General features: G+C 34.8%; 49 protein-coding genes and 4 pseudogenes. 46 read left to right on the top strand and 7 right to left on the bottom strand.

Annotation, left to right across the window (positions count from 1 at the left end):
- From EZV73_RS25815 to EZV73_RS25800, 4 genes and pseudogenes are all read left to right on the top strand, one after another.
- Positions 1 to 258: pseudogene (locus tag EZV73_RS25815) on the top strand (hypothetical protein); the annotation flags it as partial.
- A gap of 114 nt (positions 259 to 372) precedes the next feature.
- Positions 373 to 2,106 carry a bifunctional 3'-5' exonuclease/DNA polymerase gene (locus tag EZV73_RS25810; RefSeq protein WP_240843350.1) on the top strand — a complete coding sequence of 578 codons (1,734 nt, stop codon included), beginning with the start codon at positions 373 to 375 and terminating at the stop codon, positions 2,104 to 2,106.
- Between the two features lie 75 nt (positions 2,107 to 2,181).
- Positions 2,182 to 2,826, top strand: coding sequence for a cytochrome b5 domain-containing protein (locus EZV73_RS25805; protein WP_240843349.1), 645 nt, complete (start codon positions 2,182 to 2,184; stop codon positions 2,824 to 2,826).
- On the top strand, positions 2,823 to 3,269 hold the full coding sequence (locus tag EZV73_RS25800; RefSeq protein WP_240843348.1) for a hypothetical protein: 447 nt from the start codon (positions 2,823 to 2,825) through the stop codon (positions 3,267 to 3,269). The genes EZV73_RS25805 and EZV73_RS25800 overlap by 4 nt, the downstream gene beginning before the upstream one ends.
- A gap of 31 nt (positions 3,270 to 3,300) precedes the next feature.
- Here EZV73_RS25800 and EZV73_RS25795 read toward each other — a convergent pair whose 3' ends face one another.
- Positions 3,301 to 5,169: a copper amine oxidase N-terminal domain-containing protein gene (locus tag EZV73_RS25795; protein ID WP_240843346.1), complete on the bottom strand. Its 1,869-nt coding sequence runs from the start codon at positions 5,167 to 5,169 to the stop codon at positions 3,301 to 3,303.
- Entirely contained in the window at positions 5,150 to 5,596 is a 447-nt protein-coding gene (locus EZV73_RS25790; RefSeq protein WP_240843345.1) for a DUF1801 domain-containing protein, read from the bottom strand. The genes EZV73_RS25795 and EZV73_RS25790 overlap by 20 nt, the downstream gene beginning before the upstream one ends.
- Positions 5,597 to 5,694: 98 nt before the next feature.
- Here EZV73_RS25790 and EZV73_RS25785 point away from each other — a divergent pair, with 98 nt between their 5' ends.
- The 10 genes from EZV73_RS25785 to EZV73_RS25740 all read left to right on the top strand — a co-directional run bounded on the left by EZV73_RS25785 (position 5,695) and on the right by EZV73_RS25740 (position 10,838).
- Positions 5,695 to 6,108 carry a GNAT family N-acetyltransferase gene (locus EZV73_RS25785; protein WP_240843344.1) on the top strand — a complete coding sequence of 138 codons (414 nt, stop codon included), beginning with the start codon at positions 5,695 to 5,697 and terminating at the stop codon, positions 6,106 to 6,108.
- Positions 6,109 to 6,134: 26 nt separating this feature from the next.
- The gene (locus EZV73_RS25780; RefSeq protein WP_240843343.1) at positions 6,135 to 6,623 is read left to right on the top strand and encodes a hypothetical protein; all 489 of its coding nucleotides are present in this window, start codon (positions 6,135 to 6,137) and stop codon (positions 6,621 to 6,623) included.
- 208 nt (positions 6,624 to 6,831) lie between these two features.
- A complete protein-coding gene (locus tag EZV73_RS25775; protein WP_240843342.1) occupies positions 6,832 to 8,010 on the top strand; it encodes an MFS transporter in 1,179 nt (392 codons plus the stop codon).
- Positions 8,011 to 8,118: 108 nt separating this feature from the next.
- Positions 8,119 to 8,496, top strand: a complete 378-nt coding sequence (locus tag EZV73_RS25770; protein ID WP_240843341.1) for a hypothetical protein — start codon at positions 8,119 to 8,121, stop codon at positions 8,494 to 8,496.
- Positions 8,493 to 8,738 (top strand): hypothetical protein, encoded by a 246-nt coding sequence (locus tag EZV73_RS25765; RefSeq protein WP_240843340.1) that lies wholly within the window; start codon positions 8,493 to 8,495, stop codon positions 8,736 to 8,738. Before EZV73_RS25770 ends, EZV73_RS25765 begins: the two co-directional genes overlap by 4 nt.
- Positions 8,728 to 9,162 carry a GNAT family N-acetyltransferase gene (locus EZV73_RS25760; protein WP_240843339.1) on the top strand — a complete coding sequence of 145 codons (435 nt, stop codon included), beginning with the start codon at positions 8,728 to 8,730 and terminating at the stop codon, positions 9,160 to 9,162. The genes EZV73_RS25765 and EZV73_RS25760 overlap by 11 nt, the downstream gene beginning before the upstream one ends.
- Positions 9,159 to 9,704 carry a hypothetical protein gene (locus EZV73_RS25755; protein WP_240843338.1) on the top strand — a complete coding sequence of 182 codons (546 nt, stop codon included), beginning with the start codon at positions 9,159 to 9,161 and terminating at the stop codon, positions 9,702 to 9,704. Before EZV73_RS25760 ends, EZV73_RS25755 begins: the two co-directional genes overlap by 4 nt.
- 25 nt (positions 9,705 to 9,729) lie before the next feature.
- Complete coding sequence (locus EZV73_RS25750; protein WP_240843337.1) at positions 9,730 to 9,879, top strand: hypothetical protein; 150 nt, start codon at positions 9,730 to 9,732, stop codon at positions 9,877 to 9,879.
- Positions 9,879 to 10,148, top strand: coding sequence for a hypothetical protein (locus EZV73_RS25745; protein ID WP_240843336.1), 270 nt, complete (start codon positions 9,879 to 9,881; stop codon positions 10,146 to 10,148). Before EZV73_RS25750 ends, EZV73_RS25745 begins: the two co-directional genes overlap by 1 nt.
- Positions 10,149 to 10,172: 24 nt before the next feature.
- Positions 10,173 to 10,838 carry a hypothetical protein gene (locus EZV73_RS25740; RefSeq protein WP_240843335.1) on the top strand — a complete coding sequence of 222 codons (666 nt, stop codon included), beginning with the start codon at positions 10,173 to 10,175 and terminating at the stop codon, positions 10,836 to 10,838.
- Between the two features lie 191 nt (positions 10,839 to 11,029).
- Here EZV73_RS25740 and EZV73_RS25735 read toward each other — a convergent pair whose 3' ends face one another.
- Entirely contained in the window at positions 11,030 to 12,805 is a 1,776-nt protein-coding gene (locus tag EZV73_RS25735; RefSeq protein WP_240843334.1) for a methyl-accepting chemotaxis protein, read from the bottom strand.
- A gap of 419 nt (positions 12,806 to 13,224) precedes the next feature.
- On the bottom strand, positions 13,225 to 15,186 hold the full coding sequence (locus tag EZV73_RS25730) for a fructose-1,6-bisphosphatase (RefSeq protein ID WP_240843333.1): 1,962 nt from the start codon (positions 15,184 to 15,186) through the stop codon (positions 13,225 to 13,227).
- Between the two features lie 193 nt (positions 15,187 to 15,379).
- Here EZV73_RS25730 and EZV73_RS25725 point away from each other — a divergent pair, with 193 nt between their 5' ends.
- Positions 15,380 to 16,705 (top strand): FAD-dependent oxidoreductase, encoded by a 1,326-nt coding sequence (locus EZV73_RS25725; protein ID WP_240843332.1) that lies wholly within the window; start codon positions 15,380 to 15,382, stop codon positions 16,703 to 16,705.
- 107 nt (positions 16,706 to 16,812) lie between these two features.
- On the top strand, positions 16,813 to 18,714 hold the full coding sequence (locus EZV73_RS25720) for a BMP family ABC transporter substrate-binding protein (RefSeq protein ID WP_240843331.1): 1,902 nt from the start codon (positions 16,813 to 16,815) through the stop codon (positions 18,712 to 18,714).
- Here EZV73_RS25720 and EZV73_RS25715 read toward each other — a convergent pair.
- The gene (locus tag EZV73_RS25715; protein ID WP_240843330.1) at positions 18,703 to 19,284 is read right to left on the bottom strand and encodes a metallophosphoesterase; all 582 of its coding nucleotides are present in this window, start codon (positions 19,282 to 19,284) and stop codon (positions 18,703 to 18,705) included. The genes EZV73_RS25720 and EZV73_RS25715 overlap by 12 nt on opposite strands.
- A 177-nt stretch (positions 19,285 to 19,461) precedes the next feature.
- On the opposite strand from EZV73_RS25715, the gene EZV73_RS25710 reads away from it, so the two are divergent.
- From EZV73_RS25710 to EZV73_RS25605, 24 genes and pseudogenes are all read left to right on the top strand, one after another.
- A complete protein-coding gene (locus EZV73_RS25710; RefSeq protein WP_240843329.1) occupies positions 19,462 to 20,643 on the top strand; it encodes a sugar MFS transporter in 1,182 nt (393 codons plus the stop codon).
- The gene (locus tag EZV73_RS25705) at positions 20,640 to 21,332 is read left to right on the top strand and encodes a 5'-methylthioadenosine/adenosylhomocysteine nucleosidase (RefSeq protein ID WP_240843328.1); all 693 of its coding nucleotides are present in this window, start codon (positions 20,640 to 20,642) and stop codon (positions 21,330 to 21,332) included. The genes EZV73_RS25710 and EZV73_RS25705 overlap by 4 nt, the downstream gene beginning before the upstream one ends.
- A gap of 9 nt (positions 21,333 to 21,341) precedes the next feature.
- Positions 21,342 to 21,521 (top strand): hypothetical protein, encoded by a 180-nt coding sequence (locus EZV73_RS25700; RefSeq protein ID WP_240843327.1) that lies wholly within the window; start codon positions 21,342 to 21,344, stop codon positions 21,519 to 21,521.
- Between the two features lie 63 nt (positions 21,522 to 21,584).
- Positions 21,585 to 22,394 (top strand): GTP-binding protein, encoded by an 810-nt coding sequence (locus EZV73_RS28945; protein ID WP_330637243.1) that lies wholly within the window; start codon positions 21,585 to 21,587, stop codon positions 22,392 to 22,394.
- A gap of 120 nt (positions 22,395 to 22,514) precedes the next feature.
- A complete protein-coding gene (locus EZV73_RS28940; RefSeq protein ID WP_330637241.1) occupies positions 22,515 to 23,465 on the top strand; it encodes a hypothetical protein in 951 nt (316 codons plus the stop codon).
- A 46-nt stretch (positions 23,466 to 23,511) separates the two neighbouring features.
- Positions 23,512 to 24,315, top strand: coding sequence for an XdhC family protein (locus EZV73_RS25690; RefSeq protein WP_240843326.1), 804 nt, complete (start codon positions 23,512 to 23,514; stop codon positions 24,313 to 24,315).
- A gap of 459 nt (positions 24,316 to 24,774) precedes the next feature.
- Positions 24,775 to 26,619: an ABC transporter substrate-binding protein gene (locus EZV73_RS25685; RefSeq protein ID WP_240843325.1), complete on the top strand. Its 1,845-nt coding sequence runs from the start codon at positions 24,775 to 24,777 to the stop codon at positions 26,617 to 26,619.
- 314 nt (positions 26,620 to 26,933) lie between these two features.
- Positions 26,934 to 28,223, top strand: a complete 1,290-nt coding sequence (locus tag EZV73_RS25680; protein WP_240843324.1) for a helix-turn-helix domain-containing protein — start codon at positions 26,934 to 26,936, stop codon at positions 28,221 to 28,223.
- Positions 28,224 to 28,299: 76 nt separating this feature from the next.
- Positions 28,300 to 28,809, top strand: coding sequence for a GNAT family N-acetyltransferase (locus EZV73_RS25675; protein ID WP_240843323.1), 510 nt, complete (start codon positions 28,300 to 28,302; stop codon positions 28,807 to 28,809).
- On the top strand, positions 28,810 to 29,970 hold the full coding sequence (locus tag EZV73_RS25670) for a non-canonical purine NTP pyrophosphatase (RefSeq protein WP_240843322.1): 1,161 nt from the start codon (positions 28,810 to 28,812) through the stop codon (positions 29,968 to 29,970).
- A gap of 49 nt (positions 29,971 to 30,019) precedes the next feature.
- Positions 30,020 to 30,457: a 23S rRNA (pseudouridine(1915)-N(3))-methyltransferase RlmH gene (gene rlmH, locus EZV73_RS25665; RefSeq protein WP_240843321.1), complete on the top strand. Its 438-nt coding sequence runs from the start codon at positions 30,020 to 30,022 to the stop codon at positions 30,455 to 30,457.
- Positions 30,454 to 30,849, top strand: a complete 396-nt coding sequence (locus EZV73_RS25660; protein WP_240843320.1) for a 23S rRNA (pseudouridine(1915)-N(3))-methyltransferase RlmH — start codon at positions 30,454 to 30,456, stop codon at positions 30,847 to 30,849. The genes rlmH and EZV73_RS25660 overlap by 4 nt, the downstream gene beginning before the upstream one ends.
- A gap of 40 nt (positions 30,850 to 30,889) precedes the next feature.
- Positions 30,890 to 31,234 carry a hypothetical protein gene (locus EZV73_RS25655; RefSeq protein ID WP_240843319.1) on the top strand — a complete coding sequence of 115 codons (345 nt, stop codon included), beginning with the start codon at positions 30,890 to 30,892 and terminating at the stop codon, positions 31,232 to 31,234.
- Positions 31,235 to 31,463: 229 nt separating this feature from the next.
- Entirely contained in the window at positions 31,464 to 31,895 is a 432-nt protein-coding gene (locus EZV73_RS25650) for a MerR family transcriptional regulator (protein ID WP_240843318.1), read from the top strand.
- A gap of 15 nt (positions 31,896 to 31,910) precedes the next feature.
- Positions 31,911 to 32,450: pseudogene (locus EZV73_RS25645) on the top strand (class I SAM-dependent methyltransferase); the annotation flags it as partial.
- A 49-nt stretch (positions 32,451 to 32,499) separates the two neighbouring features.
- Positions 32,500 to 33,294, top strand: a complete 795-nt coding sequence (locus EZV73_RS25640; RefSeq protein ID WP_240843316.1) for a GNAT family N-acetyltransferase — start codon at positions 32,500 to 32,502, stop codon at positions 33,292 to 33,294.
- A 117-nt stretch (positions 33,295 to 33,411) separates the two neighbouring features.
- A complete protein-coding gene (locus EZV73_RS25635; RefSeq protein ID WP_240843315.1) occupies positions 33,412 to 34,629 on the top strand; it encodes a hypothetical protein in 1,218 nt (405 codons plus the stop codon).
- 131 nt (positions 34,630 to 34,760) lie between these two features.
- Complete coding sequence (locus tag EZV73_RS25630; RefSeq protein WP_240843314.1) at positions 34,761 to 34,964, top strand: hypothetical protein; 204 nt, start codon at positions 34,761 to 34,763, stop codon at positions 34,962 to 34,964.
- 238 nt (positions 34,965 to 35,202) lie between these two features.
- Positions 35,203 to 35,574, top strand: a complete 372-nt coding sequence (locus EZV73_RS25625) for a glyoxalase/bleomycin resistance/extradiol dioxygenase family protein (RefSeq protein ID WP_240843313.1) — start codon at positions 35,203 to 35,205, stop codon at positions 35,572 to 35,574.
- A 119-nt stretch (positions 35,575 to 35,693) separates the two neighbouring features.
- Positions 35,694 to 36,560: an alpha/beta fold hydrolase gene (locus EZV73_RS25620; RefSeq protein WP_240843312.1), complete on the top strand. Its 867-nt coding sequence runs from the start codon at positions 35,694 to 35,696 to the stop codon at positions 36,558 to 36,560.
- Positions 36,561 to 36,641: 81 nt separating this feature from the next.
- Complete coding sequence (locus EZV73_RS25615; protein WP_240843311.1) at positions 36,642 to 38,273, top strand: hypothetical protein; 1,632 nt, start codon at positions 36,642 to 36,644, stop codon at positions 38,271 to 38,273.
- A gap of 64 nt (positions 38,274 to 38,337) precedes the next feature.
- A pseudogene (locus EZV73_RS29020) lies at positions 38,338 to 38,646 on the top strand (DUF2834 domain-containing protein); the annotation flags it as partial.
- 84 nt (positions 38,647 to 38,730) lie between these two features.
- Positions 38,731 to 39,165 carry a VOC family protein gene (locus EZV73_RS25610; RefSeq protein WP_240843310.1) on the top strand — a complete coding sequence of 145 codons (435 nt, stop codon included), beginning with the start codon at positions 38,731 to 38,733 and terminating at the stop codon, positions 39,163 to 39,165.
- A 9-nt stretch (positions 39,166 to 39,174) separates the two neighbouring features.
- Positions 39,175 to 39,525, top strand: coding sequence for a thioesterase family protein (locus EZV73_RS25605; RefSeq protein ID WP_240843309.1), 351 nt, complete (start codon positions 39,175 to 39,177; stop codon positions 39,523 to 39,525).
- 26 nt (positions 39,526 to 39,551) lie between these two features.
- Here the strand turns inward: EZV73_RS25605 and EZV73_RS25600 are convergent, their stop codons facing one another.
- Both EZV73_RS25600 and tnpA read right to left on the bottom strand, forming a co-directional pair.
- The gene (locus EZV73_RS25600; protein ID WP_240843308.1) at positions 39,552 to 40,796 is read right to left on the bottom strand and encodes a transposase; all 1,245 of its coding nucleotides are present in this window, start codon (positions 40,794 to 40,796) and stop codon (positions 39,552 to 39,554) included.
- 7 nt (positions 40,797 to 40,803) lie between these two features.
- A pseudogene (gene tnpA / locus EZV73_RS25595) lies at positions 40,804 to 41,205 on the bottom strand (IS200/IS605 family transposase).
- A gap of 409 nt (positions 41,206 to 41,614) precedes the next feature.
- On the opposite strand from tnpA, the gene EZV73_RS25590 reads away from it, so the two are divergent.
- From EZV73_RS25590 to EZV73_RS25565, 6 genes are all read left to right on the top strand, one after another.
- Positions 41,615 to 42,262, top strand: a complete 648-nt coding sequence (locus EZV73_RS25590) for a GNAT family N-acetyltransferase (RefSeq protein WP_240843306.1) — start codon at positions 41,615 to 41,617, stop codon at positions 42,260 to 42,262.
- An 11-nt stretch (positions 42,263 to 42,273) separates the two neighbouring features.
- On the top strand, positions 42,274 to 43,158 hold the full coding sequence (locus tag EZV73_RS25585; protein WP_240843305.1) for an aminoglycoside 6-adenylyltransferase: 885 nt from the start codon (positions 42,274 to 42,276) through the stop codon (positions 43,156 to 43,158).
- Positions 43,159 to 43,251: 93 nt separating this feature from the next.
- Positions 43,252 to 43,917 carry a DUF4332 domain-containing protein gene (locus EZV73_RS25580; RefSeq protein WP_240843304.1) on the top strand — a complete coding sequence of 222 codons (666 nt, stop codon included), beginning with the start codon at positions 43,252 to 43,254 and terminating at the stop codon, positions 43,915 to 43,917.
- Between the two features lie 14 nt (positions 43,918 to 43,931).
- Complete coding sequence (locus EZV73_RS25575; protein ID WP_240843303.1) at positions 43,932 to 44,762, top strand: hypothetical protein; 831 nt, start codon at positions 43,932 to 43,934, stop codon at positions 44,760 to 44,762.
- 218 nt (positions 44,763 to 44,980) lie between these two features.
- Positions 44,981 to 45,718: a DNA alkylation repair protein gene (locus tag EZV73_RS25570; RefSeq protein WP_240843302.1), complete on the top strand. Its 738-nt coding sequence runs from the start codon at positions 44,981 to 44,983 to the stop codon at positions 45,716 to 45,718.
- 11 nt (positions 45,719 to 45,729) lie between these two features.
- Positions 45,730 to 46,335: a hypothetical protein gene (locus EZV73_RS25565; RefSeq protein ID WP_240843301.1), complete on the top strand. Its 606-nt coding sequence runs from the start codon at positions 45,730 to 45,732 to the stop codon at positions 46,333 to 46,335.
- The last annotated feature ends 186 nt before the right edge of the window (positions 46,336 to 46,521 follow it).

Genomic DNA, 46,521 nt, shown 5'->3' with positions numbered 1-46,521 from the left:
GTAGTAATGATGAATGAAGCTTACACTTCATCAGTGTCAGCAGTAGACTTAGAAAWGGTTGAGAAAGAAGCAGCTGATAAATCAAGACGTGTCTTTAGAGGAATCTTTATAACAACAAAAGGGATAATAAACTCMGATATCAATGGTAGTTTGAATATCCTAAGAAAATATTTAGGTGAAAAAAATATTCCCAGGTTGATTATATCGATGAGGGATAAGGGGTTTCGAGAAAATCCTTTTAGACTACGTGTAGTTTAATATGCTATTGTATCTTCGGATAGAATAGAAGCGTCAAAGACGCCTTTCTTGGTATAAGTGTTTAGAAAGTGCACTGGCTTTAGTATACTTATAGATGTATAGAAAGTTGGTTTTATGGATTATAAAGTAATCACTTCAATGGAGGCTTTTAAGCCTTATTACGATAAATTGAATAAGGCAAGTGTAATAGGTGTTGATACAGAGACCACAGGACTGAATCCTTATATGTCTAAACTAAGGCTTATTCAACTTGCTTATGATGATGAAGTTTTGGTGATTGACTATTTCGGGGTAGGTTCTGATATTAATTCTTACTTAAGTAAGATTTTATCTGGTCAAGCAGTGAAGGTTTTTCAGAATGCCAAGTTTGACATTAAGTTCTTAAAGGCAAATGGTATTCAGGTAAAGGGTCGCTTGTTTGATACCATGATTGCAGGGCAAATTTTAAGGTCTTCAGGTGGCACACCTAGAGTCAATCTTGAAGGTCTTGTAAGACATTATCTAGAGGAGTTTGTATCAAAGGAAGAGCAAAAAAGTGATTTTTCAGGTTGTCTTACAGAAAGTCAGTTATCTTATGCAGCTAAAGACGCTGAAGTACTACTGAGGCTCAGAGAAAAAATGGTACATGAACTCAAACGTCATAAGCTGGTTGAAGTAGCCAGGCTAGAGTTTCAATGTGTTTATGCTATAGCCCACATGGAGTACAGGGGTATTCATCTAGACATAAGTATGTGGAACAAGTTGACAAAAAAAGTAGAAGAAGAGCAGAGTGAGATTCTTGAAAAACTCTATCCTTATATCGGTTATCCAACTGTACAACTAGGTTTCTTTGAATCTGTAGAAAAGAGCGAAATCAACTTAAACTCCAATAAACAAGTAATAGACTTGTTAAAAAAATATGGACTAGAACTTGAAAACACGTCGAAACATACATTGTCTAGACACTTAGATCATCCAATTGTTAAGTTATTACTTATGTATAGGCATACCTCTAAAGCTTTGACTTCTTTTCTATACGGTATAAATGGCCAGATCAATCCTGTGACAGGTAGGCTTCATCCGCATTATGGACAAATTGGAGCTTACTCAGGAAGAATGTCTTGTGGTGGTCCTAATATTCAGCAAATCCCTAGAGAAGATAGGTTTAGGTCTTGTTTTCATGCACCAAAGGGAAGAAAACTGGTTATTGCAGATTATTCCCAGATAGAACTTAGAGTCATGGCTCAGATCACTGGTGATAAAAGAATGATTGAAGCTTACAGGAGTGGTGAAGACTTACATAGACTTACAGCGTCTCTTGTACTTGAAAAAAGCATTGATGATGTGACTAAGACGGAAAGACAGTCTGCAAAAGCCGTAAATTTTGGTTTGATATTTGGCATGGGCGCAGCAGGTTTGAAGGCCTATGCCGCTGAATCTTATCAGTCAGATATGACCATTGAAGAGGCAGAACTTTTTAGAAAAAGATACTTTAGAGCTTATAAAGGTGTCGCCTCTTGGCAAAGAAAAATCAAGAAGTCTTTACCGGATGAAGAAAGAACACTCGCAGGAAGAAAGTTTGTCTTTAGAAAAGACTCTGGCTTATCTGGTAGATACAATGCACCTGTTCAGGGGACTGCTGCTGATATTCTAAAAAACGCCCTAGGCTCTCTAGTGGCAAAATTACCTGAAGATACTTATATTGTGGCTGTTGTTCATGACGAAATCGTTCTGGAATGTGATGAAAAGAAAACTCTAGAAACAGCCAGTCTACTGAGACGAGTAATGGAAGAGGCGGGAGAAAGATACTTAAAAGATGTACCTGTACTTGCAGAAGCATCCATTGCAGATAGTTGGGCTGGAAAATAAGCTTTAGAGAAAATAAAGATTAATGTGATAAATCAGTGGTATAATATAATTGATAGTGATTATCAAGGAGGTCTTATGAAGAGATACGCTTTAATCGGTTTTGTCTTATTGTTTTCAATCATCCTTTTTGCATGCGGTGAAAATGATAATTCAAATAATACAATGAATGAAGTTGCTAACGCTGAGAATACAGAAAACAAAGAGAATATGTCAGAAGACAAGGAAGAAAAATCAGATGAAATGATGGTGTTTACCCTTGAAGAGCTTGCTAAGTATAATGGTGAAAATGGACAGCCAGCTTATGTTGCTGTAGATGGTGTTGTTTATGATGTGACTGATGTACCAGCTTGGGCTGGTGGTAAACACAATGGCAACATGGCAGGTATTGATGCTAGTGAAGTCATTAAGGAAAAATCACCACATGGTTTAAAGGTCTTAGAAAACTTGCCTGTAGTAGGAGAGCTTACTTCAGCAGCAATGGAAGAAAAGAACACATTTACTTTAGAAGAACTCAGCATGTATGATGGTAAAAATGGCAATCCAGCATATGTTGCTGTGGATGGTATAGTTTATGATGTTTCTGATGTGCCAGCATGGGCTGGTGGTAAACACAATGGCAATATGGCCGGTCAAGATGTAACAGAAGTAATTAAAAGTAAATCACCACATGGTTTAAATGTATTAGAAATATTACCTGTAGTAGGAGAATTAGTAGAGTGATTAAATATTTTAGAAATGATTTTATTAAGTGGCATCTTGCCTTTGTCCTGCCTTATACGCTGACTTTTATAGCTGGACTTTTTAGGAGTCAGTCAACTTTGGCTTACAATATACATCCTATCCTTGGGATTTCAACATTTGTCCTACCGATGCTTGTTTATTTGTTTTCAAAAGATAAGAAGTTGATCAGGGGGATGATATTAAACAATTTTAACTATAAAGGCAAATGGCCTATAAAAATTGCAAAGTTATCGACTCAGATGATAATAGTGTATTTTCTTTTTAGCCTTGTTACAGGTTTTGTTCTTAACAATGCCTTATATGGAACAACAGAAATATACACACTTTTATCGAATATCCATGGACTTGCTAGATTTATAGTGCCTGGAGCTATGGTTACTCATATTGGATCTAGATTGTTTATTAAGTACAAACGAAAATAAAGTCATATACCGGTCGTATATGACTTTATTTTTATTTTGTAAGTTCTTTTAAGACTTGCCATTTGGGGTGATCTAGGTCATCAAAGTGATGAATCATACCAAAATCGCCATAGATGTTTGGCTCCTCGCAAAAAACAAATAGAGTGGTGATATCCTTTGCATAGGTATGCCAGATGTCGTAATAGAGCTTGTACATATCCTTGATTCTTTCGTCAGAGTTGATTCTTTTCATCTGTTCAACAAGGATTTGGTCCTCTGGATAAAAGAGTGAGACAAAATGAGAACCGGCCTCGTAAGTTAACAGTCTCATTCCACGTTGATCCGCTTGATTCTTGTAGAGGATGATTTGATCTTTAATGGTTGTTTCAAGTTCCTCTTTCATCAGGTCAAAGACTTGGTCATCTGTATATACGATGCCGTCACCAACATCGTTTGCTAGTTCGCCGCCGAAGTAAGGCGCGACTGTAAAGGCATCTGGATAACCTGACTTGTCCATTTCATCGAGTATATAATCACCGATTTCTTTTCTGGCACCCCAGGTAGAAATTGACCATGTCACTCTTTCTTTATAGTCAGAACCGTATACATCTTTAAAAATGGCCATCATCTCAAGTGATCTTCTGACGTTGTATTTAGAAAGAGCTTCTTCGCCACTTCCTAGTCCTAAGGCCTCTCCTTTTTTCATATTGTCATTATAAACGATAAACATAGGATTCCATGGTTCGTTGGAATACTCAATATATAGTCGTAAGTTTTGATCTAGATTTTCTTTGTAAAACTCAGCAAGCTTTCTAACATAATCGTCACTTGCATCATGAGGGACATTGATCCATGGATCTGCTTTTATCATATTAGACAGGTCGGTTATGTATTCAAAGCTCATACCGCCTGTTGCCATATTGCTCTGTGTTTGAGACCTTGGAAGTGTCCGATTATGCCAGTCAAAGGAAGGTGTTTCTTCAACATAGCTTGTTTTCATAAAGCGAAGTAGTTTGAAATCCTTGACGAGGTCTATAAAGCTAGGATGAAATGGCTGTGTATCATCTGTCTTGAAGCCAGGCATCATGACTTGAATATTTCTTATTGGATCATTTTTATCAGACTCTAATATGGTTAAATGGATGCCGTTATAAGAAGGTGTGACAGGGATGAGGTGATCTGTATCAGCTTGACTAAAGACCAAGTCGGTTTCATCCATAGAAATAAAAATTCTTCCTTTGCCCTCAAACCTTAGGGTATAATCACCTTTAGGATACATTGGTCCATTTGCATCCATATGCATAAGCATAACAGTATGAACCACATGACCGTCATATGGAATTTCTAGGGGATAGCCATCTGGTCTTAGAGGTATCTCTTTGTTGACTGACCATTTAGATAGATCTTCAGGTTGGACCCACCAAACCGCCGACTGTTTCATAACATCTTTAAAAGTCCATTGGGATGACCAGTAGTGGATATGAGATAAGTTCATACCGATTACAGTTTGTGTGAGTTCGGCTGTTTTACTCTCATTGTCCCAGTGGACACCTATTTCTAAATGGCCTGCTAAATCACTCAGCGGCAAGTAGGTTCGATTGTCTTTAATAACTGGTGGCGAGTCTAATGAATATGCGACATCATCAACAGTCACCTGATTGGAATCTAAGGTATACCAAATGACTTTATCTTTTCCTTTGATTTCTACTTGTCTTGTAGATTCGTGCCAAACAACATCAAGACCCAAGGCTTCTGAAATAGCCCTAACGGGTACCATGGTCCTATTGGTATCTGATATATACGGTTTATCTTCTGAGATCAGGGTGTCGCCGTTTATGGTAACATCAACGGCAAATACACTTGAGCCAAATAAAAGAATAATCAAAACGATTATTCCTATGCTAATTCTTGCTGTTTTCATAAAGTTCAACCCATCTTCCTACAGTCATTTTGCTTAACAATTCACCTAGTAAATCATAAGGTATATCGTCCATTCTCTTAAAACGTATACATGATTTGCCCATGTCTAGTTTATACTTGGCATGAGTCTTATAGGCTTCTGTAAACCAGTTTAATAGTTTTTCATCTGCATAGATACCCATATGATAAAAAGATACATAGTTCTTTTGTGACGCTAAAGAAATAAAGGGCAGTGGTAGTTTTGGATCGCAGTGGTAGCCGGAAGGATAAAGTTTATGAGGTACAACGTAAGAAATCATGTTGTATTGGATCACTTCTTCAAAGCCTTCTGGCAAGTTGTTTAAAATAGTTTCTCTTATCTTATGTATGATCAGTTGTCTATCCTCTGGTAAGGACAAGATATATTCTTCTACATTGTTATATGTCATATGAACCTCCTACTTAATAGATGCCCAATTTATTTAAAAATAATCAAGGAATAGATAGTCGCTTAAAAGTCTGATATAATCTTTGAAGGGGGATAATTATGATAGAGAATATGACTAGTAAATATGCAAAAGAGATTGTTAAATGGGTTTACGAAAAACCCTATGATATTTATGGTATGCCTGATGGCTACGATGAAATTATGTCATCCTTTTATGCTGTGACAGAGGGTGATTTAATTGGTTTCTTTTGTCTTGATAAACATGCCCAGGTACCACCTTATGAATATGATGCGTCATTTGTTGATTTTGGTATAGGTTTAAGGCCTGATTTATGTGGTAAAGGTCATGGTGAAAGCTTTATGAGAGAAGTGATGGCCTATATAGATAAACCTCTCAGACTGACAGTTTTGGCTTGGAACACAAGAGCCATTAGCTTATACAAGAAGTTAGGTTTTAAAGAAGTAGACAGATTTTTTAGAGGTGACAGACAATTTATAGTAATGACCCAGTAGAGGTATTTAAAAAAGCATATGACTTAATGAATGAACCAATCATTGATGGCAACTGTGGCATTATGTGCGGTTATCATTGTTGTAGAAGTCATGAAGACGAGGCATCTCTAGGCATGTATCTATTGCCTTTAGAATATGAAGCCATTCAAAAGGATAGGGGCGTAGACTTTGAAGTACATTCTTCTTATGACTACGAAATACATGGTGCTAAAAAGTTGTTTTATATCTTTTGTAACAACAACTCTGGCTGCCTAAGAAACTATAGGCCGGTCCAGTGTAGGACCTATCCTTTAGAGCCACATTTTGAAGATGGTCAACTAAAGATGATCATAGAAAAGAATCAACTTCATACCTGTCCTCTTATAGAGAATAAGGATATATGGAGAAAAGAATTTATAAAGGGCATCTATGCAGGTTGGGAACTTTTATTAACTTTAGAACCTGTTTCAAGGTATATAGAGGCTCTTTCAGAGAAAAGAAAAGACTATCTTTCATATGTAAAGCCGGTTGATTAATATTTAAATACTTGGTATGATGGTCCTAGGTGATTAAGATGAATAAGACAAATGTAAATAACATCTTGAATAGAATGCCGCTTGCAATGGCGGGAATCGTACATGATTTTTCTGACGACGGGAGAGGTCTATCCTAGCGTTGGTAATTTTAGGAAATCAGACCTCTGTAGATTCTACAGGGGTTTTTTAGTGCAAAAAAGGAGAAATCATGAATACAAATTTAAAGAACAACATTTATAAAGACTACTTATTTACATTTTTAAGCAGGTTTGATTTAACCCATGGTATATGGATGTTATATCTTGCCTACAAGGGACTTAACTTATTTGAAATCGGTTTAATGGAGACCGTTTATCATTTGTCATCTTTTACAATGGAGATACCCACAGGTGCTGTGGCGGATATCTTGGGTAGAAAAACTTCTAGGGTACTTGGACGCATCATGTCATGTGTTGCCATTCTCATAATGATATTTGGTAACAATGTCTACGCCTTTGCTTTAAGCTTTTTCTTTACAGCTCTAAGTAACAACTTGGAGTCAGGTGCTGGAGAAGCACTGGTTTATGACTCTTTAAAAGAGATCAAAGAAGAACATTTATATATAAAAATAAGGGGGAGAAATGAGTTTTTCTATCAGCTTACTAAAACACTTTCTCTCCTTTTAGGTGGTTATATTGCAACCTTGTCTTATAACAAGGTCTACATCTTTTCATTGGTTGTAGCCTTTGTTTCGGTTATGCAGGCGCTTACATTTGTGGAACCGACCATTGGTAAGGTAGAGAAAAAAGAATCTGCATTTAAGACCTTTATTCATCAAATAAAATCAAGTTCTGAAGTCCTAAAGAATGAAGAACTGCTTGAAATGATTTTAGCTTTAGAAATATTTTCAACTTTTTATACAACTGAGTTCTTCTACATGCAGAACCATTTGAAAGCGCTAGGGCATTCTGAATTCCATATAGGTATCATTTTATCTATTGGGGCCTTATTTGCTGCTATTACAGCAACACAAGCCTATAAGCTAGAGAAGCGCTTTAAGCTAAAACATTTGATTTCATTTGCTATTATTACAGCCATCATTGCCTTTTGGGGCATGCCTGTCAAAGGCATTGAAAAGTATGCCTTTATTGCTTTATCAGCCGTAGAGGGTTTGATGTTTGTAGTTTTAAGCGATTATATCAACAAGCTGATACCAAGTGATAAAAGGGCAACAGTCCTGTCATTTCAATCAATGATTTTCAGTGTCTTTATGATAGCTCTCTTTCCACTTGTAGGCAAGATAGGTGATATCTATTCACTGCAAACATCATTTGTTGTCATAGCAGGCATATCAAGTCTGATACTCTTGGCTGTATTAAGAATCATATCTAAACGGAAGGCGCTTTAAGCGTCTTTTATAATATTAAAAAAGTCCTAACTATTTTACGTTTTCGTTACTGATAAAAACAATGACTTATTTTGTAAATTCTCTGTGTTATTGTAAAAAGGGGGCATTATGAAAAAGTTTGTATTAGTCTTATTGATAATGACAGTTTTGGTTTCTTGTAATCCTACAAGACCTAAGCTTGGTATCAAAGCATTTTATTCTAGTAGTGATCGGGAAATAGTCATTGAAATTCAAAACAAGGGTGAAGAAAGTGTAAAATATCATCCTGATGAGATTTATACATGTTCTGTAAGCGGCAAGGATTCAAGCTTTGAATATACCTGGCAGAGTGGTGAAGAGGAGGACTTTGAACTTTTAGTTGGTGATGTCTATAAAGTTAAACTTCAGGAGTCTTTGCCTTCGGGTTTGTATGAGATGTCTGTCATCACGGAAACCAAGAATAACTTTAAAGTGAAACATTTATCAACCATTGAGGTTAAACAGTGATTATATCGAAAGAGAGATTTTTAATGATTGTGATGATGCTGTCTCTAACACTGGGGATGTTAGGGGCTTATATAGGCATGTTGTTGGGTGGACCGTGTTTTTCATTTTTGTTTTCAATTGGAGGTGCAGTCCTTCCAATTCTACTATATATAAGGAAGTTGATGGACAATATTCATAAGCTAGAAAGTGAAAACAAGGACCTGAAAAGCCAATTAGAAGAAGGGGGTTTAGATGATCATTAAGTATATTAGAGCTGATGAGACTTATGATTTAAGACATAAGATATTAAGACCTCACAGACCCTATGAGGAAATCGTTTATGAAACAGATGCTTGTGATGACAGCTTTCATGTTGGGGCTTATATCAAAGGCAAGTTGGTTGGAATTGTTTCCTTTAACAGAGATCAACTTGAAGGCTTTGATGGTGATCATTATAGATTGAGAGCGATGGCAACCCTGCCAGATTACCGCATGCATGGCATAGGAAGAAAAATTGTACAGTACGGCATCTTTCGTCTAAATGATATGAAGATAGATCTTGTTTGGTGCAAGGGTAGAGAAAATGTAAAAGGTTATTATGAGAATATCGGTTTTAGATCTCATGGTGATGTTTTTGATTATCCTGAACTAGGACCGCATGTTATTTTGTATAAGGAGCTTATATGAAAAAACTATTGATAATCATAGTCGGTTTTATGCTGATAGGCTGTCACTCTGGTGATATGATAAAACCAAAGAACCTATCTGATGAAGATCAAGCGATTGTAGAAAAGTATAATATAGGACAAGATTCTTATTCTTATGAATATAAACTTACGAAAGAAAGAAAGGCTGAAGTTACCTTCAAAATATATAACAATGGTGAACTTGATTCAAACAATTATATACAGCTCTTCTTAGAAGAAGAAGGAGAATTGATTATATCATTCTTTGAAGAACGCATGTATGTGAATCAAATAACAGATAGTGTAAGTATGATGTCTGTGCCGATTAAAGATATTTCTACCTATAAAGAAGATGGCTATCAAACTGAGTATTCACTCATGAATTCACCATTTACAAGTGAAGAAAAAATACTTGGTGTTTACATTTTTAACAATGAACCTGGACAGGAAATGTCACCAGAGTATTTTCAGACTAATGAAGATGCTGTAAAGGAATATGAAGCATGTGGCATACTTACAATAAGATTGTTTGATGAAAACTAATATAAAATGACTTGAGGGAGGAAATATGATGGCTTTTGGATTGTTATATATTTTGCTATTGCTAGTTGGGATAGGGATTGGTATCTATTGCATGGTACTATTTATTCAACTTGCTCAAAGAGGTATAAAAGCTTTAGATATTTATATTGAAAGGAATTCTAGAGGAGATATTTAATGTACAGACTTTTAATTGCACTCATATGTGGCTATCTAGGCATGTGGGTGGATGCCTTATTTACAACTCCAGGACCTTTTACAGTGATAGGTTTTATGATGCCTTTTTTAATCATGATGATACAGATGGATAAGGAAGTAAAATCATTGAAGTTGCAGCAAGAGGAAACTAATTTAAGACTGGTGAAGAATACGGATAAATTAGACGCATTAAGAAAGCAAAATATTGAGCTTATGGAGCTTGTCAAGCTAGACATAAAGAAAAGATAATTATACATAAAGTTGAGGTGTAAGATGAAAAAAGTAATTATTGCTCTCATGAGTATCTTATTAGTTTTGATTTGTTTTGGATGTAATGATGTGGATGTATCGGTAGATAAAGGTGTGTTTTCTACTCCAAATCAGATGGATACATATGCTTTATATGGTGAAAATGAAATAGACTTTGCATTTAATAAACCGATAGTAGGGAAAGATCATTTTACGTATTCAGAAAAAGATAAGAAGCTCATCAATGGACAAGTGTTTGAAGCTAATGAATTTAATGAGTTTGATGAAACTTTATATTTTAGGGGAACTTATAAGGACAAAGAAACAAACAAAGAATATGATCACTTGCAAATTCAACATTTAAATAAAGAAGGGGATTTTCTTGTTTTTTCAGCATATGAAGTTAAGAGTATGGATGAGCTTCCTGAAATAAATGATCCTTTTGATAATGAAGTTAATGTTTATGATCTACCAGATATAAGAATCACTGAGATATTATCAACCACACCTGTCAACTTGACACAGTTTATTTACAACTACAACTCTGAAACCAATGAAATTGGCATAACAGGCACTGTCGGTCATGAGTTGATTGCATTTAAAAATGGTATTCTATACGATGCCGTATACTACTGTGACATTGAAGAAGATGTTGTTAGAGACTTATTCGTGAAGTTTATAAAAAGGTGATAGGTTGTAAAATGAATTGATTGTTAAAAGTGTTTTATGTTTGAAGCAATTATGACAGTATCCTTTTCAGAAGGATTAAATCAAGTATTGGATTATTACTGGTTGAACTTTATAATGAACGTAAAAAAATGTTGGATAATCCAACATTTTTTTTAGTTTGCTCTCAGTCATGATTCCGTCTTCTTGTTTGCTTAGATTGAAAACTTATTGATGACACTATTGAGTCTTTGTGTGATCTCGTTGACATCTTCCACATTACTGAGAATATCAGCCATCAAATCTACCTGAGAATCCATAGTAGCTGAGATCTCCTCAGCAGCGGCAGCATTTTCTTCTGTAATAGCAGAAATACCTTGAATAGACTGAGTAACTGAATCTTTTGAATCGCTTACATTGTCTATGCTAGAAGTGATTTGGCTTAACTGATCCATGGTTGTAACCATTGACTCTTCAATGGCTTCAAAGGCATCTTTTACTTGAATCATTACTTCACTAGATAACTCTATGGTTTGATTTGATTCGTTCATATTTCCTTGAGTTAAGTTGATTTCATCTAGAATTTCAGTGATGATTGTATTGATTTGAGTCGTTGATTGAGAAGTTTGTTCTGCCAGTTTTCTAATTTCATCAGCAACAACAGCAAATCCTTTACCAGCTTCACCAGCTCTAGCAGCTTCGATTGCTGCATTTAGAGCAAGTAAGTTTGTTTGCTCCGCAATATTTTGAATGGTTGTTGTTATCTCACCAATTGAAGATGATTTAACAGAAAGCGTTTGGACATTCTGATCAAGGTTTTTAATGGTTTCAATGGTTTTACTAAACTGTTCATCTAAGTCTCTAATGAGTACACCGCCACGCTTACCATTTTCATCTACATGAACAGTTGCCTCTTTAAGTCTAACTGAGCTGCTGACACTTTCGTCAATTTCACTAGAAAGAGAAATCATACTTTCGGAAGCATCTTGGGCATCTTGAGCTTGTTCAGTTGCACCTCTTGCAAATTCATTTGCTGTGGCATTGACCGCTTCAATACCTTCTTTACCTATAACTGCAATTTCATTTAATGATTTTGATGAACTGCTAAGCATACCAGAATCATCTTGCAATCCGCTTATTACACCCCTAAGAATTTTTCTTAGTTCAGCAAGTGCTTTGGCAATTGCGCCTGTTTCATCTTTATATTTTAATACGAAATCATAATTAGCATTGTCTTTGATATCAAGTTCTGCTGTCAAGTTAATTAATTCAGTTACAGCTACAATCGGTTTAGAAATTTTCTTACCAACTATGATTGCAACTATATAACCAAGTACAATTGAAACCCCTATAATTATGGCTAAAAGAATGACAACAGATCTCATATTTTCTGCTGCATCATCCTTTTCTATTTGGATGAAGTTTGCGATATCATCTGTGTAGTTTCCTGTACCGATTGTCCATTCGTAGGGCTCAAAAGCAGCAATATAAGCACGTTTTGGAAGTGATTCCTGTTCGCCTGGTTTAGGGAAGTAATAATCATAGAATCCGCCGCCAGTTTTAGCAATTTTAATCATATCTTGAATGATCAATTGGCCTTCGGTATCTTTAAGACTTAGTCTATTGCTTCCTTCTACATCATCACGACCAAGTAGGACAATATTATTGCCGTCAAAATCATCTATCCAGAAATAACCACCATCGCCATACTTGGCTTCACGTACCATATTGGCAGCAATTACTTTTGCTTCTTGCTCAGATATCAAGCCTTCTTGTACTGAAGCGACCACTCCATTAAGTTGAGAGGTGATGGCTTCTACTTCTGATTTGATTAGAGTGTCATAGTCCTCATACATTTTTTCTTCCAGTTGTGAAATTCGATCATCATTGATTTGACTCATTATAAGAAGACTGGTTATGCCTAATACCAATGCTACACCTAATACACCACCAACAACTGAGAGAATGATTTTAGTTCCAATTTTTTTCATGGTATCATTTCCTCCTACATAGATTTGTCTTACTTTCTATTAAATCTATACCCACCTTGTAGGATTTATCACAAATAAACTCATTCTCCTTAAATATAGATAAATGAAGTGTAATAGAGCCTTAGATTTAAAATTTGTAGATAGATTTCTAAGGTAAACTATGGTTATATTATACCTTTTATATGTAAGAAAAGCTGGTGAGAGTATTTGTAAAACCCATGGAACATGTTTGTAGACTATAACATGTCCTATAATTGTCGTTTGGTTTATGTGGTAAGAGGGAGCTGTAGCTATAGTATGGACTGTTTTATTTAGAGTATTATATGAGCAAAATCTACAAAAACACTGTTATCAGTAGCTAACAGTGTTTTTGTTGGATGATAGTACAAATACTTGTTTAAATGATAGCAAGTATGTAATTATCTTTTTTCTTTGATATATCCTTTTCTATAGGCATCCAGTAGTAGGTGTAGGCTTTCTATAGAAGACCTTAGCTCAGAACCGACATCCGTGTCATTTACAAAGATCCTCTTCTTGTTTTCCTTTATATAGACTGTATTTGGAATAGAGTCTTTCTCTTCATAGATGGCCTTTTGAAGTGATTCAAAGGGCTCGTGTGATACAAGGATCATACCTCTAGAGTTATAAGTGAGTGTATAACCGGCTATACCTGTTGTTTCGTGATAAGCTTTTGAAAAACCACCATCGATGACAAACATTTTATCTCCTGCTTTCACTGGATGTTCACCCTTAAGAGTTTTTACGGGTACGTGTCCTGAAATAATATTGGATGACTTAGGGTCCATTTCAAAGTCTTCTAGGATTCTGTTGATTAAGTTTTCATCGTCTCTATTAGAGAAGTAAGCATTGGCCATTTCACTATGAGATGATTTATCATCAATAAAGTAACGTTCGAATGTGGTCATTTTCTTTTTAGCAAATAATGGAGAGCATTCGCCGTTCCATAAGTACCACATGAGGTCTAAGCCGAATCTTTTTTTGACAGGATCTTTTTTATGGTAGTATGCCTGTCTTGCATGAGCCTCGACGATATCAAACAGATTCTTTCCTGAATAGGTTTGATTGTTTAAAGTGAATTCTTTAAAGCTTTTGTCATCATTGATAGGCATACCTGCATGATAGAGAAGGTTGTCATTAAATCTAAGATAAATAGAACCCTTTCTAAATAGGAAGTCCGTATGCTTTTGTAGCTTGTCTGAGTTTTCAAATGATTTAACAAGTTTGTCTAAAACAATCTGTTCATCTTCTGTTAAAGCATAAGGATTTTCTGGATCTAGGGTAGGGAAGTCTGTTTCATTTAGTTCATAAACTTTACCTTCAATGGTTACAGTTTTACCTTCTAGATCAATTGTATCCAAAAAGAGTCTGTGCTCCATTTTAAAATCAGGGTTTCTCATGATGAGTTGACCTTCTACTTTAAACTGAATCATAGCAATGGCCTTATGCATCTTCTTGATAAGGTCTGTTTCTTTCTCTGTCCATTCTCTATCAGCTGATTTTCTTGGTTGAAACTTATCAGAGACTTCTGGATAGTTTTCCATAGCAAAGGTTGCAAGCGGCAGCAGATTGATACCGTATCCTTCTTCTATGGTTTCCATATTGCCGTATCTAAGTGATATTCTTAAAGCATTTGCCAGACAAGCTTCAGAACCTAGGGCTGCACCCATCCAAATGATATCATGATTGCCCCACTGAATGTCTACACTGTGGTGGTTCATAAGTTCATCTAAAATGATATGGGCACCAGGGCCTCTGTCAAAAATATCACCAACAATATGAAGTCTGTCCACAACCAGTTTTCTTATTACACCACATAGTGCATAAATAAACTCTTCTGCTTTACCGACCTTTATGATACTCTCAATGATTTGATTGTAGTATTCTTGTTTAGAAGACAGTGTTTCCTTTTCGTGTAAGAGTTCTTCTATTATATAAGCGAAGTTCTTAGGTAATGTTTTTCTAACTTTAGATCTGGTGTATTTGTAAGATGCAACTCTTGTTAAAATGATCAAACGATAGATGGATGTTTTAAACCATGAGTTCATGTCTTCACCTGTAGAAGAGATGATGTCTATCTTTTGTTCTGGATAGTAAACAAGTGTCGCAAAAGTTTTCTTTTCAGTCTCTGTCATGGTGTTGCCGAAAGCTTCATCAATTTTTCTTTTTATGACACCAGATGCGTTTCTCAGTACATGGGTAAAGGCCTCATACTCACCGTGCAAATCTGTTAGAAAATGCTCTGTACCTTTGGGTAAAGAGAGAATAGCCCTTAAGTTGATGATCTCAGTACATACAGCATCGATATTGGGATACTGCTTTGAAAGTAGCTTTAAATAGTTAATATATTTTTCAGAATTCATAACTGCTCCTTAGTTTCTTATTAAGATATGAATATCTTATAAGCAATATGGGTATCGGTCAAGTAGTAGGGTAGAATATTTGTGTAAAATGATTGTGAACTATTTTAGGAGGAATTGTTGACAATTGTTAAAAAATAAACTATCATTGTTATAGAGATAACAAATTTATAATCATTACAATTTAGGAGGAATTATGAAAGTAGTAGTTATTGGTTGTACACATGCAGGTACAGCTGCTATCGTAAATGCAGCTAATCTTTATGAAGATATAGAAATTTCAGTATATGAAAGAAATGACAACATCTCCTTCTTATCATGTGGTATTGCACTACATGTTGCAGATGTTGTAAAAGATCCTCAAGGTTTATTCTATTCATCACCAGAGGCTTTAGCTGATTTAGGTGTGAATGTAAAAATGAAGCATGACGTTTTAGACGTTAATGTAGATAATAAAACTGTTCAAGTAAAGAACTTAGAAACTGGTGAAATATTTGAAGATACATTCGATAAATTAATTGTAACAACAGGCTCATGGCCAATTCAACCACCAATTGATGGTATTGATAAAGAAAATATCGTTCTTTGTAAAAACTACGACCATGCAAAAGTAATCATTGAAAAGGCTAAAGAAGTTGAAAATGTAACAGTAGTAGGCGCTGGATACATTGGTGTGGAACTAGTTGAAGCATTTGAAATGCTTGGTAAGAATGTAACACTTATCGATGCAATGGACAGAATTTTACCAAAGTACTTAGATCCAGAGTTTACAGCACCAGCTGAAAAGTCGTTTGCTGATAAGGGGGTAACATTAGCCCTAGGTCAAACCGTTCAAAGATTTGAAGGTCAAGGTAAAGTTGAGAAAGTTGTTACTGACAAGGGAGAATACCAAGCCGATTTAGTTGTTTTATGTATTGGTTTCAGACCAAACACAGGCCTGTTAAAGGGTCAAATCGATATGCTTCCAAGTGGTGCGATCATTATTGATGAGCATATGCATACAAGTCATCCTGATGTATTTGCTGCTGGTGATTCATGTGCAGTTATTTACAACCCAACTGGTGAATCTGCTTATATTCCACTTGCAACAAATGCAGTTAGAATGGGTACTATCGTTGCTAAGAACTTAGTAAAAGATACAGCTAGATACATGGGTACACAAGGTACATCTGGTATTAAGATTTACAACCACAATATTGCTTCAACTGGTTTAACTGAGTTAACTGCAAAAGAAAAGGGTGTAGATGTAGAAACAGTACTTATCAAAGATAACTGGCGTCCAGAGTTTATGCCGACTTATTGTGAAGTGACATTAAAGGTTGTTTATGATAAATCATCAAGAGTGGTATTGGGTGCACAATTGATTTCAGATGAAGACTTAACTCAATCAATTAACACCATGTCAGTAGTTATTCAAAACAAGATGACCATTGATGAACTTGCTTATGTAGATTTCTTCTTCCAACCTCATTACAACAAGCCGTGGAACTTCTTAAACACTGCTGGTTTAAATGCAAAATAATATTAGAGATACCTTTCATACTAAATGAAAGGTATTTTTGTGTTAAAATAACTTAGATTTAATTGAAATCTTTTTTCAAGGTCATATAATTAAATAGAGGTGGTTTTATGTTTGATAATTTAATTGAAACTTATAATGATGCGCGTGGTAAAGCTAGGCGTGAATACAATAGAAGAAAAGCAAGAGGTATGTCAGGTCACTTAACGTCACTAGAAGGGATTATTAAGGACATAGACATTATCTCAACCATAGATATAGGTGAGATGGAAATTCCTCTTAAAAAGATAAAGGGTACCAACTCTTCTTTTAGAAGAATGTCCTTTTCAAAGAACTTCTTACCACTAGAGGAGTCAAGGTCAGAGTTTGCTTCTAAATGGATGGCTCTTTGTGAATCACATTTAGAAGAAGGAATTAGAGACCCTATCAAGGTTTATGAATACATGAATTACTTCTATGTCATAGAAGGTAATAAGCGTGTCAGCGTCTTGTCTTACTTTGAAGCAGACGCCATTCAGGCTAGGATTCTAAGACTGATTCCTAGATATGATGAAAACAACGAGGATGTGAAACTTTATTACAGGTTCTTGGACTTTAACAAGCTAACAGGTTTAAATCAAATTTGGCTAACAGATAGAAATGATTATGCAGAGTTAGAAGAGGCTCTAGAAAAATACACACCTGATTCAGATTTCTATGAGACCAAGTACAAGGCTTTTTACCATGAAGTCTATCTACCTTTTAGGAAGGTCTTTAAAGAAGCAGGTGGTGACAAGTTGGCTTATACAACTGGTGACGCCTTAATCTTGTACAACAGAATCTATGATTTGCCTAAATCTTTGTCAGTGGCTGAAACCAAACTAATGATGCCATCTTTAATCAGTGAGTTGATGAACTTTAACTTGGATGAATCCAGAGAGATTAAAACATCTTCAAGTGAGTTAAATGCCAATCTACTTGAGTCCATATCAACCATTATTGGACCTAAAAAGAGGAAAATTGCATTTATATATGCCAAAAACATAGAAGAGTCAGGTTGGTCTTACTCGCATGAACATGGTAGAATTGCCATTCAAGAAAAGTTTGGAAGTGCCATTGAGACCAAGTCCTTTGAAAATGTCAGAGATGATGAAGCCTTAAAGGAACTTATTGATCATTTGGTATTAGAAGGCTACCATGCCGTCTTTACAACAGCTATGATTCATAGAAAGGCAACCTTAAGTGCTGCCCTTAAGTACAACAAGGTTCACTTCTTTAACTGTTCTGGATCAAGGCCTTATGTTCACATGTCGAGTTATTATGGTAGATCTTATGAAACGAGGTTTTTAACAGGTATGATAGCTGGCGCTATGACCAAGACCAATATCTTGGGTTATACGGCTTCTGTTAAAACACCTGACACCATTTCTTGTATCAATGCCTTTGCACTAGGTGCTAAGATGGTGAATCCAAATGCCATTGTTAAGGTTTCTTTTACAGGTGTATGGAACAGTCCAGAAGACAATGAAAAGAAGATTAAACTTCTAGCAACAGAGGGTGCTGATTTAATTACAAGTAAGAATAACATTCTTTCAAGAGAAGCGACCAAATCTTATGGTATTACTTCCATGCTTTGTTCTGTTGATTCAGAAAGCAAGGCCTTGTCAGCTTATCTAGCTGCACCTATTTGGAAGTGGGAAGTCTTTTATACAAAGATTATACAAGCCCTAATGAATGGTTCATACGATAGGATTATCAAGGGCAGATCTAAGCAAGTCATCAACTTCTGGTGGGGGATTGAATCTGGTGGTATAGATATATACATGAATGACTTGGTGCCTTCTGAAACCAGAAAGCTTGTTAATATCATGAGACATATGATCATATCAGACCAGTTTAATCCATTTAGTGGACCTATTAAAGATCAGATGGGTGAAGTTCGTGTAGAAGATAGAGAAGTATTGTCAGCAGAAGCCATTATTGAAATGGATTGGTATGTCAGCAATGTAAAAATCCTAGATCTAGAGATCTAGGATATAATAGCCATAACCATTGATGATGGTAGTATCATTATAATTTAAAATACGTTCTTGTTGTTTGTAGTTCAGATGCTGGTGTCCATGTATCATATACTTTGGTTGATAGTTATCTAGTAACTTTATAAAACCTTTAAAACCTATATGTGCCTGGTCTTCACCGTCTCCAAGACCAAAAGCAGGTGAGTGCGTTAAGAGTATATCAAAGCCTTTTTTAAAGGCTTTTTTATTTTTTCTTATTTTCTTATCCATGGCTCTTTCGGTATATTGGTGTTTGCCACCTCGATATTCTCTGCAACCACCCAATCCAGCAATTCTTAAACCTTCAAAATCATAAACCATATCTTCTATGCAAATACAGCCTAGAGGTGGTAATTCGTCATAATGGGTATCGTGATTGCCGTGTATATAAAGTAAAGGTTTTTTCAAAACTGTTGTTAAGAATGTTAAATATCTAGATTTTAAATCACCTGCAGACAGGATTAAATCAATGTCTGCAAACCTCTCCACATTCATGTATTCATAGAGTGTTGGAGAAATTATATCGGATACAATTAGAATTTTCATAGTGCCTTCTTTCTGGATTTATTATACAACGGTAAGAGATATCATTCAAATCTAAGGCCTATGTTTGTTAAGGATGCTAAAAAAGCCCTATTTTTTTTAGTTAATTTAATAAGGAAACTTGCATGTTTCTTCATGAAGAAGTATGATAGATGAGAAAAATAATTTTAGGAGACAGGTATGAAAAAAAGTCATAAGATATATGCCATTGTAGCATCCTTTGTAGTGATGTTTATATTAGCGGTAACAGAAAGCATCAGGGGGATTTTAATCCCAACATTTAAGCTTGACTTTAATGTAACAGACAACCAAATAGGCACACTTTTACTGCTTGCTACACTTGCTTATGTCATTGGTACTTTCCTTGCTGGTCAGCAATCAAAAAAGATGAATCAAAAGCAGATTGTCATTATCGGTATGGCTATATGCGCTGTTGGCTTTTTCGGTACATCCTTTGCAGCTGAGTTCTACCAGTTAATTATGGGTTACATAGTTTTGACGATAGGTATAGGTTATGTGGTGCTTGGTCTAAATACCATTGTGCCTGCTATTAAGGTTGCCTATATAGCCATTATCATGAATATGCTTCATTTTAACTACGGTGTTGGTTCAGCCATTACTCAAAGAGTAGCAGGCTTTTTAATCACATATGGCGTTAACTGGCGTCATATATTCTTAGTCTTTGTAGGTATGTATATTCTTGGTATCGTTTTATATGTTTTCGTTGAACAGCCAAAGAAGGTTGTTGTTGAAAAGCACTTAGAGAAGATTCATGACTATGAGATGCCTTTGATTGTACTTTTCTGTGTTGGTCTAGGATTTTATATATCAGCAGAAGTACAAACGCTAAACTGGTTTTTAAATTATATGAAAGAATTTTACGGTTATACAGCAAATGATGCTTCTACCTATGTTTCATTATTCTTCGCTATGATTGCCATAGGCAGACTTTTAGGTGGCTATATCTTAGAGAAAATTGGTTACTTAAAGGGTGTAACCATTGCAATAGCACTGGCATTAGTTGTTTATTTAACTGGACTTATGAATGAAGGTCTTTTGATTCTGATTTCATTATCAGGTCTGTTTTGCTCAATCGTTTATCCGACGACCATGCTTATCATGCAAAGAGTCTTTGAACATAATGCCATGAGAGTTGTCTCTATTGTCAGTATGGCTGGCTCTATCATCAACATGTTTTCTGGTAAGTTAATTGGGTATTTAAATGATACGATAGGTGTTAGATTATCTTACTTTACAATTCCAGTATCTCTGGGCCTTTGTTTGGTATGTTATTTAATCATACATTTTGAAATAAATAAAGTAGAGAATAAAAGAAAAGAATTAGAGGGAGTGACTGTATGAGAATCGGTATAATCGGTGCAATGAACGAAGAAGTAGAAACACTGAAAAATGAGATGTTTTTAGAGGAAAAAGTAGAAAAAGCAAATATGACATTTTATAGAGGTGTACTTTTAGATAAGGAAACAGTAGTAGTAACTTGTGGTATTGGTAAGGTAAATGCTGCTGTATGTACTCAGATTTTAATTGATAACTTCAAGGTTGATAAAATCATCAATGTAGGTATTGCAGGTGGTCTAAACAAGGACATCTATCCAGGTGACATTGTTGTTGCAACAAATCTTGTTCAACATGATATGGATGTAAGATTCTTTGGCGACCCACTGGGGCAGATTCCAAGACTGGATACATTTGATTTTAAATGTGATGAAGACCTAGTAAAGATAGCAAAAAGAGCCATTGAAAACTTAGAGGACTCTAAGGCTTATACTGGAAGAATCGTGTCTGGTGACCAATTTGTATCTGTAGCTGAACATCAAAAGTTTTTAGGTGAACACTTTGATGCATTTGCCTGTGAAATGGAAGGCGCAAGCATTGGTCAAGTATGTTACTTAAACTCTATGCCTTTTGTGGTTATTAGATCAATTTCAGATAATGCCATCAATGGCTCACATATGGATTATGAAACTTTTGCGCCACTTGCTATTAAAAACTCGGTTGCAATTTTAAAAGATATGATCAGATCGCTTTAAGGAGGTCTTTTGGGTTTATTAGAAGAATTAGCTGCATTTAAAGAAATCATTGCTGATAGAGGCTTAAAAGGCTCAGTCAGTAAAACGACTTTTGGTTATGTTTACAACCAGCCATTCTTCACAGAGAATATGGGTGAAGACTTTGAAGAGGCTCTAGAAAAATTAAAGACTTTAGAAATACCAGAATAATCCTTCGGGATTATTTTTTTGACTTTCTAGAGGTCTATAGGTATCATAAATCATGGAGGTCTTATGAAAAAAACGATAGGTATATTTGCACACGTAGATGCAGGCAAAACGACATTTTCTGAACAGCTCTTATTTCATACAGGGATGATTCGATCTCTTGGACGAGTGGACCATAAGAATGCTGCGCTAGATAGTCATGATATTGAGAAAAAAAGAGGCATTACTGTTTTTACAGATCAGGCCTACTTTGATTATAACAAGGATACATATTACTTAATTGATACACCCGGCCATGTGGACTTTTCATCTGAAATGGAACGTGCCATTAACATATTGGACTATGCGGTTATTGTCATTTCAGGCATAGATGGCATACAAAGTCACACAGAAACCGTATACGAGCTTTTAAACAAAGCGGGTATACCGGTGATTTTCTTTATAAACAAACTGGATGCAGCTCATGCAGATAAAGAAGCTGTCTTAGAGGAGTTGGCTCATACGTTTACAAAGACACTTTCTTTTGATGACATACCTTATGAAGGTTTGGCAGATTACTATGATGATTTGATGACTCTTTTCTTTGAAGACGACTTAAATGAAGACTTCTTTTTAAGTGAAGCAAAAAAGCTTTTATCTGATAATAAGATTCATCCTGTTCTTACAGGTTCTGCTTTAAAAGACATCGGCATAAAAGAGTTCTTGATAAGGCTTGACCAGTTAACATCTACAGCGTATTCAGGCCATGATGTATCAGGCCTTGTATATAAGGTTAAGTACCATGGTGGTTTAAGGCATACTTATGTCAAGCTTACATCAGGTAGATTGGCAGTAAGAGACAGTCTTTTAGATGAAAAGGTCACAGACATAAAATAGTGTTTTGGTACAAAACTTCAAAGTGTTAATGCCATTGAAGCGGGGGACGTTGCTGCTTTAGTTGGTTTATCTTTAAAGGTTGGTGATACCTTTGGTCATGCAAAGAGTATTGACTTTCAAATGATGCCGACCCTGGTGACCAAGCTTTCTTTTGATCCTTCTTTAAATCCAAAGGATGTTTATAGGGATATGAAAATCCTAGAAGATGAAGATCCATCTTTAATGGTTGATTACTCATCTAAAAAAGAAATTACTCTTGGTATTATGGGGACCATCCAACTTGAGATTCTTGAAGAAGTGATTCCAGAGAGATTTGGTTACCAAGTAAACTTTCTAGATCCTCAGATTATCTATAAAGAAACCATTTCAAGTGAAGTCATAGGTTGCGGTCACTTTGAACCTTTAAAACACTATGCAGAAGTGATTCTAAAGATCGAGCCGGGTCAAGCTGGTCAAGGGATAAGCTTTGAATCGACTTGCTCTACGGACCACTTAACCGTTGGCAATCAAAATCTGGTCAGACACCATATCTTTGAAAAAGCCCATAGGGGGATTTTGACGGGATCTGAACTGACTGATGTAAAGGTAACCCTTATAACAGGTAGAGCTCATAATAAACACACTTCTGGTGGTGACTTCAGAGAAGCGACAATAAGGGCCTTAAGACAAGGTTTGGAGCAAGCTGAGAATATACTTCTAGAGCCAATATATGAAGCTAATATAAGAGTCCCTTTTACAGACATGGGGAAAATCCTGACGGATATTACTGCCAGTCACGGAACTGCAGAAACTTTCCAAGATGGGGATGATGTTATCATAATAGCAAGAGTACCTGTTTATACATTTAAAGATTACAACAACAGGCTCTTAAGCATTACAAGTGGTAAAGGTAGGATGAGTTTAAAGGTCATCGGTTATGAACCGTGTCATAACACGGATCAAGTGATAGAAGATATTTCATATGATAAGGTGACCGATGATGAATATCCATCTGGCTCTATTTTCTGTTCTAAAGGTAAGGGCTACACCGTACCTTGGCAAGAGGCTAAAGATCACATGCACTGCCTTTAGATGATATTTAGATAGAATTGTTTATGATTTCATTGTGGAGGTAAATATGGAATCTAAAATGATTGAAATAATCTCAGAATATCAAAAAAAGAATCAGCCTATTGCAATGGTCACCATTGTTGGTAGAGAAGGGTGTAATCCGAGAAAAGTTGGTACAGCCATGGTTGTAGATGAAAAGGGGCATGTTCTTTCTGGCTCTATTGGTGGCGGTATCATTGAAAAGATGGCACGTGACGATGTTGTTGAGGCCATGATAGACTGCGTTTCTGTAGAGAAATCCTATGATTTATCTCATGATGATGACATGCTTGGCATGAAGTGTACAGGTCATGTAAGAGTCTTTATTAAAATATATAAAAGCAAGGATAAACTGATTATAATTGGTGCAGGACATCTAGGTAAACACATTGCCTACTATGCAAAGCCACTTAATTATGAGGTTCATATTATGGACCATAGACAAGGCCTGACACATGGTAAGTATGAGGATGCATATACCTACGAGGGCGATATAGAAGACATTCTAGAGGAGATGGTCATTGATGAAAAAACATCTATTGTTGTCGTGACACATGCCCATATATATGACTATGAAGCCTTGGTTAAGACCATTGATAAGCCCTATAGATATCTAGGCATGGTAGGCTCTAAAAAGAAGATTAAAGGTTGTTATGACCGTTTGATTTCAGATGGTCATTCAGTTGACAATTGGGATAAAGTTGCAACACCAATAGGATTAGACATAGGTGGAAGGACACCGCAGGAGATTGCTTTGGCGGTTGTTGCAGAGATACAATTAAACAAGTATAAGCGTACAGGCAAACTGTACAAAGAGGTAGCTGTTGATTAACAGCTATTTTTTAGTTTCAACAAAGCTTTTACCTTGATTTTCTATAAAAATGCAACCTGTTAATAAGATTTAACATTTACCCTGAAACTTAATATATTATGAAGGAAATTATGAAGTATTTGTGATTAAAGTTCATATCAAACCTCTTAAAGCCTTGAAAACAGACAGTCTATGATTACGGGATTGTAATTATTTTTCAGATTATTGAAGGAAGAGGAGTCATTATGTTATGGACAAGAATCGTTTGTTAACAATTAAGGGAATTTTCAGACAAGTCCGTTTGACGAATGTCTAGACCGTTGATAATCTAGACACAAGTTCTTCCTACGAAGACAATCTCGGTTGTATCTTAGTAGATTCATCTTTCATAATATCTTCTGGAACAAGGGGGTGAAGATATAAAGGTGATGATCTAAGTTAACAATAATAAAATATTAATAGTTTAAAGGGAGGAAGTTAATGAAAAAAATTATTACTTTACTGTTAGCATTGGTATTGGTATTTTCATTAGTTGCTTGTGGCGGTAATACTGGATCTGAAAACTCAGGTACAGATGTTGCTACAGAGACTAATACAAATACTGATAACGATGCTGCAACTGACACAGAAACTGATGAAGTTAATGTTAGACCATTCGTGGCTGCTACATCTGACTTCAATGGCGATTTCTATTCTGGTTGGTCAAACTCAAATTATGACAATGACATCAGAAGACTTGTTTGGGGCTTTGGTTTAATGACTAATAACCCTGCAGGTGAAATTATCGATTCGCCAATGGTTGAAGAAAAAACTGTATCTGAAGATTTAACTGAGTGGACTTTTAAAATTAAAGAAGGCATCAAGTTCCATAATGGCGAAGAGATGACTGTAAGTGATATCAAATTCACTTATGAGTTCTACATGGATTCAGATGCTTTAACAGCAACAGGTGGTACATCTTCATTAGGTGATTACATTGAAACAATCACTATTGATGAAGCTGCTAGAACTGTAACATTTAAGCTTAAGAAAGTTATCTTCACAACAGATGCTACTGTATTTTATGAGCAGTGGATCTTACCAGAAGATACAATTACTGAAGGTGCAAGTGCTGCCGGTCAAACCCCACAAGAGTATGTTAAATCAACTATCTCTCATCCAATCGGTTATGGTCCTTACATCTTTACAGAGTTTAGAGAATCAGAATTTGTACGTTTAACAGTTAATCCAGATTATATTGGTAAAGTACCAGCAATCCAGGAGATTATTGTTAAGGTTACACCTTCTGAAACAGAATTAGACCAATTGTTACAAGGTCAAGTTGACTTGTTATTTGCAACAGTAGAAGCTGAGAAAATTGACGCTGCTAATGATGCTGATTTCTTAACAATGAACAACTACTACAGACATGGTGGTGGTACAATGGTACTCCACACAGACTTCGAAGCATTTGCTTTAACAGAAGTACGTCAAGCATTTGCATATGTATTTAACAGACCAAAAGTTATCGAATTATTCTTAGGTGAATATGGTATTTCATCTCAAGGTCCTTATTCTAAGAACCAATGGATGATGTATGATGATGACGAAATGTCTATGTTGGGTACAGGTGGAAACTCAAGATTTGAAGATTCATTGATCGACTATGACATCTTAGATGCTGATGGTAGATTTGATGAAGATGCAAATATAGCAAAAGCTCATGAACTTTTAGACGCTGCTGTTAATAAGACTGATGGTGAGTATGCTAACTTAACAAAGAGTGGCGACGAGTATATTTGGAAGGGTGAACCTTTAGAGATTAAGATCACTTATACTGCATTCTGGTCTGATACTTACAACTTAGTATGGAATGATGAGTACATTTCTAAGTTAGGTTTCAATGTATCATTACACGGTCTTGATTGGCCAGTTATGTATGGACACTGGACAGGTGACCAAGCAGAAGAAAGACAATATCATGCATTTGTTGGTGGTACAACTTATGCTGTAAAGTCTAACCCTAGAACAGAATATGCAACAGATAAGATTTTACCATGGGGCCAACCGTCTGATAACGGTTCGCGTTTTACTGGTGGTAATACTTACACTGCAGCAGAGTGGGATCAATTATTGTATGACATCGAGAACTGTCATCCAATCACAGGTTCAGACGAGTACAGAGAGTTATGGAGAGACTTTGTAAGAACATTTAACAAAGAGGTACCTATTATCCCTGTTTACTCTAACAACTATCATGATTTATACACTTCTGACTTAGAGAACTTTAACACAAATGCACTATGGCCATGGGCTAGAGCAATTCTAGATGCTAACTGGAAGTAAAATTTAAATAGTACAATCCCTATGATTAAGACCACTATTCCTGACCGATAGTGGTCTTACTATTTCTAATTTGAATTGTTACAGTGAATTAATATATTAAGTAAGCTTAACGTTTGAGAAGCAGATTTAATGCTAAAATGAATATAAGTAAAGTAATGATAGAGAAAGGAATCTAGGGCGTATAAAATAAAGAAAAGACGACAATTTTAAAATGACAGAATATTCGCATAAAATATTAAAATCTATGCAGGGGAACATATAATTATATGGTCATAGATTCAATCATTTTAATAAAATGATTACGGAGGGGTAGTATGGGTGTTGGTAAACGTATTAAAAGTATAAGGACCAAGAGGAGGCTGAGTCAATCAGATTTGGCTGGAGATGCTTTCAGTAGCAACTACTTGAGTCAAATAGAAAGAGAGCTGATAAAACCATCTCAAAGAGCCATTGCTCATTGCGCGAGGATCTTAAAGGTGCCGGAGTATGTGTTAACAAACACTGAATCTGAGCTGACCAGGTCTATTGATGCTGAGCTAAATGAAAAATACATATGTATGAGGCAGGCATTTACAGACCATGATTATAAAAAATGTATTCATATTTATCATGAAATAGATGAGTACGGCTTACATATGGATACTCATGAGCTTTTGGATATGACCTTGTGGGCGGCAAAATCATATTTGATTTTGCATGACAGTGAAAACTCTATGAGACTTGTAAACTCAATTATCACCAACAATTGCAAGTATAGAGAATGTGAATTAGATGTTCTTTTGGAGTTCAACTTGTGTCAAGCTGACATTTACTATGTAAAGGGCGCTTTTAACAAGGCTTTAAAATGTAGATTGGAAATAGAAAGAAAAATCAATGACTTTCATTTGGAGTTTGATATAAACTTGAGGATTGAAAACTTGTCTTGGTTGCAAGTCCTGTATGAATTTCTAGATGATAAGGACCAAGTAAAAGCTTACTTCGATAAGATACAGGTCCTTGCTAAAGATTATCAGGTTATAACCAGCGGTCTTTTGAGGTCCATGACAAGGTATTATCGTTACATAGATTCTATGTCTTTACATGAAAAGATGCTTGAGTTTGAGCTTTTAAGTAAGATGTCTAAAATGATAGATGATTGGGACCGTATAGCCATTATATGTTGTTATAAGATTGAGCTCTTATTTGAGCAAAAAGATTATATGGCTATAGAAAGACAGTTAGAGGAGTTGAGTATCATCATTCCTAAGATGAACACATTGATTTTTATCAACTGTTCTAAGGCTTATATGTACTTGTTCAGATCTAAGTTGATGACAGCCTATGATAAGTATGATGAGGCTAAGAAGTATCTAAATGTGGCTGTTGAGTTTCTAGAAGAAAATAAGGAAACACCTGCCATTACTTTGATGATTGATTGTTATCTTCAGTCTGCAACACTCTTTTACATGAAAGAAGAAGATGATTCAGCCATGCTTTATCTAATAATGGCTGAAGAGGCTTCAAGAAAGTATGATCTTTTAAACAGACTGCCTAAGATTGATAACCTTAGAAGTAAGATACTCGAGAGTAAAGCGAGCAGATTGGTTTCTGTAGCAACGTCATAATAATTTAGAGTTAATGTATTAATACATTGACTCTTATTTGATTTTGACTTAACCTTTTAAAAAGGGGGTTAGATTTATGGAATATTTAATCAGACATGTAAAAGCCTCAGATGCACAGGCTGTACTAGATTTTGTCAGTCAGGTAGGTGGTGAAAGTGATAACTTAACTTTCGGTGAAGGTGAGTTCCATATGCCTTTAGAAAAAGAAGTTGAGTTTCTTAAAATGATAGAAAATGATGACAATGCCATTATGCTCTTAGCCTTTGATGGCGACAAGGTCATCGGTAACTTATCTTATTCAGGTGGTAAAAAGATAAGAACCAGACATACCGGCGAATTTGGCGTTTCTGTTAGAAAAGCTTACTGGGGCCAAGGTATTGGAAGTGCTTTGATTACAGGCATGATCGACTGGGCCAAATCATCTGACTACTGTGAGAAAATCAACTTAAAGGTTAGAGAAGATAATTTTAATGCTATTTCACTGTATATGAAACTGGGCTTTAGGGTGGAAGGTGTTGTTAAGAAAGATATGAAGATAAATGGTGACTATATCAACGCCATTTTTATGGGATTGGATATTAAGTAAATGAAGTTTGTATACGGCACAAAAAACACAAGTAAAATAGCCCACATGAAGCATATTCTTAAGGACATGCATATTGAGATAGAGGGTTTAGATGAAAATGTAGATGAACCGGTTGAAGATGGTAAGGATACACTGTCAAATGCAAGGATCAAGGCCATGCATTATTACAAACAAGTAAAAAGACCTGTATTTTCAGCGGATTCAGGACTCTATTTTGAAGATGTAGAGGATTGTGACCAACCAGGCAAGTTCATTAGAAGAGTTGACGGTAAGAGTCTAACGGATGAGGAAATGATAGACCATTATAGCAAGCTGTCAAGAAAGTATGGTGGTAAGCTAAAGGCCTATTATCATAACTCTATATGTCTAGTTTTAGATGAGGACCATATCATAGAATACGATGGCAGTGATTTAAACTCAGAAGTGTTTTACATTGTAGAAAAGCCACACAAAACGAGGAAACCAGGTTTTCCTTTAGATGCCTTGTCGGTAGAAATCAGTTCTGGAAGCTACTATGATGACTTAACAGATTATATCTTTGATAATTCTACTTTAGATAAGGGATTTCAAGATTTCTTTAAGAGAGTATTAAGACCAGAAGTAACCATTGGCTTTAAAGACTTTGGTAAAGTAAAAGTTGAGCTGTATCCTTACTATGCACCTGACTGTGTAAGAAACTTCATAGAGCTTATTGAAAAAGACTATTATAAGGATAAGAGCATTGTGCGTGTGGTGCCAGGAAGACTTATTCAATCAGGCGACGATCATCTTCATCCTGAAAACTGGACAGATGATACACCTGGTTATATTTTAAATGGTGAGTTTAACAGACCTGGTTTTAAGAATCCTCTAGACTTCAAAAGAGGAACCTTAGGAATGGCAATGGCTGCGGATCATAAAACAGACTATTCAACAGCTGGTTCATTCTTTATTATGACTAGAGATGAGCCTAGTTTAAATGAAATTGTACCTGCTTTTGGTAGGGTAACAGACGGGATGGCTATAGTTGATAAAATGAATCAAGTTAAAACCCATACCGACTATGGCTACGATGCACCTGTTGAAACCATACAAATAGAATCTATTGTTGTTGATAAAAAAGGTGTAGTTTATGATTCACCTAAAAAAATAGGATTTGACCAATTAAGGCCAACAGATTAGCTCTGTTGGTTTATTTTGTCATATGATACAATGCTAATGAGAGGTGAATATGCATATTAAAATAATAACAGTGGGTAAAATAAAAGAAAAATTTTATACAAGTCAAATAGATAATTTTAAGAAGACTATTTCAAAGTTTGCAAGTATTGAGCTGATTGAAGTAGCAGATGAAAAGTGTCCTGAAAAGCTTTCTGAAAAAGAAATGATTCAGGTGAAGGACAAAGAGGGTGAACGTATTTTAAGTAAAATATCATCAGATGATTATGTGATAGCCCTTGCTATAGAAGGCAAAATGATTGGTTCGGATAAGTTTAAACAAATCATGAGTAAAAATCAAGTAGCCTTTGTTATAGGTGGTTCTTTGGGGCTGTCTTCTCATGTCATGAAAAGATCCAACTATCAGTTGTCATTTTCTAAAATGACTTTTCCACATCAATTGATGAAAGTTGTCTTAATGGAACAGATAGAAAGTGCGGTGAAGGCATGAACATAAAAATATATATAGATGAAAAGATCAAAGATAAATTTCAACTTCAAGCCATCAAGGAATATGATAAGCGCTTAACAAGATACTGTAAACTCAAGCAAGTGGTTTATAAGAATATTGAGGACTTAGAATCAATTCAAGAAAAAACATATAAGATACTGGTAAACGAAAAAGGTCTGTCTATTTCATCAGAAGAACTAGCAAGTAAGCTAGAAAACTTAGCTGTAACAGGTAAATCGGATATTGCATTTATACTGGCAGATTCATGTGATTCGGATGACTATATAAGTCTATCAACCATGACCTTATCAAAAGGTATGTCTCTAACAGTCTTATACGAACAAATATATAGAGCCTTTAGAATTCAGAAGAATGAACCGTACCACAAATAACTGCGGTATTTCAGCAAGTATTTTAGGAAAAGAGGTTAAAATGTTAACTCATGAATTTGGAATTGTTGGTAATGACTCTGATTTAAAGAATGGGTTTGAGTATACCCCTAAAAAATATAAGTGTATTTGCGTTGATGATAACTTGATACAAAGTATATTTAACGAACTCAAACTTATGAAAACTTACTTTCATGAGTTGAGCAGAAAAGAGTTTGGTTTAGCATACTATGGTATAACAATAATTCCGCCAGAATCACTTTCAGTCTTTGAAGAGATTCTGCTCAATGCAAAGAAAACAAAAAAATATAATGATTTAGATGAGTTGTTACGTCTTGTCAAGATAGGATTGGAGAATCAAAAACATATTATACATTTTGGAGTGTAAAAATATGATGTGAGTACAATAGCAAGTTGACCCTCGCACCATTTGAATCTTTGGTTAGGAAAAAAACTCAGTTAGGTGATGTACGTTGAACCCTACCACAAATAAATGTATTTCTGGATAATGATTGATAACAGAAGTTTAGAAAATCACTTGACTCTAACGTAACGTGATACTTCATAATGATTAGCATATAGTATGCAAGAAGGAATTGGATTTGAGGAGGTATATGATGAAATCTGTGAGTGAAGTATCAAAGTTGGCGCAAGTGTCTGTAAGAACGCTACATTATTATGATGAGAAAGGTATATTGACACCGAGTCATTTTAGTGAAGCTGGATATAGATATTATTCAAACGAAGATATAAACAAGTTAAAGTTGATTACGATATTTAAAGAACTAGGATTAACCCTTAATGAAATCCGTAAGATCATGACTGATAAAGATTATGATGAGGCAAAGGTTATTGAAACTCAAAGACAGATGCTGGTGTTAAAACGTGATAGGCTAAACCACTTGATAGAAGAGCTAACAGAAAACAATCAATATCAAACCATAAGTGTTGAGGAGAATCGTTGGGAGTTGATCTGGGATGAAATCTACGCCACACAAGGCGTTGTTCAATCAGAAGTTCTGGAACCAGTAAAGGATTTTGTAGACTAGTTAAAGAAACATGATTTAAAGAACGTTCTTGATTTAGGTTGTGGTACAGGCCGAAATACAGTTTATATGTGTAATAGAGGACTACGGGTTACAGCTACAGATATTTCTGAAAAAGGTTTAGATATGACTGCGAAAAAGGTGAAGAGACTTGGATATGATGTAAAAACGTCACGCCATGATATAAGAAAGATGCCTTTTAAAGAAAATACTTTTGATGGCATTTTATGTTCTTGGGTATCAGGACATGGTACGTATAAGGATATGGTATTACATGCGAATGAAATGCTGAGAGTTGTTAAACCTGGTGGATTGATATTTGTAGATTATCCATCTAAGAAAGATGCTTTGTATGGTGTTGGAGAAGAAATCGAGAAAGATACATTCCTTAATAATATGCCAGGTGAAGAAAAGATACCTCATCACTATTCTGATGAAAAAGAGATAAGAGATATTTATGGAGACCATATATTAAGCCTTGAGCCTTATACTTATAGATTTAATGCTGATAATAAAGCATATGAAATTGAAGCTTATGTCGTCCTGTTAAAAAAATAGAGTCTTATCAATTCAACAATGTAACATCGATGAAGGGAGTTTATGAACTATGAATAACCAAGAAATATTAGAAGTTGCAATTAAGCAAAGTGCAGCTGACTATAACATATTGGCTGAAGATTTATTAAAGGGGGATTATAAAATCTATAGTCCAAGTGAGATAAAATGTGATGCTCGCAACTATTTAAAGGAAAAACCTTATTGTAATTTCATATACTATGGTCAATCGCTTGTAGCAGTTGTAGAAGAGGAAATGCAAGTGTTTATTGAAAAGTATTTTAGCAAGTATAAAAAGAGTATTTATCGATGCTTTGATGCACCACAGATAACAGCTTTAAATAATGAGTTAGAGAAGAAAGATAAGTGTATTGCCCATATCGCTCAATCGTTCTTACCTGATATTGAATATATACCAGACTTAAATACTGAGATTGAAACAAGGTTATTCGTTGAAGACGAAATCCTTGAGTTATATGATGATAAGCGTTTTACCATGGCCTTAGATTATAATAGGACAGGAGAACGTGTTGATGTGATTGCTATAGCTGCATATGTAGATGGGAAGATAGCTGGTGTTGCAGGTGCAACAAATGATTGCAAAACAATGTGGCAGATAGGCATTGATGTTTTAGAAGAGTTTAGATTTCAAAAAATTGCATCTACTCTAACTTATTTATTATCTCAAGAAATCCTAAAGAGGGGAATCGTACCATTCTATTGTTGTGCCTGGTCCAATTTGGCATCAAAAAATACAGCTCGAAAAGCAGGCTTTAAGGATGCATGGATTGAGTTGACTGCAAAGAGTACCCGTGAAGAATGGATAAAAAATACTAGAGATATCTAGCCACATCTTTTATTTGAGAAAGTTGATTTAGGAATGATGTTTGATTGAGATAATATAATCATAACTTTGTGGTGGTTTTTATAATATCATGGATTTGGTTTTGAATGGAGAAGAAGTATGGATGTTAAGTTAGAGTCTTTAATGATGGACTTATATTATCAGAAAAACAGGATGCAAATGCAAAACTACATATTTGATTCTTGTTATGATATAACTGCTATTGATGAAAGAATATATGAACTTCTTTCTAATGGTGACATTTCCTATCCTTTTCTTCTTAGAACATTTGTTGACTCTAGTCCAGATTGTTCTTGTTTACTTAATAGGATTGATAATTATGAAAACTATAAGAAAAATATAAGTGATGAAGTCGAGAAAGGTAGCATTAAGTACAAAGTTAAGATAGCAAGAGCTATGAAAGAGGATGTAATTGCATTAATGAAAGCGCGTGATATGGTAGCTAAGGCGCTAGATTATAAGTCATATCCTGACTTGATATTGAGTTCGGATGGTTTAACTATAGATGAGTTAAAAAAAGTTCTTAACAAGCATCTTGATAAGCACTTAGTTGATGTGAAAAGATTAATAAAACAACATCAACTAGAATGGTCAACGTGGTTCAGAGATTTAGACAATATATGTGATAAAAAAGAAAACTACTCATCTAATGAGTATGTACAGAAAGTTTTGACAAAATTTGATTTAAATTTAAGAAGCAAGATAAAGTTAGAAATCTCTAGCGAGCTTTTTGCAAGTTTTGTTATTGCTACCTCAAAGAATGACATCAATGTTTTTATCCGTGAATCCAGTACTTTAGGTGAGGTTTTAGCTTTATTTCACGAACTAGGTCATGCCATTCATTATTCTATGATTGAAGGTGATGGATTAAAGAATATTCTACCATCTTCGCTTTCAGAGATTATGGCTGTAGTCATAGAATATATTGCGACTCAAATTTTGCTTGAGGGGGATGAAAGAAGACAGTTAAATGAGATCATGTTAATAGATTACACCAGATGTGCTATCAGTTCTTTGTTTGAATTGGACCTTTATGAAAAGATAGGAGATGCAGAAAACCTTTATGTGAAACACTACACAAAGTTAGGGCTTGAAGTAAATAATCCTTCAGTTTGGTCTTATGATTCCTTTAGAAGTATTGATCCTGTTTATATTCATAATTATGTTCTTGGATATACAATTGCAAAGAATATGTATGAAAAGTTGAAAGATACATATGGTGATGACTATGGGAAATGGGGAGCTTGGCTTGTTGAGAATATTTACAAACATGGTTCTAATCTTCATGTTCAAGACATTATGAACCTTAGTTTATAAGTATCATGTTGCAGATGAATAAACTCTGGTTTGTTTAAAACAGACAAGCCTTGCTTTAGTATTTAATATTTAATTTCTAGGTATGTCAATTATTATGTTTGCTTAATCAGAGTTAGATTTGGGAGGAACTTATGAGTAACAATGAATCGTTGGACATGTTTTTTGCCAGTTTAGATGATACAACAATGGATACAATAATTGGTTTGTATGAGAGTGGTGATGAAAAAGGATTAGAAGCATTTCTTGATAAGATGCCGATAAACGTTCCAAAGAAGGACTTACAAGAAAGCTTAAAAATGTTAATTGAAATGAAAGATATGATGGGCGATTTTTAATGAATTAGAGTAAGTATATATCCACTTAGATAGGATACTTCCAGAGTAGACCGTTAGATGAACGAACTACATGGAAGTATTTTTATTTGAGTAACTGAATAACTTTTTCTAGCCGAGGATGTTGTTTAGATGAATCTCAAGGATAATCGACGTAATTGTCCAAACAAGTTGAATAGGAGATTTCTATAAGGGTAAAAGTAATACAAGCCACGCAGCATACTATATGAAGGAGTTCACTATGAAAATAAATTCTATATCATTTGGTTTTTCAACTAAGAAACTCGAAGAAACGCAGACTTTTTATGAGTCAGCTTTAGATGCTAAACTGATCTATAAAATAGAAGGATATATCATTTTAAAAGTCGGAAATTTGCCATGTCTACTTGAGTTTTCTTCACCCGAACTGACTGGTGAGAAAAAATCTGATGCCACGAGTATAGGGTTCAATATCGATGTTGATGATGTGAAAAAAGCTTATGATGAAGTGATTCAAAAGGGATTTGAAATAGACATGCCTCTTAAGCACCATGAATGGGGAGAAATAGGTTTTAGTATTAAGGATCCTAATGGTCTAACCATCTACATATGTAAGACGCTTTCTAAGGATTAAGTTACTAGTGAAAATCACTTCCCCATTACTATTGATGGTATTCAGAGAATGGATTGGTGTTATGTGCTTAAGTCAATTTTTATCATAGAACTTAACAACTGATTATGAGAGGAGAGTTTATGTTAAGTAAGGGGATGTATCAAGCTATTGGTGATGTAGACATGTATTATGAAGAAATTGGAAGTGGTCATCCTATCGTATTTATCCATGGTATAGGTTTTGACCATCATTACTTTGATGTTTTTTTTGCTGAGTTTTCACAAGATTATCGCCTTATTTTTGTCAATCTTAGGGGAAATGGTCTTACAAACCGTGGCAAGGTTGATAGACTTACATTGGCACAGCATGCTAAAGATATTTTCAGTTTATGTCAGTCTTTAGGATTGAAAAAATATACACTTTTTGGTCATTCGTATGGTGCCTTTGTTGCTCTGAAACATATAATAGATTTCCCACAAGGATTGGCAAGTGCTGTTTTGTTATCAGGCAGTCCTTCTAGTGACTTTATAGATCAAAATATTAATAATATTTTACCTAATATTCATTCAGAAGATTTAAGAAACGAAGTCATAGAAACTATAGAATCACTTAGAATGGGGGCTTTGAGTGCATTAGATTATAACAAAGTTGTACGCTATGGCGTATTCAGTCATTTATCCTTGTTCTTTAGCGATTATAAGTCTGATGCAGTCATGAGAGTAAATGCACTCTTAGAAGATACAGTTTACATTCAAGAAGCGATGGAAGAATTTCTTGATGATTTAGGTGAGTTTGATTATCGGGATAAATTAGAGAAAATAACAGTTCCTTTACTGATAATGACTGGTCAAGATGATGTTTTATGCAGTGCATCAGATGCAAAATATATGTGTGAAAGAATAAAATCGGCTCAACTGAAAATCTTAAATCGAGCTGGACACTTCGGTTTTGTAGAAGCCCCTACTCAACACAATGAAGCTTTGAAAGAATTCCTAAAGGAGATATGAATCTCAATTTAATATTATTCTAATACTTTCCTCATGACTTATATGATAGTGTTAATATATAGCTAGTGATTTGGGGGTATTTTGAATAATAAAAGACAATACATTTTAATTGGTGTCAGCTTATCAGTGATTCTGTTGGTTTATATGATCGTAAATCAGATAACCAACCTAAATGAGAAAGTTGATGCTTTAAATAGGATTAATGAAGAAAATAGTTCGAAGAATGTAGTCCAGAGCTGGAATGACTATATGTTAAGACAAGAAGTCTCGACATTAAGTAATCGTAACCATGAGTTATCTCAGCAGTTAGAAAAGCTAGAAAATGACTATAATGATTTGCTAGATTCCTTAAAGTATACAGATAATTTTATTTCGAAAGATGGTGTGATATTTAAGAATGATAAGATGCTTTATGGAGATAAGGCCTTTGATTTAATCTATAACTTGAAGGATCAAAAGGTCTACTATAAAATGGATTGCTTTGGGATGGTAGAATACTCAGATGGTGTCTACATTTTAAAAGATGAGGCTTTGGATAGTAATATTTCATCTAGGCCCTTGATTTCACCAGATAAGAAGCGATTGGTTTATTTAGGACCTTTTGAAGAAGGCTTGAATACCAATGTCTATATCTATCATATATATGAGAGAGAAAATAAAAAGATAATCCAGTCGGATTTATACTACAATAAAAGAGTTAAGGTTGTCAGATGGCTAGATGATGATAATCTGATTTTAATCGTTGGTAGTGTAAACGATACATGGTCTAGAGATGATTATTTATATCATTATAATTTAAAAGAAAATCAAATGAACTATTTGGCAGGTTATCTAGAAGATCATATAGAGGTTTCGAACTTCATTATTAGAGATCAAGGTATTGAATATGAAATCAGTACTTGGAATAAGGATTTGACCGATTATACCATTTCAATAGAACTGCTTTCTTATGATAAGATACCTGGTTATGAGAGACAAACACTTGATAATGACTTTCCGGAAAATCCAATTGACATCATGATAGAAAATCAAATGGTAGAAAAAAAGGAATTCAAAAGGCTAATAAAAGACGAAGAGGCATATAAGATAGGTGACGACTTTAGGTTAGGCCTTAGAGATAGCAAAACTCTTATTAACTTTCCTTACGCAAGCTTTAATAGAGGTGTTTATGATCTTGAAAGAGAGCAGATTGTTTTTGATATCTCCAGTATTGAGGAAGCTTTGAGTGATGTATGGGGAAAAACGGTTGCAAAAGATGGTTATCTTTGGTATTCGGACGTCTATATGAAACCAGAAAACTTAAATTTCTTAAGTGGCTTTAACTATCATGACGAAAGAAATGAAATTGTTTTTTCAATAGAGTCTTTTTTAGCTGATGCTATGGATACTTTAGTTGGATCATACAACCTAAAAAGCAAGGCGTTTAAGTTCGTTGAAAGTCCATTCTATGGTTCGGTAGGTGAAATTGTTGCCCTTGAAGGCACTCATTATGCAGCGTACTCATTTTACACTGGCGGTGATGAATCGACATGTTACGTGGATGTCATCGATTTGGACAAGATGAAAGTAATTAATCACTTGAATGTAGATAAAATATACAATGCTCAAGAAGTCTGGATAACTGATATGAAATGGACCGAAAACAACTTGGTCTTGACCGTAGAAGTTAATGGAGAAGAAACAAGTGATGAGTTCATAATATGGTCTAAATAATTTTGTATTAGTAGAGTTTATCAATGCGTTTGGGGAGGACACATGAAAAAAAGTATATCTATTTTTTGCTCTTGCTGGTAGTGTGATTCCGTTTACGATATTTATACCTTGGCTATCAGAAAATGGTTTGAATCTGAGTTTGTTTGTATCAGAGTGGTTTATAAATAGAATCAGTCAATTCTTTGCCGCTGATTTTATTGTCTCATGGTTATGTTTTCTAGTATTTTTAATCGTAGATTCAAAAAAGTATGAGGTCAAATATTGGTGGCTATCACTTATTGGCTCTTGTTGCATTGGCTTGTCATTTGGATTGCCCTTTTATCTCTTTTTAAGAGAAGGAAAAACTGAACTAAAAAAAGTTACCACATCATAAAGGTGTGGTTTTTCTTAATTATATAAGTTTCTTTATGATAAAATAATGATATTACTTATTATTTTTGAAGAAAAAGGAGAATTTATGTTGAAGTTAGGATCCACCTATTTGATTGTAAAGAATATGGAGGCATCAATAGATTTTTATAGTGCTTTACTGGAAATGAAGCCGACCACACAGAATGAAGACAGATGGGTTCAATTTGACTTTCATGGTAGCTGCATTGCTTTATGGAATCCAGACTATGATACAAAAAGAATGGGGAGTGGTGAAATTTTAGAAGATGTCTATAGTGAGACCTATATGTCTTATCATAAGAATATGAATTTAAGGTATGGTAACAATGTCGTATTGAACTTCTATATAGATGATTTGAAAGAGGAGTATGAAAGATTGAAAAATTTAGACATAGGTCATATGACGCCAATGATGTACATCAATGTGGCATGTCCCTACCACTTATTTATTATTAATGATCCAGATGGTAATCAGATTGAGATTACAGGCAATATGATCTAGGAGGTTTTAATGAAATATACAGATTTTCCCTTGAGGACTTATGACAAGCTTAGATACAGGGATACAGACAAACAAGGCCATGTTAACAATGCCAACTTCTCTACCTTCTTTGAAACTGGTAGAACAGAGCTTTTGTACCTTCATGAAGGAGGACCGATACATGATGAAGATAGCTCTTTTGTTATTGCTAGGATTGAACTGGATTATATATCAGAAATCAAATGGCCAGGTACAGTTGAAATAGGCACGCTTGTTAAGAGGATTGGTAATTCATCCATTGGACTATTTGAACCTCTCATGACTAAAAGTCACGAGATTCTTAGGTACAAAAGCCTAACGGCTTTTAATTTACTAAGCTAACCCGCCAGTTCCTGACGTTTTTATTTTTAAGCTATTGATTTATAGATGCCTTCTTTTAACCCTCTCAAGCCTTCATGCTCAATGTTTATACTTGCATTTTCATCTCTGTCATGCTTTGTTCCACAAACTTGACACGTCCATTTACGGACAGATACATCTTTCAATCTCTTATCTTGATAGTCACACTTATGACATATTTGACTACTAGGATAATATTGATCGATAACAATTAACTGCTTATGAACTGGACCCATTTTATATTGCAGGAATGTTCTGAAAGTACTATAAGCTGCATCACTAACACTCTTAGCAAACATTTTATTTTTTTTCATTTCTTCTGGTTTTAAATCTTCGATGCAAATTAAATCATAGTCATAAACAAAATCTGTCGTAAGTTTATGAAGAAAGTCTTCCCTTCGATGCTTGATTTTCTTATTTTGACGACTCACTTTCAAACGAGATTTATTATAGTTCTTACCATGTTTTTTCTTTAGGTCCATACTTCTTTGTAACTTTGCAAGTTTCTTCTCATTCTTCTGAAAGTACTTTGGATTATCGATTACATTTTTGTCACTCAAAATGGCAAATTTATGGACACCCAAATCTATACCAACACTTTTGTGTGTTTTAGGTAAGAGTTTTGTAGGTACATCTTTACAAGTAATTGAAATATAATATTTCTCATCAGATTCTCTTGTGATAGCAACATTTTTAATCTGTCCTTCATAAGGTCTTGAATAAGCTAACTTCACCATCTTTATTTTTGGAAGTTTAATCTTACAGTTTTGCTTCTTATATTTATTGGTTGAAGTGTATTCCCATTCTTTTTCAAGGACTTCAATGTTATTATTGGTTAGGTTCATTACAAATGATTGCTCATAATCATAACGTGACTTAAACTTTGGATGGCGCTGCAAGTCATAAAAAGTTAACACTTTTCCAGTTCGTTTAGCCTTTTCTAACTTCTTTTCTGAGTAGGTCATAGGACCATCGAAAAAATAGTCATAAGCCTTTACTAAGTCTTTCAATGTGTTTTGCATGACAGATTTTTCGCACTCATATAACCAATCGTTATTTTTCTTCAAGTCAGTTAACATAGAAGACATTTTATTGTACGAGAGAATACCCTCATTTTTCTCAAAACGGTCCATATTGATCTCTAGAAAATGATTCCAAACAAATCTTTTCGCCCAAAAGGATTTTTCCAAAATTTCTATTTGCCACTTCTTCGGATAAATTCTGTATCTATAAGCTCTCATAATTCCGGACATTGAAACCTCAATTCTTCTTTTGACTTTGAATATAATCTACAATTTGGCTTTCAGTATGTTCACTGACAGTTGAAACAAAGTATGATGGATTCCATAGATGTCCACCCCATAACTCTTTTTTGAGTTCAGGGTATTTTAAAAACAAAAATCTAGCACTTGTACCTTTAAACGCTTTTATAATATTGGGTAGGTAGTGTTGTGGCTTGCAATCGATTAACATATGAATATGATCTTGATCTGTTTCTATTTCCAAGATTTTAATACCATGATCATCTGCAATTTTTGAAATGAGTAATTTGACATATTCATCGACATGGCCATGAAGTATAGCTTTTCGATATTTCGTACACCAAACCAAATGATATTTTAGAGAATATACTTATCCTCTTCCTTTATTTATATTACTCATATCTACCCCCTATTTAATTGTAACATACGCAGTAGTTAAATACAATAAAAAATCGAACAATAGTTCGCTATAGTTCATACAGAATAGTTCCTTCCTTTTATAGATTATTTTACACAAAACAGCTCAAATTTTATGCTCTAACTCACAACTAAAGTAACAAGTGTGCGAGCACTTTTTATCAAAATATTTTTCAAAATGATATCCTTGTTGCTTCTTCTAATACTGTAATAGTTCATGTGGATAATATAACAAAGAGATCTAAAGCTCTTTCATCTCATACTAGAAAAATCCTTATGAAATACCATAAGGTAATTGATGAGTAAAATGGCTTAAACTCTTTTTTCTAATGTTACTTGCACAACTACAGGTTAAACTATACATAAGACACGTTTATTTTAGGAGGAAAGCGATGAATGTTATAGAACTTGGTTTTAGGAAGTTTCATAATCTGCCAGAAGAGCAAAGTGATTTAAGTTTGCTTTTAAGAGAGGGCTACAATAAAAACTCTGCCTACTTATGGTCTTATCCAAGTGGTTCAGTTATTACTTATTCAAAGGATTTAGAAGCAAATATAAATGCAAATCCTTACGAGATGTTTGATTTAGAAGGTAAGTATGACAGGGAATACATATTAAGGAGAGAAGATTTCAAACCTTATCATAATCCTAGATTTAGATATGAAGTGCTTACAAAAGAAGATGAAAATGATTTGAATGACTTTTTAAGTAAATGCTCTAATGAGGATAAAGACTATGGACAGGTTTCGATAGATGACCCTATAATTGTCGGTGTTTATGATCAAGAACGACTTGTAGCTGCAGCTTCCATATGGTTTCTAGAAAATGATTTAGCAGATATAGGACTGATTGTAGATCCTGATTACAGAAGTTTGGGATTAGGAAAAAGTGTATCTTCGTTTTTGATTGAGCAATTACCAGATGAAAAAGTGCCAGTGTATCGATCGGATATTGAAAACCATGGCTCTACAAGAATTGCTGAATCTTTAGGTTTTACTTTGTTCGGTAGGATCTATAGAGTTAGCGAGTGCAGAGTTTAGGAGGAAAATAGGTGAAATCAAGAACTGAAAAAGAGATGTTTGAGCTTATTCAAGCTTTTATTGAAAAAGACGATATGATCCGTGTGGCTATTCTAAATGGATCAAGGGCTAACCCTAATATTGATAAAGATATTTTCCAAGACTATGATGTTGCATGTTTTGTAAGAGATTTAAAGCCTTATTTATTAGAAGAAAATGTTGTACCTTATTTTGGTGATACACTCATTGATGAACAGCCTAATTATGGACCTTGGCCTCCAGATGATGCGGATGGTTCATATCACAATTACAACATGCAGCTAATGGATGGTAACCGAATTGATTTGAGTTTTTACGTGATGGATAAGTTAGAGGACCACTTAAAAGACAGTTTGAGTCAGGTCCTCATAGATAAGGATGGCTTGTGTTTGAATCTGTCGCCTTCTAATGAATCTTCTTATTATATCGAAGAACCAACTGAAGAAAAATTTCAGGGATGTTGTAGTGCCTTTTTATTTGCTCTAGGCTCTCATATACCTAAAACCCTTTGGAGAAGACAGTTGCCACTTGCTAAGTCTTATACAGAAGGTTGGTTGAGAGTGGTTTTACGTTTGATGTTATCATGGGAAATCGGTCACAAGACAGGCTTTGAAAAGTCTCTTGGTTCAGGCGGTAAATATCTTGAAAAGTATTTAGATGGTGATAAGTGGGCAAGTTATAAGTCCACATATGTAGATGCGGACTATGACAAGATATGGGATTCTGTTTTTATTTTTTATGATTTGTTTGTTGAATCAGCCCTGTATGTAGCTGATGCGTATGGCTATGAATTTTCAAAAGACAAGGCTGAAAAAGTTTTGACTCATATCAAACATGTCAGACAAGTTCCAAGTAATGCAAATGCCATTTATGAGTAGGTTTTGAGGTGGATTGTCAGGGTATCATTAAGGTAAAGTGTGAAGTTTGATTGAGCTTAAATAGAAGGTGACTTAGTCTAGAAAGGAGTGTTTATGTCTTATGGTTTTAATCTAAAAGGAATATCTTTAAAGGAGTTTAAGACTATTTTAAAAGAGTCGTATTTAATACCTAGTATGAGAGTCTTGTTAGAGGACTTAGACAAGCATTTGGATTTGCTTACAGATTACGGGATAGAAAATATGTCAGAGTTTTATCTTCAGTCAAAGACTAAGAAGAAAGCTGAAGTTCTTGCAGAAAAAACAGGTATGGATCTAGACTATATGATTGTTCTAAGAAGAATGGTATCTAGCTATATACCTAAGCCTAGAAAGTTAGAAGATTTTACAGATATGAATGATGACTTATTGAAGCGTTTGATTCACATGGGTATCAAGAACTCATTGGCCTTAGATGATTATTTAAAATCGCACTCAGAAGAGGAGGCAGCAGCTCAACTTGCAGTTGATGTTGAACTGATTAAAACATTTAAAAAATTGTTAAAAGTAAGTGAACTTAGGTATATCAGTCCTGCCTTTGCAACAGTCCTTGTGCGTGGTGGTTATGATACAATTGATAAGCTAGCACAAGCAGATTCTAAGACTTTACTAAAGACAATTGTTGATACCAATAAAAAGTTTCAGATCTACAAAGGAAACATTGGAGATAGTGATTCTAGGTTTATAATTGATGATGCTAAAATCTATCTGAAATATAGTTGAAAATGGAGATAATAATGAATGTAGTGAAAGCAACAATAGAAGATTTAGATAAGGCTGTAGACTTAGCTTATGATATGCAAAGACATGTAAATACAAGGTGCAGACCATTATTAGCTGATGTAAGCAGACATGATTTGTATGAAAGATTTAAAAGGTATATCAGAAGTGATGAACACGATATACTACTAGTAGAAAAAGGTGGCAAGCTTGAAGGCTTTTCGCCTGTTAACGTGATTGAAGAGGATTTCTACATAGCTTATACTCAGGGCCCTTATGGTTATGACTATGACGCAGTTTCAGAATGTCTTTATAATTATCTAAAAGAAAACTATCCAGGCTACAAGTTGTATGTTAACACTGCCAAAGAACACAGGCTTTCAATTGACTTTTATGAGAATAAGGGATTTAGATTAGAAGAGGAGGCTCAAATGCTTAAGCTAGAGACCTGTCCGTATTCATACTCTGATGACCATATAGAGGAGATAAATACTTGTAATCGTAACCTTATATTTGACTGGATTGAAAAGCATGTAGATGAAGATACCTATTGGAACTCTAATAGAATTTCTGATAACTTAGAACGTTTCATCATACTGGGTTATTTCAATGAGGGAATTAGAGGGCATATCATTGGGAGAGGATCTAATGACTATACTGAGGTAATTGCATTTAGCGGTAATCCCAAGGTAAAGGAAGAACTGTTAAAAGTCTTTATTTCTAAAGCTTACGAGAAAAATGTCAACTTGATAGATTTGTACTCAGAAGATGAGTTTGAAGCCTCACTAGGTATAAAATATGGTTTTGATCTTTATGATAACAACTTATGTTATATAAAATATTTTTGATAAAGGATGTGTAATGAAAGAACCGCACTGAAAATGTGCGTTTTTTTTATTTAAGCGATGAGTTCTAGATTCTTATATGAGTATAGAGAAGTGACCTGGGTAAAATACTTATAACATACAAACTATGTGCACAATGCAATTGTGTGTCACTATAAAGTAAAGTCTATATGATACATCAAAATTTCTTGATGAGTAACAAGAACCAATGGAGGTGAAGCATGGCGAAGAAATTAAAGGATTACTATGATGGCGACTGTGCCAAGTTATTAGCTGATAAAATTTTGATTTATTATCCTGAATTTGATGGAAATACATTTTTTACTTATGTAGTAGATAGATTAGATGATAAGAGTTTCATGCAAAGACAAGATATTTTTGTGGATGCTTTCGAAAAGTATTTATCAAGCAGCTATGAGGAGAATGTTAAACTATTTACCAAGCTACTTGGACCTGAACTTTTGGAGCCTGAGGGAATGTTTTCTGAAGGTTGGTGGTTATGGCCCGTAGGCAGATATGTTGAAAGACATGGTCTAAGAAACTGGGATATCACTTTAGAGTTTATATATGAGTTGACCAAACGCTACACAGGTGAGTTTGCGGTTAGGCCTTTGCTAAATGACAATCCAAAGAAACTTCTTACAGTTTTTCTTGATTGGAGCAAAGATGATAATGTACATGTACGTAGATTGGCAAGTGAAGGCATGCGTATTAGACTTCCTTGGGCAAAAAAGAGTTTGGCTGCATTAGAAGAAATAAAGCTTTTTAAACAAGTCCTCACTAACTTGAAGGACGATCATGAAAAATTTGTCATGAAGTCTATTGGCAATAATCTTAATGACTTGATGAAAGAAAACCCTGAACTTGCTCATGAAATCATTGAAGAGTGGAAAAAAGATGGTTTGACTAAATCATCTACTTGGATTATTAAACATGGTTCAAGAAGCTTAAGAAAATAGAGGGACATTTGATGAATGATAAAGCTTATGAGTATCAAGCATACAACGATAAAATAGGAGATAGAAGGGATTTATACAAGTTAGTTGCAAAGACTTTCAATATAAAAACTGCCCTTTACCCTGGTTCTTTTATTGATATTGGACCTTCTCTATTTATACCGAAGGTTATTTATGTTGATCATTTCAAAGGTGCAATAAAATATTTTAGAGACTTGCAAAAGGTTTATACTTTTATCAATGAGGAAAAAGATTATTTAGAATCTAGTGAAATCTTATTCTATGGTATGGATTATCAAGAAGAACTTCCTATCAAGGATGTCGATTTGATTATTTCTCAGTTTGCAGGATTTGTTGGTCAAGCAACTAAGAGGTATTTAAAACAAGATGGTATTCTACTCTGTAATGACAGCCATGGGGATGCAACTCTGGCGTTTTGTGACGATGAATTTGAACTTGTTGGCGTCGTCATTTCTGGCGAGATATCTACCAGTAATTTGGATGAATATTTTAAGTTTAAAAGACAAGGAAAGATCAATGTAGAAGAGGTAAGGGAGAAAATGAAGGGTCCAAAGTACAAGTTACAAGCAGCTAATTATCTATTCAAAAAAATTAGATGATAACCTTTGTATTATGTAAATCTAGCCTGGCTAGATTTTTATTGTAAAAAGAAAACCACTGGTTCGACCAGTGGTTCTAAAAAGCTTTAGCTATGAGCGGTGTTTTTACCTCCTTATGATACGATTAAGATGGTTCGCCAACCAGAATAAATGAATCATAAGGAGGATCCGAATATGGATATGAAT

This window comes from Acidaminobacter sp. JC074 (assembly GCF_022496765.1).
Classification (GTDB): Bacteria; Bacillota; Clostridia; order Peptostreptococcales; family Acidaminobacteraceae; genus JABXKX01.
This window is presented reverse-complemented; position numbering and strand designations above follow the sequence as displayed.

Bases quoted from the DNA above. Each gene is read 5' to 3' on its own strand.
- EZV73_RS25795 (WP_240843346.1), bottom strand. From the start codon at position 5,169: ATGAAAACAGCAAGAATTAGCATAGGAATAATCGTTTTGATTATTCTT.
- EZV73_RS25630 (WP_240843314.1), top strand. From the start codon at position 34,761: ATGAGTAACAATGAATCGTTGGACATGTTTTTTGCCAGTTTAGATGAT.
- EZV73_RS25675 (WP_240843323.1), top strand. From the start codon at position 28,300: ATGGAATATTTAATCAGACATGTAAAAGCCTCAGATGCACAGGCTGTA.
- EZV73_RS25575 (WP_240843303.1), top strand. From the start codon at position 43,932: ATGAATGTAGTGAAAGCAACAATAGAAGATTTAGATAAGGCTGTAGAC.
- EZV73_RS25680 (WP_240843324.1), top strand. From the start codon at position 26,934: ATGGGTGTTGGTAAACGTATTAAAAGTATAAGGACCAAGAGGAGGCTG.
- EZV73_RS25600 (WP_240843308.1), bottom strand. From the start codon at position 40,796: ATGTCCGGAATTATGAGAGCTTATAGATACAGAATTTATCCGAAGAAG.
- EZV73_RS25710 (WP_240843329.1), top strand. From the start codon at position 19,462: ATGAAAAAAAGTCATAAGATATATGCCATTGTAGCATCCTTTGTAGTG.
- EZV73_RS25715 (WP_240843330.1), bottom strand. From the start codon at position 19,284: ATGAAAATTCTAATTGTATCCGATATAATTTCTCCAACACTCTATGAA.
- EZV73_RS25775 (WP_240843342.1), top strand. From the start codon at position 6,832: ATGAATACAAATTTAAAGAACAACATTTATAAAGACTACTTATTTACA.
- EZV73_RS25670 (WP_240843322.1), top strand. From the start codon at position 28,810: ATGAAGTTTGTATACGGCACAAAAAACACAAGTAAAATAGCCCACATG.
- EZV73_RS25655 (WP_240843319.1), top strand. From the start codon at position 30,890: ATGTTAACTCATGAATTTGGAATTGTTGGTAATGACTCTGATTTAAAG.
- EZV73_RS25625 (WP_240843313.1), top strand. From the start codon at position 35,203: ATGAAAATAAATTCTATATCATTTGGTTTTTCAACTAAGAAACTCGAA.
- EZV73_RS25620 (WP_240843312.1), top strand. From the start codon at position 35,694: ATGTTAAGTAAGGGGATGTATCAAGCTATTGGTGATGTAGACATGTAT.
- rlmH (WP_240843321.1), top strand. From the start codon at position 30,020: ATGCATATTAAAATAATAACAGTGGGTAAAATAAAAGAAAAATTTTAT.
- EZV73_RS25685 (WP_240843325.1), top strand. From the start codon at position 24,775: ATGAAAAAAATTATTACTTTACTGTTAGCATTGGTATTGGTATTTTCA.
- EZV73_RS25790 (WP_240843345.1), bottom strand. From the start codon at position 5,596: ATGACATATAACAATGTAGAAGAATATATCTTGTCCTTACCAGAGGAT.
- EZV73_RS25705 (WP_240843328.1), top strand. From the start codon at position 20,640: ATGAGAATCGGTATAATCGGTGCAATGAACGAAGAAGTAGAAACACTG.
- EZV73_RS25565 (WP_240843301.1), top strand. From the start codon at position 45,730: ATGAATGATAAAGCTTATGAGTATCAAGCATACAACGATAAAATAGGA.
- EZV73_RS25580 (WP_240843304.1), top strand. From the start codon at position 43,252: ATGTCTTATGGTTTTAATCTAAAAGGAATATCTTTAAAGGAGTTTAAG.
- EZV73_RS25640 (WP_240843316.1), top strand. From the start codon at position 32,500: ATGAATAACCAAGAAATATTAGAAGTTGCAATTAAGCAAAGTGCAGCT.
- EZV73_RS25730 (WP_240843333.1), bottom strand. From the start codon at position 15,186: ATGAATTCTGAAAAATATATTAACTATTTAAAGCTACTTTCAAAGCAG.
- EZV73_RS25725 (WP_240843332.1), top strand. From the start codon at position 15,380: ATGAAAGTAGTAGTTATTGGTTGTACACATGCAGGTACAGCTGCTATC.
- EZV73_RS28940 (WP_330637241.1), top strand. From the start codon at position 22,515: ATGATGCCGACCCTGGTGACCAAGCTTTCTTTTGATCCTTCTTTAAAT.
- EZV73_RS25755 (WP_240843338.1), top strand. From the start codon at position 9,159: ATGAAAAAACTATTGATAATCATAGTCGGTTTTATGCTGATAGGCTGT.
- EZV73_RS25570 (WP_240843302.1), top strand. From the start codon at position 44,981: ATGGCGAAGAAATTAAAGGATTACTATGATGGCGACTGTGCCAAGTTA.
- EZV73_RS25610 (WP_240843310.1), top strand. From the start codon at position 38,731: ATGTTGAAGTTAGGATCCACCTATTTGATTGTAAAGAATATGGAGGCA.
- EZV73_RS25750 (WP_240843337.1), top strand. From the start codon at position 9,730: ATGATGGCTTTTGGATTGTTATATATTTTGCTATTGCTAGTTGGGATA.
- EZV73_RS25650 (WP_240843318.1), top strand. From the start codon at position 31,464: ATGAAATCTGTGAGTGAAGTATCAAAGTTGGCGCAAGTGTCTGTAAGA.
- EZV73_RS25635 (WP_240843315.1), top strand. From the start codon at position 33,412: ATGGATGTTAAGTTAGAGTCTTTAATGATGGACTTATATTATCAGAAA.
- EZV73_RS25690 (WP_240843326.1), top strand. From the start codon at position 23,512: ATGGAATCTAAAATGATTGAAATAATCTCAGAATATCAAAAAAAGAAT.
- EZV73_RS25770 (WP_240843341.1), top strand. From the start codon at position 8,119: ATGAAAAAGTTTGTATTAGTCTTATTGATAATGACAGTTTTGGTTTCT.
- EZV73_RS25780 (WP_240843343.1), top strand. From the start codon at position 6,135: ATGAATGAACCAATCATTGATGGCAACTGTGGCATTATGTGCGGTTAT.
- EZV73_RS25810 (WP_240843350.1), top strand. From the start codon at position 373: ATGGATTATAAAGTAATCACTTCAATGGAGGCTTTTAAGCCTTATTAC.
- EZV73_RS25745 (WP_240843336.1), top strand. From the start codon at position 9,879: ATGTACAGACTTTTAATTGCACTCATATGTGGCTATCTAGGCATGTGG.
- EZV73_RS25720 (WP_240843331.1), top strand. From the start codon at position 16,813: ATGTTTGATAATTTAATTGAAACTTATAATGATGCGCGTGGTAAAGCT.
- EZV73_RS25805 (WP_240843349.1), top strand. From the start codon at position 2,182: ATGAAGAGATACGCTTTAATCGGTTTTGTCTTATTGTTTTCAATCATC.
- EZV73_RS25760 (WP_240843339.1), top strand. From the start codon at position 8,728: ATGATCATTAAGTATATTAGAGCTGATGAGACTTATGATTTAAGACAT.
- EZV73_RS25735 (WP_240843334.1), bottom strand. From the start codon at position 12,805: ATGAAAAAAATTGGAACTAAAATCATTCTCTCAGTTGTTGGTGGTGTA.
- EZV73_RS28945 (WP_330637243.1), top strand. From the start codon at position 21,585: ATGAAAAAAACGATAGGTATATTTGCACACGTAGATGCAGGCAAAACG.
- EZV73_RS25785 (WP_240843344.1), top strand. From the start codon at position 5,695: ATGATAGAGAATATGACTAGTAAATATGCAAAAGAGATTGTTAAATGG.
- EZV73_RS25590 (WP_240843306.1), top strand. From the start codon at position 41,615: ATGAATGTTATAGAACTTGGTTTTAGGAAGTTTCATAATCTGCCAGAA.
- EZV73_RS25660 (WP_240843320.1), top strand. From the start codon at position 30,454: ATGAACATAAAAATATATATAGATGAAAAGATCAAAGATAAATTTCAA.
- EZV73_RS25605 (WP_240843309.1), top strand. From the start codon at position 39,175: ATGAAATATACAGATTTTCCCTTGAGGACTTATGACAAGCTTAGATAC.
- EZV73_RS25740 (WP_240843335.1), top strand. From the start codon at position 10,173: ATGAAAAAAGTAATTATTGCTCTCATGAGTATCTTATTAGTTTTGATT.